This is a genomic window from Stenotrophomonas sp. YJH_SMC_43 (assembly GCF_059372535.1).
In genome coordinates, this window is sequence record NZ_JCAFVQ010000003.1 from 170,488 (window position 1) to 228,158 (window position 57,671).

A 57,671-nucleotide genomic window follows, 5' to 3' on the forward strand; every position below is an offset into this window, starting at 1 on the left:
CGTGAAGGCGTCGCCCGCCATCGTGCGTGAAGGCCGTCGGATCGCAGCGCGTGAGACGGTCATGACGCAGTATCGATGCCCTGTCCCCTACCGTGGGAACAGCCGGCGCAGATGCTGCGCGGAACACCTCACAGGCAGGAGACGGACGCATGAAGATCGAAGTTTGGCAGGGCGACATCACGACCCTGGCGGTGGATGCGATCGTCAACGCGGCCAATGAAACACTGCTCGGTGGCGGCGGTGTCGACGGTGCGATCCATCGTGCCGCGGGCCCTGCGCTGCTGGCCGAGTGCGAGCAACTGCCGGAGCTGCGCCCGGGCGTGCGTTGCCCGACCGGCGAAGTGCGCGCCACCGACGCTTATGCATTGCCGGCGCAGCATGTACTGCACACGGTGGGCCCGGTCTGGCACGACGGCCAGCGCGACGAACCGGCATTGCTGGCCAACTGCTACTGGAAATCGCTGCAGCTGGCCGAGTCGCTGGGCGTGCAGTCGATCGCGTTCCCGGCGATCAGCTGCGGTGTGTATGGCTATCCGCTGTACCAGGCCGCGCAGATCGCAGTGACGGAAACACTGGCGTGGCAGCGCAGCCATGCACAGCCGATGCGCATCGTGCTGGTGGCGTTCAACACTGCCACGGCAAAGGCCTACCAGCAGGCATTGAGCGCTGCGGGACAAAGCACGGACAACGAACCGCGCGGGTCGGTGCTGCCGCCGCTGGGCGATGCAGGCTTCGCCGCTGCGCACTGAACCGCAGCGCTGCTGGTAAAAGAAAAGGCCGGGCATTGCCCGGCCTTTTCCGTTGCATCGTTGTCGTCATCCACGCGCGGCGTGGATCACGCTCAACGGCTGGCAGCTTCCACCGCAGCAGCGGCGTCATCGGCCACAGCAGCGGCAGCATCGGCCGCGGCACGTGCCGCCGAGGCCGCAGCACCGTCGGCGCTGGCACCCTCGACCTGCACGCGCACTTCCACCATGCCCGCACCGTTGTTCAGGCTGGACACGTCCACGGTGTAGTGACCGGCCGGCAGGGTCTCTTCCAGGCGCGAATTGGTACCGCTGCCACCGTCATCATCGGTCAGCTCGACGTCGCCGCCGACCACGCGAAGCACGGTATCGACCTGGCTGGAAACCGCATCCAGGCGCACGTCGGCCGGGCGATCCAGGGTCAGCAGGAAGCGGCGGCGGCCGTCGTTGTCGAGCATCGTGTACACGCTGCCCGACTTCGGCAGCGCTGTGCCATCGCGTTCCACCAGATTGCCGGGCAGTTCGATGCGGTTGGCCGACAGGGTGAACATGCCGCTGACGCCGTCGCCCAGACCGCGTGCAGTCAGGGTGTACTTGCCCGGCTTCAGTGACAGGGTCAGGCGCGAGTTGGTGCTGTCCCCGCCATCGTCATTTTCGGCGTCCACGCCCTGGCCCGACAGCTTCAGCACCGGATCGAAGACATCCGACACCAGGCGGATCTCGTACAGGCCGGCCTTGTCCACCTGCAGGGTGTAGTCCTGGGAACCACCGGCCAGCATGTCGACGATCTCGCCGCTGCCCGCCAGCGGCTTGCCGTCGTACGGCACCAGCTTCTCGGCGCGCAGGCGGTACGGACCGTAATCGGTCGAGCCGTTGGCGTTGACCGCTACCTGGTAGGTGCCGCCACCGTTGGCACGGAAGGCCAGCGAGACGTCGCCCTCGCGCTCGTAGCCGGTGTTGCTGCTGGCCACCAGGCTGCCGTTGTTGAACACGGCGATCGAGCCGCTCAGCGAGCCGGTCAGCTTCAGCCCAACCAGCTGCTTGTCTTCCAGCTTGATCTGGTAGAGCTGGTGATGGCTGCCGTCGTTGTAGTTGATGCCGCTGCGCGAGGTGATCTCGCCGGACACCGGCTTGTCGAAATCGAGCGACGCGGCCTTGCCTGCGTCACCACCGCCGCCGAGACGGTTGCAACCGCCGGCGACCAGGACCGTGGCGACGGCCAGTGTGATTGCTGCCAAACGCATGTTGTTTCTCCTTGGCCTTCCATGTGGTTCCCACGCACCGGCCGGGCGCGTGGGGGCGGAAACGATACCCGCAAAAGCAAACGCCGGCGTGATGCCGGCGTTGCCTTGTTCATCCAGCGATGGGACGGATCAACCGTTCCACTTGCCCAGCGCGGCCAGGCCGTTGTCCTTGGCGCGCTCGTACACGGTCTTCTGGGCAGCAGCGTAGTTGCCCTTCATGTCCTTGGCCCACAGCTTCAGCGCGGCCTGCTGCATGGCGCGGCCGTAGGAGAAGCTCAGCGGCCACGGCAGGTTGCCCAGCTGGTTCATCGCGTTCAGGTGCTCGGTGGACTGCTCGTCGCTCTGGCCACCGGACAGGAACACCACGCCCGGCAGGATGGCCGGCACGGTGCTCTTCAGGCACATCACGGTCGACTCGGCCACTTCCTCGACGTCGGCCTGCTCATCGCAGCCCTTGCCGGAGATGACCATCGAGGCCTTCAGGATGGTGCCTTCCAGCAGCACGTTCTGCTGGTACAGGGCGTCGAACAGCGAACGCAGGGTGGCTTCGGTGACTTCGTAGCAGGTCTCGATGTCGTGGTCGCCGTCCATGATCACTTCCGGCTCGACCATCGGCACCAGGCCACATTCCTGGCACAGGGCGGCATAGCGGGCCAGCGCGTGGGCGTTGGACTCGATGCAGGTGCCCGACGGAATGCTTTCGCCGATGTTGATCACCGCACGCCACTTGGCGAAGCGCGCACCCAGCTTGTAGTACTCCTGCAGGCGCTCGCGCAGGCCGTCCAGGCCTTCGGTCACCAGCTCGCCCGGGCAGCCGGCCAGCGGGTGCGCACCCTTGTCCACCTTGATGCCCGGAATCATGCCGTGGTCGGCCATGTACTTGGCGAACGGCACGCCGTCCTTGGTCGACTGACGGATGGTTTCGTCAAACAGGATGGCGCCGGAAATGTGCTCGTTGAGCTTCGGCGTGGTCAGCAGCAGTTCGCGGTAGGCACGACGGTTCTCCTCGGTGTTCTCGATACCGACGCCAGCGAAACGCTTGGCGATGGTAGCGGTGGATTCGTCGATCGCGATGATGCCCTTGCCCGGGGCAACCATGGCCTGGGCGGTTTCAGCCAGCTGTTCGATGCTCATGTACTTCCTGTGGCGGGTGCGGGAAAAACGTAAGTATAGCCCCGCCGCCCGTTGCGCCGACGTGCAGGCCAGTCTGGAAACGATTCCAATGTCCGCACCGGACAGGCGATGTCCTGTTGCGCCGGGTCAGAGCCCCTTTGCGGATCTGACCCTGGGTCGGATCCGCACGGCGGCTCCGACCCGGGGCCGACGGGGTTTACAGATCGCCCAGGCCGCTGGCGCGGCCGTCTTCACCCACTTCCAGCAGGCGCAGGGTGTTGGTCGCGCCCAGGGTTTCCATGTGCTCACCGCTGGTGAACACGACGCGGTCACCGGCCTGCAGCAGTTCGGCTTCCACCAGCAGGCGGATGCTGCCGCGCGCGGCTTCGCGCGGGGTCAGGCCACGGCTGTCGAAGTTGATCGGGAACACATCGCGCATCAGGGCCATCTGGCGGCGCGCGCCGTCGTGGCGGGTGACTGCGAACACCGGCGCCTTGGCGCGGAAGCGCGACAGGTAGCGGGCGGTGCCACCGGATTCGGTCATCGCCACGATCGCACGCACGCCCACGTGCTGCGACAGGAACATGGTGGCCATGGCAATCGCCTGGTCGGCACGTTCCAGATTACGCGGCGAGGCGTTGAAGTCGGTCTCGGTCTGGAACTGGCGCTCGGCACCCAGGCAGATACGCGCCATCGCTTCCACCGCCTTGACCGGGTACGCACCGGCAGCGGTTTCAGCCGACAGCATCACCGCGTCGGTACCGTCGATGACCGAGTTGGCCACGTCCAGCACTTCGGCACGGGTCGGGATCGGGCTTTCGACCATCGACTGCAGCATCTGCGTGGCGGTGATCACCACCTTGTTCTGCGCCAGCGAGGCCTTGATGATCTTCTTCTGCAGGCCCGGCAGCTCGGCATCGCCGATTTCCACGCCGAGGTCGCCACGGGCCACCATCACCACGTCGCTGGCCTCGACGATCTCTTCCAGGTTCTCGATCGCTTCGGTGCGCTCGATCTTCGACACCAGCGCAGCATCGCAGCCATGCGAGCGGGCGATGTCACGGGCGTCGTTCATGTCCTGCGCGTTGCGGCAGAACGACACGGCGATGAAGTCGACACCGATCCTGGCGACGATGCCGATCAGCTCCTTGTCGCGCTCGGTCAGTGCGCCCAGCGAGAGGCCACCGCCCTGCTTGTTCAGGCCCTTGCGATCAGACAGCGCGCCGTCATTGAGCACGGTGTTGATGATGCGCTCGCCCTGCACCTCGACCACCTGCAGCTGCATCAGGCCATCATCGAGCAGCAGGACATCGCCCGGGCCGACGTCCTGCGGCAGGCCGAGGTAGCTGACGCCCACCTGGGTCGCATCGCCGGGGCTGGCATTGGCGCTGGCGATCAGGTCGAAGCGGTCACCCGCCTTGAGCTGCACCTTGCCTTCGGCGAAGCGCTCGATGCGGATCTTCGGGCCCGGCAGATCGGCCAGGATGCCCACTTCCACGCCCACGCGGGCCGCAGCGGCACGCACTTCGGCGGCACGCTTGGCCTGGCCGGAGGGATCGCCGTGGCTGAAGTTGAGGCGCACCACGTTGACGCCGGCGCGGAACAGATCCTCCAGCACGCCCGGCGGATCAGTGGCCGGACCGAGGGTGGCAAGGATCTTGGTGCGACGCTGACGCTCGAACATGGTGAATGGGCCTCTCCCGATAAAGAACGGAAATTAGCACATCCTTCACGCCGCATGTATACGGTTACAGCCTTGTGCTGCCTGACTTCGCGGGTCATGGAGCGGACATCGGCCGGACATACGCTGGCGCAGGCAGTTCTGTAGAGCCGAGCCCATGCTCGGCTGGGCATAGGCCGAAGCAGCCGAGCATGGGCTCGGCTCTACAGGAGCCTAGGCCAACAGCGTCGTCAGCTGCGCCGGCTCACGGGCCAGCTGGCCGGCACCGGCTTCGGTGAGTTCGACCTCACCGCCGAAACCCCACAGCACACCGACACTGCGCAGACCGTGGTGGCGTGCGCCTTCGATGTCCATGCGGCGGTCGCCGATCATCCAGCACTGCGCGGGCTGCACCTGCAGCCGACGCAGCGCCTCGCCCACCAGCTCCGGCTTGTGGCTGCGCGAGCCGTCCAGGGTCGAACCGACGATCTCCTCGAACAGCCCGCCGAACGGCAGGTGGGCGAGGATGCGGCGCGCATGCGGCTCGTTCTTGGCCGTGACCACCGCCAGGCGGTGGCCACGACCGTGCAGCGTGCGCAGGGTGTCTTCCACCTGCGGGTACACCGTATGCTCGCGCCAGCCCTCGGCGTCGAAGCGCTCACGGTAGTAGCCCACCGCCTGTTCCACCCGCGCCGGTTCAACGAACAGCGGCGCGAAGGTGGTCCGCAGCGACGGACCGATCCAGCCCAGCAGCGTCTCCTGCGGCGGCACCGGATGGTCCATCTTCTGCAGCGCGTAAGCGATGCAGGCGGTGATGCCCACCTGCGAATCGATCAGCGTGCCATCGAGGTCGAAGAACAGCACATCCTTGCCGCGCTCGGCACTCATGCGCCGCGCGCGTCGAGTGCGGCCACCGCCGGCAGGGTCTTGCCTTCCAGGAACTCCAGGAACGCACCGCCGCCGGTGGAGATGTAGCTGACCTGCTGGGCGATATCGAACTTGTCGACCGCGGCCAGGGTGTCGCCGCCACCGGCGATGGAGAATGCCGGCGAGCTGGCGATGGCGCGGGCCAGCGCTTCGGTGCCCTTGCTGAAGGCTTCGAACTCGAACACGCCGACCGGGCCGTTCCAGACCACGGTGCCGGCCTTTTCGATCAGCTGCGCGTACTGCGCAGCGGTCTGCGGGCCGATGTCCAGGATCAGATCGTCTTCGGCAACCGCGTCGACCGCCTTCACTTCGGCAACCGCGTCCGGCATGAACTGCTTGGCGGTGACCACGTCCACCGGCAGCGGAATGTCGGCGCCACGCGCCTTGGCATCGGCCACGATCTTCTTGGCGGTATCCAGCAGGTCCGGCTCGTACAGCGACTTGCCGACGTTGTAGCCGGCGGCAGCAATGAAGGTATTGGCGATGCCACCACCGACGATCAGCTGATCGACCTTGCCGACCAGGTTGGCCAGCAGTTCCAGCTTGGTGCTGACCTTGCTGCCGGCGACGATGGCCAGCAGCGGCTTGGCCGGTGCATCCAGCGCCTGCGCCAGCGCGTCCAGTTCGGCCATCAGCAGCGGGCCACCGGCCGCCACCGGGGCGAAGCGGATGACACCGTGGGTGGAGGCCTGCGCACGGTGCGCGGTGCCGAAGGCATCCATCACGAACACATCGCACAGCGCCGCGTACTTCTTCGACAGGGTTTCATCGTCCTTGCCCTCGCCGACGTTCATGCGGCAGTTTTCCAGCAGCACCAGCTGGCCCGGCTGCACGTCGACGCCGTCGACCCAGTCACGCACCAGCGGAACCTCGCGGCCGAGCAGCTCGGACAGGCGCTGGGCGACCGGCGCCAGCGACTCGGCTTCGCTCCACACGCCTTCCTTCGGGCGCCCCAGGTGCGAGGTGACCATCACCGCCGCACCCTGCTCCAGCGCGCGCTTGAGCGTCGGCAGCGAAGCGGTGATGCGCTGTTCGGAGGTGATGCGGCCATTCTCGATCGGCACGTTCAGATCCTGGCGGATCAGCACGCGCTTGCCGGAGAGGTCGAGGTCGGTCATGCGGACGATGGACATGGGCAACTCTTTGGCTCAGGGACGGGATGCCGGGGTACGGCAGACGGCCATTGTATCGGGTGCGGGTGGTGGGAGGGTCGATGCCTGCGGCAGGCAGAGGCGCACGGCAACGGCAACAGCAACAGCCAAAGCGCTGGCGCTTCGTGGTGTTGTGGGTGGGCCGGGGTGGTGTGGGCTCGCGGGGGACGCCGTGAATCCATCCCTGGAGGCTCGGGCGCGCCATCCATGGCGCTTACGCCCCCGCGAGCCCACACCACCCCGGCCTCGACAGGTTCATGAGGCGGAGCGGACGGCAAAGGCAAGAGCGGTTTCTGACGTCGGAGAAAAATGTAGAGCCGAGCCCGTGCTCGGCTGGGTCTATCGCGAACAGCAGCCGAGCGTGGGCTCGGCTCTACAAAGAGCGCCCTGCCAAGCAGCTTTTGCTCTTCTTTTTTTCTTTCCGTGGGTGGACGCACACGGAAATTGTCAGAGGCCGGGCGGGGTGGGTTCGCGGGAGTGTCCGCGGCATGGATGCCGCGGCCAAGCCCCCAGGGACGGGTTCACGGCGTCTCCCGCGAACCCACCCCGCCCGGCCAAGCACGGCTTTTGCTTTACGCGACCAACCGCCCACCCACGAGGGGCTACGCCGTTCGCCGGAACCTACGCCGAAGGCGCCGGCTTCTGCCGAAGCAGACTGACCGCCAGGCCGCCCACTACCAGCACACCCAGACCCAGCAACGCCCACAGCAACCACGACTTCCAATCATGCTGCGGCTTCAGCGCCGCGTCGCCGGCCAGCGGCTCAGGGCTGCCTTCCAGTCGTGCCAGCGTCGGCTGCCACGACGGGTCGTTGCGCAAGCGCAGTTCCTCGATCAGCACGCCAATCGGCGCCTCCGTGCGGCGCGCGGTCGAGCTGCCCACCGCCAACGCGTAGGGCGCCGCGCCCTGGCTCAGGAATACCAGTACTTCGGGCTGGTAACCCAGGCGCAGAGTCGGTGCGGTGGCCGTTTCGGCGGGGTTCGCCACCAGCTTCCAATAGCGATCCCGATGCACCCCGCCCAGCGGCTGCGCGGCCGATTGCTGCCGTTGGCCCTGCGCACCCTGCTGCAGCTGATAGGCAATCCACGGTGCACTGCGGCGCTGCCATTCCGCGCTCTGGTCATCGCGGCTGAACAATGTCCACTGCACCAGGCTGTTGTCGGTGCTGGCCACGTCGGCACGTGCCGCCGGGAAGCGGCCATCCATCTCGAAGGTGTATTCGCCCTTGCCCTTCGAGGTCGGTTCCAGCGACAACCATTCCCACGGCAGCGTCGCCGGTGCCGGCGGCAGCTCGGCCAGTACGCTGCGCAGCGTCGGCAGACGCGCATCGCCTTGCGCCAGCACGCGCAGATAGCGCGCTTCACCATCCACCTGCAGGCGGCGCTGCAGCAGGCGCTTGCCGGCGCGCTGCAGATCCACCAGCGGAATGTCGCGGCCAATCGCACGCCAGTGCTGCAGGTCGTCGCTGACGTCCAGCTGCACCTGAGCCTGCAACGGCTGGCCACTGTCAGCCCAATCCAGCACGAGCGCCGCCAGCGGCTGCTGGCCCAGCACACTGGCGTCGATCAGCCAGCCACCCTGCCCGCTCGCCGCCGCACCACCACTCACGCGGGCTTCCACGCGACGCACACGGCCATCGGTATCGCGCTCGGTCAGCAACTGCAGGTCGTTGCGCTGGGCTTCGGCCAGTGGCGGCAACGCGAACCACGGCAGCTCACGCTGCACCGGCGGCTGTGCCAGCGGCTGATCCGGCGCCAGCAATGCCGACGGCAGCGATTGGCCGGCGGCATTGAACACCTGCACATCGCCCAGGTCCGCACTGCCGGCGCGACGGTAGATCGCCGGTTCCAGCACAACACGGTAGGCACCCGATTGTGCGCTGGACAACGTCAGCGGCCACTGTTCGGCGTACTGGGTACGGTAATCGGCGGCCTGTGCGGTGACGGCGGCCAGCATGCCGAACATCGCCGGCAGCAGCGCCCTGCTCCACGTCTTCATTGTTTTTCCTCCACGGTCGGCGCCGCGCTCGGCGGTGCCGGTGCCAGATAACCCACGACCGTGCACAGCAGGCCGTAGGCGATGAACGATGCAATGCCCAGCAGGTTGCCCAGGTGCTGGCGATCAACAATGACCAGTTTGGCCAGTACCACACCCATCAGCACGGCACCGACCATCCACAACACGCGCTGGCCGCGGCGCGAACCCCATACCCAGGCGATCACGCCGAGCACGCTCCACAGCACGGTCAGGCTGGTCTGCGCCAGGCTGGAACGCATCATCGACGAACTCCACGACAGGCCGCCCCACTGATGCACGCCGTGCAGCACCAGGCTGGTCAGCGCGACGAAGGTGGCCAATGCCAACAGCGGCAGCCGGATCTTCACCAGTGCCTGCGGCGCCTGCCCGCTGTACAGCCAGCGCGCCAGCAGCGCCAGGCTCAACCACTGCCCCAGCTCGGCCGGGTTCAACACCGGCAGCCACAGCAGCGGCGCTGCGTCACCCGGCAGCAACTGGCCGAACAGCCAGCCTGCGGACAGCAGGCCGAACAGCACGCACTGCAACGGCAGGCGCACGCTGTCGAAGGCAGCCCCCAACGGCCAGCGCAGTGCATTCCAGCGCCACAACGACAGCGCCGCCATCAGCAGCCACGGCAGCGTGAACAACAGCAGCGTCCAGCCCTGTGCCAGCCCGGCCTCGCCGCCGCCCCACAGGGCCAGCAACGAAAGCAGCGACGGCCACAGCAGCCACCACAGGAACTGCGCGATGCGTGCCACGGTGTTGCCGCCCTGGCGCAGGCACAGCAACGTACGTACGCCCAGCGCCGCGAACACCGCCCAGGCCAGTGCGCCATAGCCGGCGAACGGCTGCTGGTGCGCATCGCTCTGCATCAGCGCCAGCGGGAAGCCCAGGGCCAGCATCGCCAGGGCGGTTACGCCCAGCGCGCGTGCCGGCTGGCGGCGCTGCATTTCAGCCGCCAGCCAGGCCGTGGCCGCGACCAGCACCAGCAACGCATCGGCCTGCGTGCGCTGCGGGAAGAAGCGGAAGATCTCGTGCACCAGGCCGCCCAGCCACCACAGCAGGCCCCACAGGTAGTAGACCAGTGCGATCTCATGGCGCTCCCTGCGCTGGTAACTCCATGCCGACGCGAAACCGGCAATGGCCAGCAGCAGTGCACCGATGGCGGTCGGGTTGAGCAGGAAGCGTGCGTCTTCGAGCCAGTGGTCGGCGCCGGCCACAAAGGCGAACGCAGCACCGATCTGCAGCAACGCGCCGGACACCTGTGGCAGCCAGCGTTTCTGGCGCAGGCCCAGCCAGGCCAGGCCCGCACCTTCCAGCGCGAACACCGCGCCGGTGGCACGCGCAGACAATGCCAGCGGCACCGCCAGCGTGGCGAAGCCCACCGCCAGCACCGCATGCGACTGCGCCAGCACGGTGTAAGACGCGCGCGCGATCAGTGCCCGCGCCAGTACGGCGTAGATCGCCGCCAGGCCCAGCGCGCACAGCGCCAGCGTCATCGGCTGCTCGTGCAGCATGCCCGCCTGCATCGAGAAGGCGACCAAGGGCGTGCCGAACACCAGGCTGCCGTCGACCAGGTCACGTCGCCCGGCGGGCTGCCGGCGCGCGTACAGCAGCGGGATCAACAGGTAGAAGGCGAAGAACAGCAGCAGGAACGGCTCGGTGCTGCTGAACTTGTCCGGCGCGTACTGCAACACGCCCCAGAACGTACCGATGCCGAAGGTAAAAGCGAAGCCAAGCAGGTTCAGCGCACGCCACGGACGGAACCAGGCGATGGCGAAGATGCCAGCGTTGAGCACCGCGTAGTAGCTGAACAGCCCCACGTGGTTGCCACTGCCGGTGGACAGCCACAGCGGTGCCATGAAGCCGGCGAGGATGCCCAGCACCGCCAACGTGCGCGAGTTCTGCACCACCGCCAGCACGCACAGGCCGGCCACCAGCGCGATCGAACTGGCGAAGGCAAACCCGGGGTTGAGCAGCTCGAACCGTTTGAATGCGGCGAAGATGGTCAGCAGCAACACGCCAATGGCACCGCCCTGCAGCGCCAGTGCGAACAGGCGCCGGCGCTCGCGCTGGTGCCAGCCGAACGCCAACAGGCCCAGCGCCCCCACGGTGACACCGGCCAGGCGCAGCTCGATCGGCAGCACCAGCCAGCCCTGGTCGCTGACGTACTTCAACAGCGCGGCAACACCGGCCAGCAGCACCAGCATGCCGATCTTGACCGGCACGTTGCCCTCGGTGAACCAGCGCTTGACCGCTCCGATGCCGCGCTCGATGAAGTTGGGCAGCGCCGGCTCGGAAGGCAACGGCGGCTGCAACGGCGCGTGTGGCACTGGCGGTGGTGCGACCGGGCGCGGCACCTCCGTTGCTGCAGGCACCACTTCGCGCACCGGCGGCGGCGTTGGCTGGGACGGAGGCGTTGCGGCAGCCGCCACCGGCCGCAGGAACGGCGGATCGGCGCCGGCCGCAGGCATGGGCGCAGCCCGTTCTGGCGCAGGCTCGGCTGCAACCGGCCGGACGGCCGGCGCGGCGGCCAGGGCACCTTCCAGCGCGGCCACACGGCGGCGCAGGCCGGCAATCATCACCAGCGCCACCACCAGCAGCAGCGGGATGGCCAGCAGGACCAGTACCACCAGGGCGATCAATGCTTCCATTGCATGCTTCCATTGCAATCCCGCGCCCCAGCGGCAGCGGTCGACCGGCCCATGCTACGACAGGGCTGGCCCCATAAACGACGAACCCCGGCCAGGCCGGGGTCCGCGTGCGATCTTCGCCGGCCTTACTTGGCAGCGACGACCTTGGCCATTTCCAGGCACTTGTTCGAGTAGCCCCACTCGTTGTCGTACCAGGTGACCAGCTTGACGAAGGTGCCGTCCAGGGCGATGCCGGCCTCGGCGTCGAACACCGAGGTGCAGGTCTCGCCGCGGAAATCGGTGGCCACCACCTTGTCTTCGGTGTAGCCGAGGATGCCCTTCAGCGGGCCTTCGCTCTGTGCCTTCACTTCAGCGCAGATCTCGGCGTAGGTGGCTTCCTTTTCCAGCTCGACGGTCAGGTCGACCACCGACACGTCCGAGGTCGGGACGCGGAAGCTCATGCCGGTCAGCTTCTTGTTCAGTTCCGGGATGACCACGCCGACGGCCTTGGCCGCACCGGTGGACGACGGAATGATGTTTTCCAGGATGCCACGGCCACCGCGCCAGTCCTTGTTGGACGGGCCATCGACGGTCTTCTGGGTGGCAGTAGCCGCATGCACGGTGGTCATCAGGCCACGCTTGATGCCCCACTTGTCATTGATGACCTTGGCCAGCGGGGCCAGGCAGTTGGTGGTGCACGAAGCATTGGAGACGATCGCCTGGCCGGCGTAGGTCTTGTCGTTCACGCCGTAGACGAACATCGGCGTATCGTCCTTCGACGGGGCCGACATGATGACCTTCCTGGCGCCGGCATCGATGTGCTTCTGCGCGGTTTCCTTGGTCAGGAACAGGCCGGTGGACTCGATCACCACGTCCACGTCCACTTCGTTCCACTTCAGGTTGGCCGGGTCGCGTTCCTGGGTCAGGCGGATCTTCTTGCCGTTGACCAGCAGGTCGTTGCCCTGCACCGCCACGTCGGCCTTGAAACGACCGTGCACGGAGTCGTACTTGAGCATGTACGCCAGATAGTCCGGCTCCAGCAGATCGTTGATGGCCACGATTTCGATGTCGTCGCCGAAGTTCAGCACCGCCGAGCGCAGGACGTTACGCCCGATGCGACCGAAACCGTTGATACCAACCTTGATTGCCATGTTCTCAAGCTCCTGCGGCCGCGACGGGTGCGGCGGGATGGATAGGGCCCACAAGTCTAGCAAACCGGGGCTGGCCACCGCGGGCCAGCCCCGGCGGGCAGCGGGCCGGCAGACAGGATTTGATCCGGATCAAAGCGTTAGCGCGATGTGAGGCCGAGACTGGCCACATCCACCCAGCAACGAGATCACCCCCATGCGCAAGACCTCCCCCCTGATCGTGGCCAGCCTGGCCGCCGCCCTGTCGCTCGCCGCCGCCCCGGCCATGGCCCAGTCCAAGGGCGACTGGACCCTTTCCGCCGGCGTGCACCAGGTGGCCCCGAAGTCGAACAATGGCTGGCTGGCCAACCACACCCTGAAGGTCGACGTCGACAACGACGTCAAGCCGACCATCACCGGTGAGTACTTCATCGCCGACAACCTCGGCATCGAAGTACTGGCCGCGCTGCCGTTCAAGCACGACATCAACATCAATGGCCTGGGCCGCGTGGGCAGCACCAAGCAGCTGCCGCCGGTGGTGACCGTGCAGTACCACTTCAACAGCAAGGGGAAGGTGTCGCCGTTCATCGGTGCGGGCGTGAACTACACCACCTTCTTCAGCGAAGACACCACCGGTGCGCTGAAGGACAGCCGCCTGAAGCTGCAGGATTCGTGGGGCCTGGCCGCGCATGCGGGCGTGGACTTCGCGATCGGCGAGAAGGGCGCGCTGCGCGTGGACATGCGCTGGATCGACATCGACAGCAAGGTGAAGTTGAACGGCGAGAAGATCGGCACGGTCAACATCGATCCGCTGGTCTACGGCGCTTCGTACGTTTTCAAGTTCTAAAGCGATGTCTTGAGCGCGGGGGCTTCGCCCCCGCTCCCCCGCTACACGCAAAACCCTCGCAGCATGTTGCCCCGGTGATTGCCGGGGCTTTTTTGTGCCTGGGACTGAAGCGGTTCCGGAGCTGGGGCAAGGCGGGGAGCGGAGCCGGGACACGCCGTAAACCCATCCCTCTGCGCTCCCACTTCGGAACAGGAACGCGCCGCTCTTCAATCCACCTACCCCGCTAGAATGTGCGCATGAAAGCCCTGCACTCCCTGTTCCTCGCCGCCGCCCTGGCGCCGGCCTTGCTGTCCGTCTCCGCCCCCGCACATGCCTGGGGCGCGCAAGGCCACCGCCTTGTCGCCGAAGTCGCCGACGCCCGCCTCAGCCCCACCGCCCGCGCCGAAGTGGACCGCCTGCTGGCCACCGAACCGGACGCCACGCTGGCCAGCATCGCGCCGTGGGCCGACCAGCTGCGCGCCAAGGACCCGGGCCTGGGCCGCCGCTCGGCCGGCTGGCACTACGTCAACATCGCCGAAGACAACTGCCATTACGAAGCACCGAAGCACTGCAAAAACGGCAACTGCATCGTCGAGGCCCTGAAGGCACAGAGCGCCATCCTCGGCGATCGCAGCCTGACCGACGGCGAGCGCCTGCAGGCGCTGAAGTTCGTGGTGCACCTGGTCGGCGATATCCACCAACCGATGCACGCCGGTTACGCCCACGACAAGGGCGGCAACGATTTCCAGCTGCAGTTCGGCAACCGCGGTACCAACCTGCACTCGCTGTGGGACAGCGGCATGCTCAATACCCGCAAGCTGGACGATGCGGGCTATCTGCCGCTGCTGCAGAGCCAGCGCGCGCCGAAGCTGGCGCGCCAGTCCAACCCGCAGCGCGACCCGCAGACGTGGGCCGAGGCCAGCTGCCGCATCTCCATGCAAGCTGGCGTTTATCCGGCCACGCGTAAAATCGGTGACGAATACACCGAACGCTACCGGCCGCTGGCCGAAGCGCAGCTGCGACTGGCCGGTGAGAACCTGGCGCAGTTGCTGAACCGCGTGCTCGGCACGCGCTGAGGAGAGTTCCGATGTCGGTCCAGGTGCAGTCGTTCTTCCACCGTGACAGCAACACCTTCAGCTACCTGGTCAGCGACGTGGCCAGCGGCGAGGCGGCGCTGATCGACCCGGTCCTGGACTACGACCCGGATACCGACGCCAGCAGTGAAGCGCCGTTGCATGCCGCGTTGCAGGCCATCGAACAACAGGGCCTGCAGCTGCGCTGGCTGCTGGAAACCCATGCCCACGCCGACCATGTGTCGGCCGGGCGCCGGCTCAAGCAACGGTTCCCGCAGGCCACGCTGGCCATCGGTGAAGGCATCCGCGCGGTGCAGGCCACGTTCGCACCGCGCTATGGCCTGCAGCTTCCCGCAGCCGATGAGATCTTCGACCACCTGTTCAGCGATGGCGAGACCTTCGCTTTGGGTGACCTGCGCTGCCAGGTGATCGCCGTGCCCGGCCACACCAGCGACAGCATCGCCTATCTGATCGACAATGCGCTGTTTACCGGCGACTCGCTGTTCATGCCCGACGGCGGCACTGCCCGCTGCGATTTCCCGGGCGGCGATGCCGCGCAGTTGTACCGCTCGATCCAGCGCCTGCTGGCCCTGCCCGATGCGACGCGCGTGTTTGTCTGCCACGACTACGGCCCCGGTGGCCGCGGGTTCGCCAACGAAACCACCATCGGCCAACAGCGCGCGCACAACATCCACGTGCACGACGGCGTAGCCGAGGCAGAGTTCGTCAGCGTGCGCCAGGCCCGCGATGCGACGCTGGAAGAACCGAAGCTGATGCAGCCCGCAGTGAAGGCCAACATCCAGGGCGGGGCCTGATCCACTCCGCTGCGCCCGCCGGGCATGGCCCGGCGCTACCCCGGTCATCGCGAGCGATCATTTTCCCTGCGTGCGCACCACGTGCTGGCCCTTCACGATCTCGAAGGTAAAGGCATATTGCAGGGTGACGGCCACCGGTTCGACACGCTCGGCGCCCCGGCAGTCACCGCGATTGGCAGGCACCTTGCCGGCCGCGAAGTGGCAGACCGCTGCGGACGAGTACTTCCACATCGCCACGGCTTCCTGCGCTGCCTGCAGCAGGGGCGCATTCTCGCCCGCAGCACCTGCCGCGCACTCCGGGCGATCGGTCAATGGCAGGCTGCGCTCGACGTCGCCGTTGGCATCAACCACCACCTGCAGGCAGATGGTGGTCGGCGCCAGTTCCGCGCGCGGGTCGCGATCACCGACCTCCGGGTCCGGTGCCGCGTACAGTTGCGGCATCCGGTAGCCCTCGGTCGCACCCAGCGAATACACCTGCAGCTGCCCACTGCCGCCGCCCGTCTGCGGCTGCAGGCGCTGGTGACCGACATTCTCGCTGCGGGTATCGACGGTGGTCAGGCGATCCTGGGTTGCACACCCCACCAGCAGCGCCGCCATCATCAACAGCGGCGCGAACAGCGGCGCGGACTTCACTTCGCGTCCTCGGTGTCATCCATGGCGTAGGTGATCGGAATGCGTACGGCACCGGCCACCGGCTTGCCGTTCTTCACCGCGGGACGATAGGTCCAGCTGCGCGCGGCGGCGACGGAGACGGCGTCGAACACCCCCGGATTGGTCGCACTGAGTACCCGCACATCGGTCGGATGGCCCTGTGCGTCCACTTCGATGCGCAGATTGACCACGCCTACCTGGCGTTGCTCGAAGGCGGACTTCGGATAGGACGGCGGCGGCATCTTGTCCACCTGGATCGGCCGGTCCAACCCCGCCTTGGCCGCATCGTCCTGCGCATGTTCGAACGGCTCGACACCGATCCGGGTGCCACCGGCCGCACCGCTTTGGCTGGCCCATGCCACCGCCCCCATGCCCACACACAACCCGACCACCAGCACCTGCCCGGACACCCACGGCAATGCCTTCCGCTTGGACTGCTTCAACATGGCGATACGCTCCTTCAACACGGGTTGGCTGCGCCAATGGCAGACCGCGGGCGCAACCGGGTGGACCAGCTGCGCCTTCAGCAGCGTGCTGGCATAGAGGCCGCGCAGCGCAGGCTGCGGACCGATGGTGCGGGCATCGCAGGCCAATTCCTGATCGCGCAGGAAGCGGCGTGCCGCCCATGGCAGCAGCGGGTGGAACCAGAACACCGCGCGCGCCAGCAGCAGAGCGCCGTTGGCCCAGTGATCGCCATGGCGGCGATGGCTGCGCTCGTGCTGCAGGATCAGCCCCTGTTCCTGTGCGCTGAACTGCTGGTCGAATGCCGGACCGACCACGATGCGCGGCCGCCACAGGCCAACCAGGGCCGGCAGGCCGGGGTCGCCGCTGGCCTGCCAGCTGCCATCGGCGCGCGGCTTCAGTGGGCCCATCCGCCGTTCGAAACGACGCTGTGCGCGCAGGTCGCGCAGCAGGCACAGGCCCGTGCCCAATGCCCACAGCACCAGCAACAGCCCGGCCCATGGCAACGACGGCCCGTTCAGGGCATCGATGGCACCGGGCATCACTTTCAGCGGCAGCGTGGGCACCTGCTGCAACAACGCAACCTGCGGCAATGGCAGCATCAGTGCCACCAGCAGCATCGGCAGCAGCCACCAGCTGCGGTAGGCCAGCCCCGCGCCGCCCATCCGCACCAGCAGCGGTCGCATTACTGCCAGCAGGACCGCGCCCACCGCCAGCCACAGGCTGGCCTGCCACAATCCGTCGAGCAGCTCAGTCATGGTCCAGCTCCTGGATCAGCTTCTTCAGTTCGGCGATGTCCTGCGCGCTCAACTGGCCGCGCTCGCTGAAGTGCGCGACCAGCGGCGCCACGCGCCCCTCGAAAACACGCCCGATGAAGTCCTGGCTCTGCGCCTCCACCCATGCCTGGCGCTGCAGCAGCGGCCGGTACAGGTAGCGCCGGCCATCGCGCTCGGCAGCGATCGCGCCCTTGGTCAGCAGGCGGTTGAGCAGGGTCTTGATGGTCGGCTCGGCCCAGTCGCGGTGGGCCAGCGCGGCCACCACGTCATCGGCGCTACGCGGTGCCTGCTGCCACAGCACCTCCATCACAACGGCTTCGGCTTCGCTGATCGGGGTCATGGTTTACATCCGTAATCGACACCCCGATTACGCGCGTAATCGAATCATCTGTCAAGCCCCTCGACTCCGGGTTCATCCCGGCTGCGCCAGCATCGATTCCTCCCGCCCCAGGCCCCGGATGAAAGCGCTGTCCAAGAAGGATTTCCCGGTCGAGCAGGCGCGCCGCTTCCTCGAACCCGGCCCGATCGTGCTGGTCAGTACCGCGTGGCAGGGCCAGCGCAACCTGATGACGATGGGCTGGCACATGGTGATGGGCTTTTCGCCGTCGCTGGTCGCCACCTACCTGTGGAATGAAAACCACAGCCATGCACTGGCCGTCAGTAGTGGCGAGTGCGTGATCAACGTACCCGGCGTGGAGCTGCTCGATACCGTGGTCGACATCGGCAACTGCAGCGGCCGCGAGGTCGACAAGTTCGCGCGTTTCGGGCTGGATGCAGTACCTGCGCGCGAGGTCGGCGCGCCGCTGGTCGGGCAATGCCATTCCTGCTTCGAATGCCGTCTCTACGACGACAGCCAGGTGCAATCGAGCAACCTGTTCATCTGGGAAATCGTGCGTGCACACGTGGCGCCACGGCCGAGATTGCCGCGCACGGTGCACTACCGGGGCGATGGGCAGTTCATGGTGTCCGGCGCCGAAGTCTCGCGTCGACGGCGGTTCAAGCCCGACATGCTGTAATGCCAGCACTCCCCCACACGCAGGACCGCCCCGCATGACCGAACACCTCACCGACCTGGACGCCGCCGTCGACTGGTTGTTTGCGCGCGTGGACGGGCCGCTGCGGATCGGGGCACCGCTGGCAGTGGGCAAGCCACACCGGCTGCTCAATGCCCTGTACGCACGCGTCGAGCACGACCCTTCGCGGCCGCTGCAGCTGTATACCGCGCTGTCGCTCAACCCGCCGAAGGCGCGCGGCAACGGTCTGGAAGCGCGCTTCATGGCACCGTTCGCGCAGCGCCATTTCGGCGACGATTTCCCGCGCCTGGCCTATGCCGATGCGATCGCGCGCGACGCGTTGCCGGCACATGTGCAGGTGGAAGAGTTCTACATGCAGTCCGGCGCCCTGCTCGGTTCGCGGCAGGCGCAGTCCAGCTACACCAGCCTGAACTACACCCACGCCGCCGATGCGGTCGCCCAGCGCGCGCCGCAGGTGATCGTGCAGAAGGTGGCGATGCGGCCGGATGACCGTCGGCTGTCGTTGTCGTGCAACAACGACATCACCCAGGACACCCTGGATGCGATGACCGCGCGCGGCCTGCCGCGCCCATTGATGATCGCCGAGATCGATCCGCAGCTGCCCTATCTGGGCGGCTCGGCGACGGTCGATGTGTCGTTCTTCGATCTGGTGATCACCCCGCCGCCGCCGTACCCGGCGCTGTTCGGGCTGCCGCGGCAGCCGGTCGGCGATGCCGACTACGCCATCGGCCTGTACGCCAGCACGCTGGTGCGCGACGGCGGCACCCTGCAGATCGGTATCGGCACGCTGGCCGATGCACTCAGCCACGCACTGGTGCTGCGCCATACCGACAACGCCCGCTACCGCCGCGTGCTGCACGCGCTGGATCCGCAGCTGGCCAGCCACCCGCTGGTGCAGGAGATCGGCGGGCTGGATCCGTTCGAAGTGGGCCTGTACGGCTGCAGCGAGATGCTCAACGAGGGCTTCCGCCGGCTGGTGCAGACCGGGGTGATCAAGCGCAAGGTGCACGACGACCTGGCGCTGATGCAGCGCATCGAAAATGGCAGCACGCTGTCCATCGACCACGCCACCTTGGCCGCCGAGGGCGAGTACCTGCACGGCGCGTTCTACCTGGGCTCGCCGGAGTTCTACGAGTGGTTGCGCACGCTGCCGGAAGACGAATGCCGTGCGATCGGCATGCGCCGCATCAGCGAGATCAACCAGTTGTACGGTGGCAACGAAACGCTGGAACGCCTGCAGCGCCGGCACGCGCGCTTCTTCAATTCCTGCATGATGGCCACCGCGCTGGGCGCGGCGGTGTCGGATGCGCTGGACGATGGCCGCGTGGTGTCCGGCGTGGGCGGCCAGTACAACTTCGTGGCGATGGCACATGCCCTGCCGGAAGCGCGCAGCGTGCTGATGTTCCGCGCCGCGCGCGATGACAAGGGGCGCCGCGAATCCAACGTGCGCTGGAACTACGGGCACACCACCATCCCACGCCACCTGCGCGACATCTACCTCAACGAGTACGGCATCGCCGATCTGCGCGGGCTGACCGACGAGGACTGCGTGCATGCGATGACCGCGATCACCGAAGCCCCGTTCCAGGGCGATCTGCTGCAGCAGGCACATGCCGCGCGCAAGCTGCTGGCGACCGCGCAACCGCACCCGGCGCGCCTGCAGCGCAATACGCCGCAGGCATTGGCGGCAGCGCTGGCACCATTCCGCGCCGATGGCAGCCTGCCGGACTATCCGCTGGGCAGCGACTTCAACGAGATCGAGCAGGTGCTGGTGAAAGCGCTGGGTTGGTTGAAGGCCAACACGCAGACCCGTGGCGACAAGCTGCGTACCGTCTGGGCAGCGTTGCGGCAACCGGCCGGCGACGGCGATGCGGTGTACCTGCAGCGCATGGGTCTGCAGGCTCCGACGGATTTCGCAGAGCGCCTGGACGCGCGACTGCTGCGCCTGGCGCTGGCACGCACTGCCTGAGAAAAGGGGACGGAGGGGATCAAGTCGTTCATGCACAGACGACTTGATCCCCTCCGTCCCCTTCTTTATTCATGCATGGCGCGGATCTACTGTCCGATCCTCACTGCATCCTCAAGATACAGGCGGGCAATGGGCGGATGCTCTCGATGCTCGACCTGCCACAGGTCATAGGCCGCCTGCATCGCCAGCCACATACGAGCACTGCCGAGGCCCGCAAGTTCAAGACGGTACGCGAGTTCAGCAGAGATGCCGGCGTGCCCGTTGATGATGGTCGACAGCTGTCCACGGGAATAACCAAGGTGCTGCGCCAGCGCACTGATGGACATGCTGATCGCCGGCAGGATGTCTTCGCGCAGCGATTCTCCTGGATGCGGCGGATCATGCAACGGCATCGAGCAGACTCCTAGTGGTAATCAAGGTAATCGACCAGTTCGACGTCGAGCCCACGAAAGCGGAACACCAATCGCCAACTCGCCGAGACATTCACAGCCCAGTAGCCGCTATAGCTTCCGTGCAGGGGATGCAGGCGATTTCCGGGCAGCCCCATGTCTCCAGGCAGCCGGGCTTGATCCAACTGCAGAAGCAAACGCCGCAACCGAGCCACATGATCGGCACGGACTCCGGAAATGTCGCCCCGCTCATAGAGCGCCTTCAGGCCCTTATGCCTGAAGCTGACGATCATGCAGCACCAGTGTAAGGCCACACCTTACACTCCGCAAATCCAGTATAGGTTTCTGCGCCGCGCTTGTTGACCATTTTTACTATTGAGGTTGTCTCGGCAGACTCTCCTTTTCGCAAGGAACGCAGGCCAGATGAAGAGGCCAACGCGACAGCGGCGCCGTCGGGCGGAACACGCCGTCCCCTTTTCTCGTCCACGCATGGCGTGGATCTACCCAGGAAAACGAGAAAGGCCGGCGTGCGCCGGCCTTTCCTTCATCACGCTGCGATGCTGCTTACAGCGCCTTGGCGGCTTCCACCACGTGGGCGGTGGTGATGCCGAAGTGCTTGTACAGCTGGTCGGCCGGGGCCGAGGCACCGAAGGTGTCAATGCCGATCACTGCACCGTCCAGGCCGACGAACTGGCGCCAGAAGCCGGTGACGCCGGCTTCCACGGCCACGCGCTTGCGCACGGCGTTCGGCAGCACCGATTCACGGTAGGCCGCATCCTGGCGCAGGAACACGTCGGTGGACGGCATCGAGACCACGCGGGTCTTGAGGCCGGCCGCATCCAGCTGGGCCTTGGCTTCAGTGGCCAGCGAAACTTCCGAACCGGTGGCGATCAGGATCACGTCCGGAGTGCCGGCGGCATCGGCCAGCACGTAGCCACCGCGCTCGATCTGGGCGATCTGCTCGGCGTTGCGCGGCTGGTGCGGCAGGTTCTGGCGGCTGAACACCAGACAGCTCGGGCCGTCCTGGCGGGTGATCGCGGCCTTCCAGCTCACTGCCGACTCGACCGCATCGCACGGGCGCCACACGTCGTTGTTCGGGATGTAGCGCAGCGAGGCCAGGTGCTCCACCGGCTGGTGGGTCGGGCCGTCTTCGCCCAGGCCGATCGAATCGTGGGTGTAGACGTGGATGGCGTGGGCCGGGATCAGCGCGCTCATGCGCACGCCATTGCGGGCGTAATCGCTGAACACCAGGAAGGTGGCGTCGAACGGAATGAAGCCACCGTGCAGGGCCAGGCCATTGGCAATGGCGGTCATGCCGAACTCGCGCACGCCGTAGTACACGTAGTTGGCGTTGGCGTCGTCGCTGGCAACGGACTTGCTGCCCTTCCACAGGGTCAGGTTGGAGTGCGCCAGGTCGGCCGAGCCGCCGACGATTTCCGGCAGCAGCGGGGCATAGGCTTCAATGGCCAGCTGCGAGGCCTTGCGCGAGGCGATCGTCGGGCCTTCAGCCGCCACCTGGGCGATGTAGGCATCGGCCTTGGCAACGAAGTCGGCCGGCAGTTCGCCGTGCGAACGACGGGTCAGTTCGGCGGCCTCGCCCGGGTACTGGCTGGCGTACTTGTCGAACAGCTGTTCCCACTCGGCCTGGCGCAGGGTGCCGGCGCCATTGGCGCGCCAGCCGTCGTAGATCGCCTGCGGGATCTCGAACGGACCGTACTCCCAGCCCAGCTGCTTGCGGGTGGCTTCCAGTTCGTCCTTGCCCAGCGGTGCGCCGTGGCTGGATTCCTTGCCCGCCTTGTTCGGCGAACCAAAACCAATGGTGGTGCGGCAGCAGATCAGGGTCGGCTTGTCGCTCTGCGACAGCGCGGCCTCGATGCCGGCCTTGATGCTTTCCGGGTCGTGGCCATCGACGTCACGGACCACGTTCCAGCCATAGGCTTCGAAACGCTCCGGGGTGTTGTCGGTGAACCAGCCCTCGACGTTGCCGTCGATGGAGATGTGGTTGTTGTCCCAGAAGCAGACCAGCTTGTGCAGGCCCCAGGTACCGGCCAGCGACGCCGCTTCATGCGACACGCCTTCCATCAGGCAGCCATCGCCCATGAACACCCAGGTGCGGTGGTCGACCACTTCCAGCTCCGGGCGGTTGAAGCGCTGTGCCAGCAGCTTCTCGGCCAGGGCGAAGCCCACGGCGTTGGCGAAACCCTGGCCCAGCGGGCCGGTGGTGGTTTCCACGCCCGGGGTCTCATGGCGTTCCGGGTGGCCGGCGGTGTGGCTCCCCAGCTGGCGGAACAGCTTCAGCTGCTCGATCGGCAGGTCGTAACCGCTCAGGTGCAGCAGCGCGTACTGCAGCATCGAACCGTGGCCGTTGGACAGCACGAAACGGTCGCGGTTGAACCAGTGCGGATTGCTCGGGTTGTGGCGGAGGTAGTCGTTCCAGAGGACTTCGGCGATGTCGGCCATGCCCATGGGCATGCCGGGGTGGCCGGACTTTGCGGTTTCAACCGCATCGGCGGCAAGGAAGCGGATGGCGTTGGCCAACTGGCGACGGGTAGGCTGCGTCATGGTTCTGTCGGAATCGGGAGGCGGCCGCGGACGTGCGGGCGGCCTATTGTCCCATAGTCGCCGGGCGGGGGGTCGGTTCACCTTGCCCGGTAGTGCCGGCCGCTGGCCGGCACTTTCATGATCTCCGCCGGATTCCGCATGTGAAAAGGGGTCGGATACCTTTCCCTGCAGAAAGGAATCCGACCCCGATCAGGTCGCCAGCAGTGGCCTTGGACTCAGTCCTGGTGGGGCGTAAGCGCCGGGCCGTCGTGGGACTCGCCCTTGGCCACCAGGGTGGTCAGGGCCAGGTCGCCGGTCACGTTCAGGGCGGTACGGCACATGTCCAGGAAGTGGTTCACGCCCAGGATCAGGCCGATGCCCAGCGGGTTCACGCCCACCATCGCGCAGATCATCGCCACCACCGGCAGCGAGCCCGACGGCACGCCGGCCGTGCCGATGCCACCGAGGATGCAGACCGCCATCACCATGATCTGCTGGCCGATGCTCAGGTCCACGCCAAAGAACTGGGCCAGGAAGATCACCGTCACGCCCTCGAACAGCGCAGTGCCGTTCTGGTTGGCGGTGGCGCCCACGGTCAGCACGAAGCGCGACACGCGCTGCGGCAGGCCCATCTGGTCGGCCACGCGCAGCGCGGTCGGCAGGGTGGCGTTGCTGGAGGCGGTGGAGAACGCCATCACCGTCGCTTCCTGGGTATCGCGGAAGAACGACAGCGGCGAGCGGCCGGACAGCCACACGGCGGTGCCGTAGGTCACGATCATGTGCAGGCCCAGCGCCAGCACCACCACGCCCACGTAGGCGCCCAGGCGGATGATCAGCTCGAAGCCGAACAGCGCGGCCAGGTTGAACATGAAGCAGGCCACCGCATACGGGGCCAGGCGGATGACCAGGTTGATCAGGGTCATCGAGATTTCGAACACGCCTTCGATGGCGCGGCGCAGCGGTGCGACCTTCTCGTTGTCGGTCAGCACCATGCCGATGCCGAACATCAGCGCGAAGAACATCAGCGACAGGATCGCACCGTTGTCAGACGCCGCCTGCAGCACGTTGCTCGGCACGATCGACAGCAGCATGTCCATGCCCTTCGGCGTGCCATGGATGCCAGCAACGATTTCCTTGCTGCGCTCTGCGTTCTCCGACAGCATCATCGCGGCGACCTGCGGGTCGACGCCGGCACCCGGCTTGAGCAGGTTGACCAGCACCAGGCCGATGCCCACGGCAATGCCGGACAGCAGCACGGTATACGCCAGGGTCTTCCAGCCGATGCGACCGAGGGCGCGGATGTCGCCCATCTCCGACACGCCCATGATCAGCGCCGAGAAGATCAGCGGCACGATCAGCATGAAGATCAGGTTGAGGAACAGGCCCGACGCCGGGGTGGTGATGTAGTCCATTACCCACTTGGCACCGGCCTGCAGACCATCGACGCTGCCACCCAGGGCGTGCACGATCAGTCCCAGGATCAGGCCGATCGCAAAGCCGATGCCCATCTTCCAATGCAGGGGCAACTTCTTCTTGTCGGCAGCAGCTGCTGTCATGCGCGGGTTTCCTCGAAAAATGAATGCACTCTAACAAAGCGCGCAAGCGGCGCCGGTTCAGGTTCGCCGCGGCGGATACAGCGGCGCCAGGCCAGTGTCAGCGGTGATCGCCGCCGCCGACCAGTGCGGTCCGTCACGGAAGACCCCGCGCAGGCGCGTGCGCAGCGGCGCCAGATCACCTTGCCCGCCCCAGCGCGCCTGTTGCAGGTCCTGCAGCACCTGGCGCTGGGCCGGGTCATCCAACCGCGCGATGACCTGCTCGATGCGTTCAACGCCGGCCATCGCGCACAGCTGAGCTTCTACCTGATCGAAGCCTTCACCATCCAGCGCGCGGCGCAGTTCGGCCAGGCCGGCACGTCCAGTCGCCACAGCCGGCACAGCCCCCCTGCCCGCCTCAGGCGACGCCACGCGCGGGCGACGGCCACGCTGCCAGCCCCACAACAGGGTCAGCAGCCACAGCAGCGCCAGGCCGATGGCGGCGCCCATCCATGGCCACGGACGCTCGGCCAGGCCGCTGGCGCGCGGATCGGTGGCCGCGATACGACTGTCCTGGCCATCGCCCCCCGGCAGCGCAGCATCGGTGTCGATCGGCGGCAGCGGCGCAGGTGAAGCACTGCCACCGCCATTACCGGCTGCGACGGCGAGTGTCAGGTCCGGCAGCTTCGCTTCCTGTGGCTTGCCGTTGCGCACGTCCCACCACGGCAGGCGCGGCCCCGGCACCACCAGCGAACCCGGCTGGCGCGGCACGATCGAGTAACGGCGGGTGATCTTCAGCCGCGGCGTGCTGCCGTTGAAGGTCTCTTCGTACTGCGCCGGTTCGGCGAACACCTGCGCGGCGCTGCCAACGTCGGGCACCGGCAGGTCGGTGAACTGCGCGCGGGTGGCACCGTCGGCAATCGCCTCGACCACCACGTTGGCCGCCTCACCGGTACGTGCGCTGGTCGGTGCACTGGTGTAGCGCAGCTGCAGGCCCTGCAGCGGCAGCCACGGCTGCGGCGCCTGTGCCGGCTGTGCCTGTACCTGCAACGTGCGGTCGGCGCCGGTGGCATTCATCCGCCCGTCGCCGCCGCCAAAGAAGTCGTCGAAGAAGCCACCGGCACTGCGCCCACTGAAACGCGCACCGGCCAGCCGAAGTGCACCGCTGCGCTCGGGGATCAGCAGGAAGCGCCGCTCGACCACGTTGTAGCGGCGGCCATTGACCTGCCGCACATCGGTGCGGTCATCGCCCACCCGCTGCAACGACGCACCGGCCGGGGTATCCAGCACCAGTTCGCCGGAGGCCAGCTGCGAGGCGAAATACAACCGCACCACCACGCCTACGCTCTGCTGCACATACGGCGTCTGGTCATCGACAACGGTTTCGATGAAGGCCACCGCGTTGCTGTCGGGGCCGGCCACGGCAGCGGCATCCACCTGCAGGGTCAGCGGCGCGGTACGCACGCTGCCCACCTGCAGGCCCGGCACCACCAGTGCACCGCTACGCCGCGGCGTGAGTGCCACGCCATACAGATTGCGCTGCTGCATGCTGCCATTGCTCCACTCCACCTGACGGCTGCTGGTCTGGCCGCTGAGATCGAAGTCGGTACGCAACGGCGTGAAATCTGGTGCGCCCTGATCGCTCTCGACATTGAGGGTGACCGTCTCGCCCATCGCAATGCGGTCGCGGTCCAGCCACGCGCGCGGCTGCGCCCACGCCAGCAGCGGCAGCCACAGCAGCAGTGCTGCCAGTACCTGCAGTGGCCAGCGCCCGTGCATGTTGATCGCCCGCGTCATCGCCCTTCCCTCTTCCTGCGTTCGTTTTCCAGCTGGAACTTGGCCCGCAGCAATGCGCCCGGATCATCCGGTACGCGCCGCATCCACGCCTCCACCGCCTGTTGCTCCTCGCGTTGGCGCGGGGTGGTGCCGTCGCTGCCTGGCACGGGCTTGCCATCCTGTTCGCCCTTGCCCTCACGTGCCTGCTGCATTGCCTGCTGCATGCGCTGGCGCTGCTGCTCATCCGCCTGGGCCTGTGCCTTGGCATCCTCCACCTGTGGTGGCGCCTGCTGTCCATCGCGCCCGCGCTCGCCGGGCTGCGGGCTCGACGGGTTCTTGTCGTCACCGGGCTTGGGCTGCCCCTGCTGGCCCGGTTGCGGCTGGCCCTGGCCGGGATTCTGCTGGCCCTGCTGCGGCTGCTGGCCCTGCGGATTCTGCTGCCCCTGGCCGTTCTGCGGTGGCTTCTGCTGCCCGTTCTGCGGTGGCTTCTGCTGATCCTGGCCTTTGCCACCCGACTGCTTGCGCTTGCGCGCGGCATCGACCACGGCGCGGTTGGCGACCGCGTCGGCCATGCCGGGATGCAGTGCCAGCGCGCGGTCGTAGGCGGCAATGGCTTCGTCGTAGTTGCCTTGGCGGGCCAGTGCATTGGCCAGGTTGTACCAGCCCGCATCGCTGTCGATGCCCTCGAACTGCTTGCGGGCACTGGCGAAATCGCCATTGCGGTACGCCTGCGCACCTTCGGCCAGACGCTGGTGCTGCACCTGGTCGGCGCGCTTCCACAGTGTGCCCTGCACCGGCGGTGAAGCCGGCACGGCGGGTGCCTGCGCCTGCACATCACTCATCCACGGCAGCAGGCCCACCGCCAGCACCGCCGCCAGCAGCGCGCGGCGGCGGAAGGCCAGCAGCGCCAGCAGCATCACCGGTGGCAGCAGCCAGAACCCTTCATCACGCCATTGCTTGCCCTCCCCGGGCCGCTGCGCCGCAGTACCTTCGCGTGCATCCAGTACACCCAGTGCGCGCAGATCACTGTCATCGGCGGCGATGCGTGCATAACGGCCACCACCGGCGGTAGCCACCGCACGCAGGCTGCCTTCATCCAGCGCAGCCTGGCGGATCTGCCCACTGCCATCCCGGTACGCCGCACCGGCAGCTGTGCCCAGGCCCAGTACCGACACCTGCAGGCCGAGGCTGCGCGCCTGCGCGGCGGCCAGTGCCGCTTCATCATCCGCCTGATCGCTCACCAGCAGGATCTGCCCCCGCAATGCCCCGATCTGGCGCATCAACCGCGTCGCCCAGTCGATACCGCGGTCGGCACGGTGGCCGTCGCGTGGCATCACATCCGGCGACAACGCGTCCAGATACAGCGCAACGTTGCTGCCGTCGTCGGTCAGCGGCGCCACGGTGTAGGCATCCTCGGCGTAGACCACCAGGCCCACCTGTCCGCCCTGGCGGGCACGCAGCAGCTCACCCACTTTCGCCCGGGCCTGCAGCAGGCGCGACGGCGGCAGGTCGGTGGCATTGATCCGGCTGGACAGATCCAGCACGACCAGCAGCGGTGCGCTGGCCTGGAACATCGGCTGTGCCTGCTGGCGCCAGCTCGGCCCGGCCATGGCCAGCGAGGCCAGCGTCCAGCCCAGCAGCACGGCCCAGGGCAGGCGTGCACGGCGGCGCGTGCCCGCAGCCAGCAGATGCGGCAACAGGTGGGCATCGACTGCTGTTCGCCACACATCGCTGCGCCGCTGCCGGTACAACGCCAGCGCGAGGATCAGCGGCAATGCCAGCAAGGCCCACAGCCATTCCGGGCGCAGGAAGTGCAGCGCATTCCAGTCGGGAAGATGGGATGCCAACGCGATCATCGGCGGCGCTCCGGCCACACCCATGCCAACGCACCCAGCAACAACGCCAGGCCCAACGGCCAGGCATAGCGCTCCTCGCGCGGTCGCAGGCTTGGCCCCTTCGCCGCGATCGGCTCCAGCCGGTCCAGTTCGGCGTAGATGCCGGCCAGCTGCGCGGTATCGCGGGCGCGGAAGAACTGGCCACCGGTCATGCTGGCAATCTTTTTCAACGTGGCCTCGTCGACCGGATCCTGGTCGGCGGAAATGGGAATGCCGAACAGGCGCATGCTGCCATCGCCACCAAACGCGACGGTGTGGATGCGTACACCTTCGGCGCGGGCCACTTCCGCCGCACGCAGCGGCTCCAGCACCCCGGCGTTGCTGACGCCGTCGGTCAGCAGGATCAGCACGCGCTGCCCCTCCGGTTGGCTGCGCAGGCGTTTCACTGCCAGGCCGATGGCATCACCGATGGCCGTCTCGCGCCCGGCCAGGCCGACCACGCTGTCGCGCAGCTGGTCGCGCACGCTGGCCAGATCGGCAGTAAGCGGCGTAAGCGTGTAGGCGCGGTCGCCGAAGATCAGCAGGCCGATGCGATCACCTGCACGACGATCAAGGAAATCGGCGAGCACGGCCTTGGCCGCGGTCAGGCGATCCACCGCCTGCCCGCCCAGCACCATGTCGCCCTCGCCCATGCTGCCGGACACGTCCATCGCCAGCATCATCTGCCGGCCCTGCTGCGGCGGGGTGATGGCCTCGCCCAACTGCTGCGGGCGCGTGAGTGCGATGCACAGCGCGCACCAGCCCAGCCACAACAGCAGCGTTCGCAGCCACGACACATCGACGCGGCCGCCACCGGCCAGCGCTTCCAGTTCCGTCGCTGCATAGGGCACGCGCAGCGCAGCGCCGGGGTCGGCACGACGCTTCCACCAGCGCATCAGCAACGGCAACGGCAGCGCCAGCAGGGCCAGCGGCCACGCCAGCTGCAGGTCCGGCCATGGCCAGTAACTTGCCAGCAGGTTCATCGGCGGCGCTCCAGCAGCATGGCCAGGTAGCGCTCGCGCGCCCAGCTGCGCAGCGCCGCCACATCGTTGGCGTCCACCCGTGGGCGATAGGCACCTTCCGCCAACAGGCTGCGACGTGCCGCGGGCAGCGTGCCTTCCGGATCCACGCGCTGCCACCAGGCGTCATCGCGCAGGGATTCACTGCCGGGCTGTGCCTGGCGTGCAGCGCGACGCAGCAGCCCTGCGATCGCCGCCAGTTCGGCAGCCGCATCGGCGGTGGTTGCCAGCTCCTGATCAAACACCTGCAACCAGCGTTGGCGGCGTCGGCGGCGCTGCCACCACAGGAAGGCCATCGCCACCAGCAACAGCAGCACCACGCCGCCGATCATCAGATAGCCCGGTGCCGGTGGCCACCATGATGGGGCCGGCGGCAGCTGCACATCGCGCAGCGGCAGGTTGGCGCTCATGCCGGCACCTCGGTGGGGGATGGTGCCAGCCAGGTGTCGCTGGGCGCATCGGAGGACAGCACCTGTACGTCGACGCGGCGCGCGCCGAGCTGGCGCCGCAGTTCCTGCAGCGGCTCGACAAAATGCGCCTGCCAGTGCGCCTGCACTTCGCTGCGGCGCAGGTCGAGACCGATGCGCTGCTGCGCGGTCTGGAACTGCAGTGCGGCCGACGGTGGCTGCAGCTCCAGTGGATCGACCAGCAGCACCAGGCTGAGGTCGTGATGCTGGGCCAGCGCGCTCCAGCGCGCGGGCGGAATGCGGATGGCCTGCTGCGGATCGGCCAGCACCAGCACACGTGCACCGGGGCGCAGGACGCGACCGGCATGGTCCAGCGCGCGTTCCAGGCCAAGGTCATCGGCCGGGGGCTGCGCATACCAGCGGGTGAGCGCATCCAGCACGCGCAGCACGCCGCGCGGGCCTCCTGCCGGTGCGATCGGTGGTTCACGGTCGCTGCCACGCAGGGCTCCGATGCGATCGCCACGACGTTGCGCCGACCACGCGGCGACGGCGCCTGCACGTGCGGCCTGCACCGATTTGAAGCGCACGCGGGTGCCGAAGTACAGGGCCGGCGAGGTATCGGCCACGATCAGGCTGACCCGCTCGCGTTCGGCCTGGAACAGTTTGGTGTGGGCACGACCGGTCCGTGCGGTCACCCGCCAGTCGATATGCCGCGCATCATCACCGGCCACGTACTCGCGTGACTCGGCATATTCCATGCCACGCCCACGCAGCGGTGACGGCGCCTGCCCGACGTTGCCGGCACGGCCACGGCGTGGCGGCGGCGGACGCTGTGCAAGGCGGCGCAGCGCCACCAGTTCGGACAGCTGCGGGCGCAGCCCGTCACCGTCGCTGACGGAGGAGGCGTGGTCCAGGGATGGATCGGTCATGCGCAGGCTCAGGGTGCCGGCACCCGGGCCAGCAGCTCCTGCACCAGGCGTTCGCCATCCCAGCCTTCGGCAGTAGCTTCGTAGCTGGGCAGCACGCGATGGCGCAGCACGTCGGCAGCGACCGCACGCACATCATCAGGGGTGACGAAATCGCGGCCGGCCAGCCAGGCGCGCGCACGCGCGCAGCGTTCCAGTGCGATGGAACCGCGCGGGCTGGCGCCCCAGGCAATGCGGCGGCCAAGGCCAGCGTCATAGCGCGCCGGATCACGCGAAGCCAGCACCAGCTCGATCAGGTAGCGCTCCAGCGCCGGCGCCATGTGCAGGTCCAGCACTTCGCGGCGGGCATCGAACACATCCTGCATCGGCAGCTTTTCCGGCGCCGGTGCGGCTTCGCCCAGTGCGCCACGGGCGCGCTCGCGGGCCAGGCGCAGGATCTCCGATTCGGCAGCCTGGTCCGGGTAGCCGATGCGCACATGCATCAGGAAGCGGTCCAGCTGTGCTTCCGGCAGCGGGAAGGTGCCTTCCTGTTCGATCGGGTTCTGCGTGGCCATCACCAGGAACAGCGGCGGCAGCGCGTAGGTGTGGCGGCCAACGGTAACCTGGCGCTCGCCCATCGCTTCCAGCAATGCGGACTGCACCTTGGCTGGCGCGCGGTTGATTTCATCGGCCAGCAGGATCGGGTGGAAGATCGGTCCGGGTACGAATTCGAAGCGGCCTTCCTGCGGGCGCCAGATCTCGGTGCCGGTCAGGTCGGCCGGCAGCAGGTCCGGGGTGAACTGCACGCGGGCGAAGTCAGCCTCCAGGCGCGAGGCCAGCGCACGGATCGCCGTGGTCTTGGCCAGGCCCGGAGCGCCCTCCACCAGCAGGTGGCCATCGGCCAGCAGCGCGATCAGCAGGCGTTCGACCAGTGCCGCCTGGCCGACGATCTCGGCCGACAGGGCATCGCGCAGCTGGGTGAAGGCGCCATGCAGGCGGGAGGTGGCCGGCGCGGGCGGCGGCGAGACGGTTTCGGGCATCGGCGGTGGCAGGTTCATGGGGGCCTTTGACCGGCGCGGGACGGCACGGGTTCCCGACATCATCGCAGGGTGCCCTGCGATTGGCATCAAGAACGGCTGAACGGCCCATCCACGCATGGCGTGGATCTACTGGACATGGGCGGCGTGAATCTACTGGCGGTAACGAAGAAGGGCCGCGCATGGCGGCCCTTCTTCGTTTCGCGGGTGGCGCGGGCTCAGTTCTGCTTGGCCACGCGCAGCACCTTCGGGGTCACGAACACCAGCAGCTCGGCCTTGTCCTTGTTGCGGCCACGCTTCTTGAACAGGTTGCCCAGGAACGGCACGTCGCCCAGGAACGGCACCTTGCTGATGCTGCTGCGGTCGGTGAACTCGTACACACCACCGATGACCACGGTCTGCCCATCCTCGACCAGCACCGCGGTGTTGACCTCGCGGCGGTTGATCGACGGCACCGTGCCGTAGCCCTGCAGCTCGATCAGGCGGTCGACTTCATCCTTCTTCACCTGCATGTTGAGGAACACGCGGTTGTCGTTGGTGATGGTCGGGGTCACCCGCAGTTCCAGCACCACTTCCTTGAACTGCACGTTCGGGGTGGAGCCGGCGCCACCGGCAGCACCGGTGCCGCTGATGGTGACGTAGCCGATTTCCTTGCCTTGCTTGATCATGGCCTCGCGCTGGTTGGTGGTGACCACGCGCGGGTTGGAGATCACCTCACCTCGCGACTCTTCCTGCATGGCCGACAGCTCCACGTCCAGCAGGTAGCCTGCGTTGAGGATCGACAGCGCCAGCGAGCCAGGGTTGTTGGCTGCGGCCACCGGCAGGTTCCAGTTCAGGCCGCGCTTGATGGTCGGGCCGCTGGGAATAGGCGCCGGGCCGACGCTGCCGCCGGCCTGCCACTCGCGAATCGCCTTGGCGTTGGCCTGCGCTGTATCGACCTGCGACTTGCGGGTTTCGGCATTGGCATCCAGGCTGCCGCTGAAGTACACGTTGTCGCGGCTGCCGCTGATGCCGAACTTCGCACCCAGCTCGCGGGCGAAGGTATCGGTAGCGATGACGATACGGCTTTCGATCAGCACCTGGTCAACCGGACGGTCGATCACACCGATCAGCTCACGCATGCGCGCGAGCTTCTTCGGGATGTCGCTGATCATCAGCGTGTTGGTGCGCTCGTCGGCCACGATACGGCCGCGCGAGGACAGGAAACCACTGTCTTCCTGCGACGAACCGCCACCACCGCCATTGCCGCCGCCACTGCCGCCGCCGATGCCCTTGGCCTCGGTCAGCGCTTTGAAGATCTGCGTGGCGCTGTGGTAGTTGATCTGGACGTAATCGGTGACCAGGTCTTCGCGGTTCTCGATGGCGATGCGCGCGTCTTCCTTCTCCTGCTCGAACTTGGCCAGCTCAGCCTGCGGAGCGACCCAGATCACGCTGCCATCGCGACGCTTGTCCAGGCCCTTGGCGCGCAGCACGATGTCCAGCGCCTGGTCCCACGGCACGTTGACCAGGCGCAGGGTCACATTGCCCTGTACCGAATCGGACGCCACCACGTTGAGATTGGATTCTTCGGCGATCAACTGCAGCACGGTGCGCACCGGCACGTCCTGGAAGTTGAAGGTCACCGGCTTGCCGGTGAAGCCACGCTGCCCCACCGCCTTGGCAGCCTGGGTGACGCTGCCGGCAGTGACCGCGCCCACCGCGGCGGGCGCTTGCCGCGGGCTGATCTCCACCACGTACTCGTTGCCGCTCTGGTAGGCCAGCGACTCCACCGCGCCACCGGTACTGAGCACCAGCTGGGTACCGGCACCGGACGGCTTGGCGTCGATGCGCTGCACCGGCGTGGCGAAGTCGGTGACGTTCATCGGCTTCTGCAGGTTGGCCGGCAGCCGGGCGTTACCGACATCGACCACCACGCTGTTGCCCTGCGTCCGCAGGTCCGGGACTGCGCCCTGGCCGTCGAACTGGACGATCAGGCGCCCGGCGCCATCATCGCCGCGCTTGAAATCGATCTTGGCCACCGACAGGCCCGCCGGCGCTGCCGCCGGTGCCACAGTGGCGCCCACCGGCTTCTCGGCCGGTGCGGCGGCCAGCGCCGGAGCGCAGGCCAGCATCAGCGCGACTCCCAACGCGCTGACACGGTTCAAGGTAGAGCGCCGGATGGGACGCAGCCCCTTGGCTTGGTGAAAGGTCATCGTGCTATCCCCAGTAAACGATCATTGATCTTCAAGCGAGAGCGTTGCCGGCCGTTCCAGCCAGCCGCCCGCGCCATCCGGCACCAGTTCGATCAGCTCCACGTGGTCCTCGAAGACCGCCGTGACCCGCCCGTCGCTCTGCCCAAGGTACCCACCCGGGCGTACCCGGTAGGTCACCTTGTCCGGCCCCATCACCAGCGCCACGGTAGCGGCGCCGGTGCCGATGGTACCGACCATGTCCAGTGCATCCAGCGGGAAGCCTTCCAGCGGCTCCTTGCGCCGGTTCGGATCCGGACGCAATCCGCCATTCCCCTGCTGCGGATTGGTCCAGGCATCGGTGAACGGGTCGCGCAGACCCTGTGCGGAGTATTCGAAGGTTTCGAACTGCTGCATCACCGGCAGCGGCTCCAGCGGCTGCGCCGGTCGGGCACGCTCGCCTTCCACCCACTTTTCAAGGTTCGGCGCATCACCCGGCGTGCTGGTCACATCGCGGCCGCACGCAGCCAGCATCAGAACGACGGCAGCCATCCCACAACGCGCAAAGAGGGAACGGATCACTTCTTCTCCTCCTTGCCGGCGTCAGCCGCCTGCTGTGCCTGCACCTCGGTCTCATCCAGATAGCGATAGGTCTTGACCGTGCCGGACAGCTCCAGCGCACCGCTGCGGGCGTTGCCGCTGGCCTTGTCCTTGGGCTTGAGGTTGATGTCGTGCATGGTCAGGATGACCACGCGCGGCAGCGACGCCACGCCACTGACGAAAGCACCGAACTGGTGGTAACTGCCCACCATGCGCAGCTTGATCGGCTTTTCGGCGTAGAACTCCTTGACCTGCTCCTGCTCCGGCTCGAACAGCTCGTTGGTCAGGCCGCTGGACAACGCCGTCTGCGAGATGTCGATGATCAGGTCCGGCATTTCGGTCTTGCTGGGCAACTGCCGGAGCATCTGCTGCAGCACCTGTTCCATCTGTGCCAGCTGCTGCTTCAGCGGCGCCAGGTTCACCGCGCGCTCCTGCTGCTTGGTGAACTCGGCACGCAGGTCGACTTCCTTCGATTCCAGGCCGGCCAGTTCCTCGCGCTTGCCACTGATCAGCAGCATCCACGCAACGAACATGATCACCAGCGCCAACAGCGAGCAGAAGACGATCTTGGCCTTCTGCGGCCAGTTGCCGATGTCGTTGAAATCCAGGTTCTTCAGATCGATTTTCTGGCTCATGCGCGATCCCCCTGCAGCGGGGCGTTGAAGGCCTGCGGCGGCTGCGCCAGGCGGCTGCCCTCGGGCTTCGGCGCAGGCTTGGCAGCCGGGGCTGCCGGCTGGTTCGGCGCGGCCGGGGTGGCAGCAGGTGCATTGACCGGAGCGGCGGCGGGGGCGGGTGCAGCCGGAGCAGCAGCGGGCTGGCCTGCGGCCGGTGCAGCGGGCGCCGCTGCATCCGGGCCGGCGGCAAGCGGGGCCACTGCGGGCGGAGCCGGCGTTGACACCGAACCGTCCGCGTTGAGGCCTGGCGTACCGGCCACTTCCTCACTCTGCGCCGGCAGCTTCACCTTGACCACGAACACATAGGGCAGCGCCTTGATGTCGGCCAGCGGGCCAACCTTGCCGTCCTTGTCCTTCTCGGGATCACGCGCTTCGATGATCGACAGTTCCGGGTTGGTCATCCAGCCGGAGGTCTCCAGGTTGCGCATGTACGCCGAAACACGGGCGTTGGACTGGGTGCGGCCTTCCAGGGTCAGCACGTCGCCTTCCTGCTTCAGCGCGGTCAGCACCAGGCCATCGGGAATCGTGCGCACCAGCGCATCGAACAGGTGCACCATCTGCGAGCGCTTGGCCTGCAGTTCCTCAATGACCTTCTTGCGGGCCAGCAGGCGTTCCTTCTGCGCGTCGAGGCGGTCGATCTCCTTGTTCTGTTCCTTGACCTTTTCGATCTCGGCTTCCAGATAGGCGTTGCGGTCCATCTGGCCGCTCACCTGGCGGTCGTAATAGAACCAGATCACCAGCGACAGCAGCAGGCCACCGACAGCGGCCATGCCCAGCATTGCGTAGAACTCGCGCTGGCGTTGCTTGCGCCGCTCGGCGCGCCAGGGCAATAGATTGATGCGTGCCATCAGTCGAAGCTCCTCAGCGCCAGACCGGTGGCGATCATCAGCGCGGGGGCATCCTGGGCCAGCGCATGTGCGTTCACCTTCGGCCCCAGGGTCATCTGCGCCAGCGGGTTGGCGACCACGGTCGGCACGCCCAGCTGTTCCTCGACCATTTCCGGCAGCCCGCCGAGCACGGCGCAGCCGCCGGCCAGCACGATGTGGTCAACGCGGTTGAACTCGCTGCCTGCATAGAAGAACTGCAGCAGGCGGCTGATCTGCTGGACCGTGGCTTCCTTGAACGGCTCCAGCACTTCCATCTCGTAGCTTTCCGGCAGCCCGCCCTGGCGCTTGGCCAGGCCGGCTTCCTCGTAGCTCAGGCCGTAACGGCGCATGATCTCGTCGGTCAGCTGCTTGCCACCGAACACCTGTTCGCGGCTGTACAGGCTGCGGCCACCGCGCAGGACGTTGAGGGTGGTCATGGTGGCGCCGATGTCGACCAGCGCGACCACGCCCTCGATGGACACCGGCAGCTCGCTGGCCACCAGGGCATAGGCGTTCTCGACCGCGAAGGCCTCCACGTCCATCACCTTGGCCTGCAGGCCACCCAGTTCCAGGGCCGACTGGCGCAGTTCCACGTTCTCCGAACGCGACGCGGCCAGCAGCACCTGGACCATCTCCGGGTTGTTCGGGATCGCCCCGATCACCTCGAAGTCCAGGTTCACTTCCTCGATCGGGTACGGAATGTAGTTGACCGCTTCCAGCTCGATCTGGGCTTCCATGTCGTTTTCGTCGAGCTCGGCCGGCATCGGGATCACCTTGGTGATCACCGCCGAACCGGCGACGGCGGCAGCGGCCAGCTTGGCCTTGCTCCCCGAGCGGTTCATCGCACGGCGGATGGCCTCACCCACGGCCTCCACTTCCACGATGTTCTTCTCCACCACCGCGTTCGGCGGAAGAGGTTCCACGGCGTAATGTTCCACACGAAAACGGTTGCCACTGCGGGACAGCTGCAAAAGCTTTACCGCAGTCGAACTGATGTCGACGCCTACAAGCGGCGACTGACTTTTTGGGATGAGCCCCACGGTTTCTCCCCTGCCGACGGGCACTTGGACGCAAGACCTGCGCCCGAGCATTAATAACGTATTCTTAGCAAATGGCAACGGCCCTGCTGTGAAGTCCCTCACGGATTCACCATGCAGCCCCTGACTGTTCCCCTTGCGCTCCCCGGTGACGACCCCAGCCGCCACCTTGCGTAATCTATACTCTGCGACCACGAAATTCGCAATCGGAATCTGAACCCGATGACTCGACTCCGCCGCTGGCTGCGCTGGATCTTCCTGATTGTCCTGGTCCTGGCGCTGATCGGCGCGGCCGCCGTAGGCGGTCTGTACTACGCCGTGTCCTCCAAGCTTCCCGACGTGCAGACCCTGCGCGACGTGGAAATGCAGGAGCCGATGTACGTCTACGCTGCCGACGGCAAGCTGATGGCGGTGTTCGGCGAGACCCGGCGTACCCCGATCACCATGAAGGACGTGCCCGAGCGCCTGAAGCAGGCCTTCCTGGCCACCGAGGACGCCCGCTTCTACGAGCACGGCGGCGTGGACTACATGGGCATCGGCCGTGCGGTGTGGCTGCTGGCCACCACCAACGACAAGCGCGTGCCCGGTGGCTCCACCATCACCCAGCAGGTGGCCCGCCAGTTCTTCCTCAGCTCCGAGTACAGCTACACCCGCAAGCTGGCCGAGATCCTGCTGGCGCGGAAGATCGAGTCCGAGCTGAGCAAGGACGAGATCTTCGAGCTGTACCTGAACAAGAGTTTCTTCGGCAACCGCGCCTACGGCGTGGCCGCTGCCGCCGAGTTCTATTACGGCAAGAAACTGAACGAGCTGGACCTGGACGAGATGGCCTCGCTGGCCGGCATCCCCAAGTTCCCGTCCTCGGGCAACCCGATCTCCAACCCGGAGCGCGCCCGCCAGCGTCGTGACAACTATGTGCTGCAGCGCATGGCCGACCTGAAGTTCGTCAGCCAGGCCGAGGCCGACGCGGCCAAGGCCGTGCCGATGCACGCCACCGCGCATGAGCCGCCGGTGCAGGTCGATGCCCCGTACGTGGCCGAACTGGTGCGCCAGGAAATGATCGCCCGCTTCGGCGGTGACGTGGTCAACAAGGGCTACCACGTCACCACCACGATCGATTCGACCCTGCAGACCGCCGCCAACCAGTCGGTGCGCGACGGCCTGCTGCTGTACGACCACCGCCACGGCTGGCACGGCGTGGAGAAGCAGGTGCAGGTGGGTGCCGGCGAAGACGCCGCCGCCCTGGCCGAGCACCTGCGTGGCCTGTACGGCCAGGCCGGCCTGCTGCCGGCCATCGTTGCCAGCACCGGTGCCGATGGCAGCGCCACCGTGGTGCTGGCCAACCGCAGCGAGATCGTGCTGCCGGCCGGTGCCGCCAAGTGGACCAACAAGACCCCGGGCAAGCTGGTGCAGCGCGGTGACATCGTGCGCGTGCGTGCCGGTGCCAAGGAAGGTGAGTGGCTGCTGGATCAGCTCCCGCGCGGCCAGTCCGCGCTGGTCTCGCTGGATGCCCACAGCGGCGCGCTGAAGGCGCTGGTTGGCGGTTTCAGCTTCTCCGGCAACAAGTTCAACCGTGCCACCCAGGCCCGCCGCCAGCCGGGTTCGAGCTTCAAGCCCTTCATCTACGCCGCGGCCTTCGACAAGGGCTACAACCCGGCCTCGATCGTGCTCGACGCACCGGTCGTGTTCCGCGACCGCCGCGGCAAGACCTGGGCGCCGCAGAACGACGGCGGCGGCTTCCGCGGCCCGATGCGCCTGCGTGAAGCACTGGTGCAGTCGCGCAACCTGGTCTCGGTGCGCCTGCTTGATGGCATGGGCGTGGACTACGCGCGCAAGTACATCAGCGAATTTGGTTTCGCCGAATCGGAACTGCCGCCGAACCTGTCGATGTCGCTGGGTACGGCGTCGCTCACCCCGCTGTCGGTGGCCCGTGGCTACGCTGTGTTCGCCAACGGCGGCTCGCGCGTGGACACCTGGCTGATCGACCAGGTGAACGACCGCGACGGCAACCTGGTGTTCAAGGAAAACCCGGCGATGGCCTGCCGCGACTGCGCCGGCAGCAGCGACCAGCCGGTCAACCAGGTGGTGGACGGCTTCAACTTCGGCGCCCCGGCCCCGAAGGTGGACCCGGCTGCTGCGGCCAAGGCCGAAGCCAAGGCCGAGACCCCGGCCGCGCCGGTCAACCCCGATGCCCGCACCGCCCCGCGCGCGATCGACGCCCGCACTGCCTACCAGCTGGTGTCGATGATGCGCGACGTGGTCCAGCGCGGTACCGGTGCCCAGGCCAAGGTGCTCGGCCGCGAGGACGTGGGCGGCAAGACCGGCTCCACCAACGACCACCGCGATGCCTGGTTCTCGGGCTTCGGCGGCCCGTACGTGACCACCGTGTGGGTGGGCCGCGACGACTTCCGCTCGCTGGGTTACCGCGAATACGGTGGCAAGGCCGCCCTGCCGATCTGGATCGACTACATGCGCACCGCGCTGAAGGACACCCCGATCGCGCAGAACGAGCCGCCCAGCGGCATGGTCCAGGCCACCCTCAACGGCGCGACCGAGTGGGTGAAGGTGGAAGACATGGACCGCCTGACCGACTACGACCTGAACCTCAATACGCCGCAGGCCGACGCCGCCGCGTTCGATATCTTCTAAGAGGCAGGTATGGGTGGGTGCCAACCTTGGTTGGCACTGCCCTTTGTAGAGCCGAGCCCATGCTCGGCTTCGGGGGCCCGCGGTAGAGCAGCCGAGCATGGGCTCGGCTCTACAGGATCAACGGCACCCGTTTGCCGTGGTAGCTGCCAACCGTTGGTTGGCATCTCTGCGCCATACCCACGCAGATGTCACATCCCTGCGCTACTCTGTACCCAGGTCGCAACAGGGAGTCATCGCATGCACCGCGCCCGTCAGCATGCTGCCAGCCAGACCCGCGAGCGGCGCCACCGCCTCGCCCACGAAGCCGCCCGCCTGATGGCCGAAGGCGGCATCCGCGACTACCACCAGGCCAAGTTGAAGGCCGCCAGCCGGCTCGGCATCCACGACGATGCCTCCCTGCCCCGCAACACCGAGATCGAAGACGCCCTGCGCGAGTACCAGCGGCTGTTCTCCGGGCCCCAGCACGGCAACGAACTGCAACGCCGCCGCGAGGCCGCGATGCGTGCACTGGAATTCCTGCACGGCTTCTCCCCACGTCTGGCTGGCCCAGTGCTGGACGGCACCGCCGACGCCAACAGCCCCGTGCAGCTGCACCTGCACAGCGACGACCCGGAGGCCGTGCATCGCTTCCTGGACGAGCACGGCATCCCCGCCGAATCACGGACGCGCCGCCTGCGCATGGACCGCGAACGCTGCCTGGATGTACCGGTGTGGGTGTTCAGTGCGGAGGAACTGACCTTCGACCTGGCCGTACTGCCGTATGACGCCCTGCGCCAAGCACCGCTGTCGCCGGTGGATGAGAAGCCGATGCGGCGCGCGTCTGTCGCGCAGTTGCGGCAGGTGCTGGCCGAGGCGGAGATCACCGCGTACATCGGCGGATGACGGTGGCGCCGGCCCATGGCCGGCGAGCGTAGCGGTACCTGTCTTTGGTGGGTGCGGACCGTTGGTCCGCACCGTGCTTCAGGCAATCGATTGCTGGCCGAAGAGCAGTCGAGCGCGGCTCGACTCTACAAAAGCTGCGCTACCTGCTCTGGCAGATGGCGCCCATCATGCTCCCGCTACCAGACGAAACGGGTATCGCGCAGCGGGTCGCTGAGCAACCGCGGCAACCAGGGCGCGGGGGCTCGCTGCGGATACTCCCGCATCATCTGCGCATGCATGGCCTGCAGGTCCCTCAGCAAGCCGGCCTGAAAGTAGACGTCGTTGAACGTATCCGACCACCCACTCTTCACCCGCTCACGCTCGCCGCCCTTCAAGAGCGGCATCTGGTCCAGCGGCACGTCCAGGATCGTCGCCAGTGAGGCGTTGATCTGCGCATTCTCCACAGCGGCCTTGCGCACGGGATCCAACCGATCCCGAATCTGCCGGCAGTCGTAGGGGAAGCACCCGCCTGTGACGTTGATGTAGTCAGCGATGTCCGCCAGCATGTCGGCCTTCAGCCGCCACACCACTTCGCTGTCCATCACCTGCCGTACCCGCATCGTGCGCAGCGTACTCGCCCGCACGTCCTCCGGCGTGGTGAACTCGGCCCCCCGCGTGCTGCCAGCGTGGCGCACCAGCACGATGCGATGGATCGCCTCGTGGGTGACGCCCTCGATGCGCAGCGCCGCTGTATCCGGATGTATGCGCGGCGGCGGCACGCCCAGCATCTGCCACATGTACCACAGGACCAGCAGTAGACCGACGATGCACAGACCGCTCATCAGCGTCCACAGATCCAGGTTCCGTGTGTAGTAGCGATAGCGCGCCCGCCAGATATAGAACGTGCGATAGCTGATGAAGCCGCTTACCCATCTGTACATTGCCATCTCCTTGGCCAGGACCCCGGCGCGACGGGGTGGATTACGCGCGTCACGCCGGGGCTCCATCGCTTACCAGCCGATGCCCACACCCACGCCCATGCTGCGTTCACCGCTATTGGTGAACGCACCATTGAGGCTGAAGGTGGCCGAGCCCTTTTCGTTGAGCACGCGCTGGTAGCCCACCGCCATGGCGGACTCACCCTCGGCATAGCCCACGCCCGCGCCGAGACGGTTGTAGGTGGCCAGGCCGGCGGTGTTCATGGCCATGGCCGTCTGCGCACTGCTCATCGCGGCCATGCGGTTGAAGCGCTTGTCCATCTTGTCCAGGCGACGCTCGAAGTTGCTGATGGCGCCATCGGTGTACTCGTTGGCGCGGGCCAGCATCTTCTCCAGTTCGGCGGTATCGACCTGCGGCGTGGGCGACGGCGTGTCGTCCTTCTTCGACTTCGGCTGCGGCGTGGGCGACGTGCCCTCGCCTGCCGAGGCCACCTGCGGCGAATCGCTGGCTTCCGGCGTTGGCGTGACCTGCTCGGTGGGCGCGGCCGAAGCCGTAGACAACGCACGCGAATGCGGCTGGCCATCCACGCGCTGCTCCAGACCGTCCATGCGGCCGTTGAGCTGCTGCTGCACGGCGTGCAGCTGGCCACCATTGACGGCCTCGCGGCTGCCGGCGGCGATCAGGCCGTTGGCCACGTTGGAAATGACCATGCCGTTGGTGCCCGCCAAGGTGAGCTGAGCGGTGCCGTCGCTACGGGTGGAGGGCGTTTCCTGGAAGACCGAGCGGAGCTGGGTTTCGACGCGGTCCATGCGGGAGCCGGTTGTGACTACGGCGGAGTCCAGCGTGGTGAGAGCGTCGTTGACGGTGTTCTGGTGCTGGCCCTGGACGGTGAAGCCGGGGGTGGTGACGTTGCCGTTGGCGTCGATGTTGCCGCCGAGGGTGGAAAGCGCGCCGCGCAGCTGGCCGATGGTGGCTGCGTCGTTGGTGTTGCGGCCGTTGGCTACGTTCACGAGGCGCCGCTGGTATGTGTAGCTCCCGAAGGACACTGTGTCAGCTTCCGTCGCAACGGAACCCCCGCCAATTGCCACCGACTTCACTGCATTCCGTTCAACCGTACTGAAGTTGCCGATCGCAATTCCACCACTTGCATATACGTTCGCGCCCGTACTGATGGCAATACCACCGTCAGCATCATTGTGTACGAAAGAGCCTCGCCCCAAAGCAACCGAGCCTCTGCCACGAGCCCTAGCATAGCTACCAAGTGCGGTACCCCCATCCGAATCCAATGACGCCTCGGCCCCATCACCGATAGCGACACCCATTAGTCCGGCCTTTGCTTCAATGCTCTCCTGATCCTTGGACACAGCGATCAACTGACCATTCTGCTCCAAGTTGGATATCCTTGAATTTGACTCAAACAACTGTGCGCCTGTGACTGCATCGTAACTGTGCGCACTGACTTCGCCCGGCAGAACTCCGGTAACGCGAGCCCCGCCAAAGTCAATCAGTCCCTGATTCTGCGCTGAGACACTTCTTTGGGATGCGCCTGTTCCAGCCTGGCTCGCCAGTTGTTCAATTTCCTCTCTGTTTCGAGCGATATCCTGCTTGGCTGCATACAGCTGGCTACCAGTCACCGCATCGCGACTACCAGCGGCAATACGACCATCGGCAAGATTCGACAGAACCATGCCTTGCGCACCGGCCAGGTTCAGTTGACCAATTCCATCTGCCCGGGTTGAGGGCGACTGCTGGAACGTCGCGCGCATCTGACTTTCGACACGTTCCGAACGACTGCTCGCCTTTACCACCGCTCCATCCAATGCAACCAGTGCCTCACCCACGGTACTCTGGGTGCTGCCCTGGACCTTGTACTCGGGCGCAATGATGCTGCCAGCGCCGTCCAGTCCGGCACCTCCACCCAAAGTGGCTAGAGCCTCATTCAGCTGCCCTGCGGTGGCGGCGTCGTTGCTCCCTCTTCCACGCGCAACATTCACCAGCCGGCGCTGAAGCGAGTCATTACCTATCGATACGGTTTCTGACTCACGCGCAATAGACTGATATCCGAGCGCAACAGATCCGATCGCGGAGGCATGGACCTCACTCTCCGCCCCGAGGGAAACTCCGTACTTTGCCGCTACCTGAGACCTTCCACCCAGCGCGAAGCCATCCTCGGCGCCACTATGAACGTTGGCAGCCCGCCCAAGAGCTACTGAGTTCTTTGCGCTCGCAGTCGAGAATGCCCCAAGCGCGGTCGCCCCCTCCTTATCAACAGATGCAATAGCGCCATCGCCCAGCGCAACGCCCAGATCCCCAGCAAGTGCGGCTGTACTAAAGCCATCCGCACCCACCGCAATGAAGCGGGTCAGATCTTCCATTTCGGCCATTCGTAGATTAGTGGCAAACAACTGCCCCCCATTCACCGCATCCGTGCTGGCCGAAGAGCTGATATCCCCCGCTGCCACCCCCGATACGCGCGCACCTTCCATATCCACCAAGCGACGATCAGCACTGAACTTCACCACGCCATCCAGATCCGGATCGAAGTTATCGAAGTCCGCACGCAGCGCATCCAGCTCGACCCGGTTGTCGGCGATACGCCCGTCCTGATCCGTCAGCTGCTGCGCATGCCCAGCCAAAGCCTGTCGCTGCGTCTCCACCGTGGCATTGGTCGCAAACAGCTGCTGCCCGGTCACCGCATCCGTGCTGCCCGCACTCAGCGTGCCGTTGGCGATGTTGTAGATGCGTCGCTTGGCTCCGGTCTTGTTCGCGACATCCACGATGGTCCCAGTGTTCTCCGCACCCAGACGCACATTGCCACTGGCAGATACCTGGCCCACCAGACCGCCCAAGGCATCAGCCTTCAGCACAGCGCTATCGGCCACACCACGGGCGGCATCGGCCGCCGTCTTCGCCGCGGTTGCGGCCGTGCGCACGCTGGCCACTTCGCTATTGGTGGCATTGAGCTGCTGCCCGGTTACTGCATCCGTGCTGGACGTACTGAGCACGCCGTTGGCCAGATTCTGCAGCTTGCGCTTGGCGCCACTCTTGTTGGCAACGTCGATGACGGTGCCGGTGTTGTCCGCACCCAGGCGCACGTTGCCGCTTGCCGACACCTGCCCCACTAGGCCATCCAGTACCGCCACGCGCGCCTGCGCTGCGTCTGCCGTGGATTTCACGGCGGCAACGTTGCTGTTGGTGGCATTCAACTGCTTGCCGGTGACGGCCTCCGTGCTTGACGTGCTCAGTGCCCCATCCTTCAGGCCGGTGATGCTGCGCACCGCATTGGACTTGTTGCGGGCATCCAGCACCGTGCCGGTGTTCTCGCCGCCCAAACGTACGTTGCCGCTGGCCGATACCTGGCTGACCAGGCCACTGACCGTATTGGCCTTGGCCAGCGCTGTATTGGCGTTGGTGTTGGCTGTAGTGGCGGTGGTCTGCGCTGCTGTGGCCGTGGTCTTCGCCGCGTCGGCCGCAGTCCGAGCAGCCGTCACGTTGCTGTTGGTTGCATTGAGCTGCCTGCCCGTCACGGCTTCAGTGCTGGAGGTAGAAAGCGCCCCATCCTTCAGGCCGGTGATGCTGCGCACCGCATTGGACTTGTTGCGCACATCCAGCACCGTACCGGTGTTCTCACCACCCAGCCTTACGTTGCCAGCGGCCGATACCTGGCTGACCAGGCCACTGACCGCATTGGCCTTCGCCAGCGCCGAGTTGGCATTGCTGTTGGCCGTGTTGGCGGTGGATTGTGCCGCCGTGGCTGTCGTTTTCGCCCCATCGGCCGCGGCCTGGGCCTTGGTCACGTTGGAGTTGGTGGCATACAGCTGCTTGCCAGTGACCGCATCACTGCTGGTCGAGTTCAGCCCCGCATCGGCCACATTGACTACCCGCCTTTTCACGCTGGCGCTACCGACCGAAACGGTGTTGGCCTCTGTGGCAAGCGATCCACGACCAAGTGCCACAGTGCCATTTGCCGATGTCTTTGCACCATAACCAACAGCCACACCGTCGTACTCTGCGAGCGATTCCCCGCCCAGTGCGATTGCACCCGTCCAGCCACTACTGCCCGCGTACGCATCACCACCGATGGCAATCTTGGAGATGCCTGCGCCGGGATTCGTCATGGAACCACTTCCCACGGCAATGGAGTTTTCGGTTTGAGCCTTGGCATTCTGCCCAAGCGCCGTTGCTCCAATCCCGTTGGCCCTACTGTAGGTGCCTACAGCAGTGCCATATCCACCGTTCTCGGTGACCGCATAGTGACCGAGCGCAATGCTGTTATCTCCCCATGCCTCCGAGAGACTCCCAAGTGTCACGCTTCTCGCACCCGCGGCACGGCTGCTGATACCTGCCGCGAGACTATGTTCACCGCTGGCACGTGCTTCCGACCCAAGTGCCATGGACTCCTTGCCGTCGATGACACTCCAGTTGGCCCGCGACGTGTTGCTGTACACATCGCCACGATTGACTGCCCGGGTCTCGAATGCGCGCCCACTGTCGCCAGCCGTTGCGACGAAGGCACTCATTGTCTGTCGTGCCCACCAGGCTGTGTCATCTTCGTCATCCTCGCGCGCGCCAGCAGTCGGCACCACCAGCAACGAAAGAAGCACAAGACCCCCTGCACGAACGGTGGAAGACGCTTTTCCGCGGGATGGCGCCAGCTCGCTGGCCACCACCCAGCACTGACGGGCGCGACTCCATAGACGGCGATAGATACGATTCATTGGATCTCCTTAACAAAGGTGTCAGAAAGAACCCCGCCAGCACCGCTGGCGGGGCTGGGAAGTCAACCGGCGCTGGGCGCCAGGGTTTGTACGTGCTCGCGATAACCATCGCGGGTCAGCCGGTAGCGCAGTTGCAGCGTGTGTCCCGGCTGCACGGGGAAAGGCAGTTCCAACGCACTGCCGGGATACAGGCTTCGCGACACGTCGTGCGCGGTGCAGCGCGCACCATCGCAGTCAGCGATGCTGGTGATGCCCACGCGCACCGTGCCGGTGTTGCGCAGGCGGTTGCCTTCCACCTGTACCGCCATGGAAGGCTGCGCGGGCAGCACATTGACCAGCGCGCCCCAGACCAGGCTGACGCCGATGTTGGCCTGCGCACGTTCACCCTCGCCTGCGTGGTCAATCCCTTCAGGGCCACGCACACCTTCGAAGTACACGCGGTAGGCGGTTTCCTTCTCGACCGGCTGCAGCGGAATCACCCGGATCAGGCGATTGCCGCCACCGGCCAGCGCGAACTTGCCGGGGGTGATGGCGATGGCCGCTTCGCCGGGCTCGACCTCAACCTCCTGCTCGTCTACACCGGCGGGATTGACGATGCGCTTGATCGAGGCCTGCACGTACTGCGGCTGGGTGGACTGCGAATAGATGCGGATCTGCGCGCCCTTCTTCACGTCCACCGACGTGCGCATGGGATGCACGGTGAGATTGGCGTGGGCGGGCATCGCCATCAGCAGCGACAGGGGAAGCAGGCAGCGAATCAGAGGCTTCATCGGGGGCTCCATGGGAATCAGGGCGTGACGGTGGGAACGCGCAGTTCCACCTTGAGATCGCCGTCGTAATAGCCGGGGCGCTTGCTGCTGACCGGCACGCGTGGGGTGTCCAGCGTCAAAGGCGTGGGCACGCAGAACACGGGTTGCGTCATCCCGGGCAGCAGCACCAGGCGCAGCTTTGCGGTATCGATGCCATGCAGCAGCTGCTCCACACCGTTGCGCAGTGGCAAGGCGCTGCCGTTGTGATCGAGGGTGACGGTGTAGTCCACGCGTTGCGTGGCGTCGCTGCCGCCGTCTGTGTGCCAGACCGAGTAGCCGGAAGGCCCAGGGGGGCGTGGCCCACTGTCGCGCACGGTGACGCCCAGGTACTGGCTCTGCGAGCCCAGCCCGTCATACAGGCACATGTCGAGTTGGGTTCGGCCGCCGACGGTCTGTGCGATCGGGTCGTACTGCAGATTAAGGCCGACGTGCGGGGTGACCTGGTCGAAGAGTGGGAAGTAGATGGAGACTGCGTTGTGGTCGGTGATGGTGAAGTCGAAGGTAAAGGCGTGGGTACCGATCACGCCTCCGTTGACGTCCACATGCAGATCGAGGATTAGCTCAGCATCCCAGTGTCCAGCCACAAGCTTCGCCAACTCCCTATTAGGAATGCGAAGATCGACGCCAGTTCCAACCGCGGGAGCATCAATACATGTCGCTCCGAAAGTTGTGTGGATAGGTCTATCAGTGTCTTCCCAATAGCCGCGATAGCAACGTTGATCGCCATATGCGCGCTGGAGAGATCCAACTACGTTGATTTCTGTCCAGAGCCCACTTCTGCGCTCAACGAACCGCAACGGGATCTCTGTCGCTCTGGATCCAGTCGTGCTATCTCCAATCGTTCTGCACTTCCCACTCTTTGCGTCCGATTCGGATCGGCATGTCAGATGGATTCGACCGTAGCCAAGATCTTGATCGAGGTTGTATCCAAGGGGAGTCCTCCGCGCATACAGGACAATCTCACCCGGCATCGAGGATCGATCGTATGAGATGACATGGCTTTGCTGGCTGGCGCCAACCGGATCCAAGTCCGGCGGCCGCTGCGCCATCGCCCTTGGCGCCAGCACCACCAGCGCACACAGCACCGCCATCACCCACCACACCCGGCGGTTCACTGCGCACCTCCCGCGGCCGCGGTCTGCGGCGTGGCGGCAATCAACGCCTGCTCCTGCAGCAATCGCGTCACCCGTGCCTGATGGCGGATGTCGGCGGGCAGCTGCGCCACGGCCAGGGGCTCGCACTGCACGGCGCCCACCAGCATCACCACGCTGCGGCGCTCGCGCACCTGCAGCGGGCAGTGCAGCAGCCGGTCGTCCTGCAGCAGGTACAGGGTCTTTTCGCGTCGTGGGAAGTCGGCCACGAAGCCTCCATTGCTGCCGGTGCCGGGCACCGGCGCGTTGAGAATGCGGGCGCCGCGCAGCGGTGCACCGGCGATGTCGTGGGCGTTGCCGATGAAGGTGTAGGTCACTTCAATCGGCACCGGCATGCGCACCAGCCGCCCGGGCGAGAGGAACAGCGGACGCGCGCCACCCACACCGCTCACGCGCACAGCGGCGATGCTGTCCGGTGCGCTGGCGTCCTGCACTTCGGCGCGGTGCGATTGGTAGGCGGACACCGGCAGCAGGCGGCGTTCGCCCAGCTTCAGCCGCTGCCGGCGCAGGCCGCCTACCTGCAGTTCGGCGGCAACGCCGGTCAAGTCCAGATCGTCAGTGCCATCCACCTGCACTGCCAGCCCGGCGTCGGCACCCACGCCTGCGCCCCAGTACAGCCCGCGCGAGCCGATGGCCAGCCCGGAACTGTGCGTAGCGCTGTACGCCACTTCATTGCCACCCTGGTGCTGGTAGCGCGATACGGTGGCGCCGGTCTGGCCGATGCGGTTCTGCAACTGCCCGCTCAGCGTGGCGCTGTAGCGTTCGTTGTTGTTGCCACGTAGTTCGCCGGACACTTCGCGGTACTGGTCTTCGTATTCCTGGCGCAGGGTCTGGCCAGCGCTGTAGTTGATATCCGGACGCGCGTGCTGCGGCTGGCGCACATCCAGGCCATAGCGCCGCTGTGAGCTGCCGTGGTCGCCGCGCTGCAGGCGGTTGAGGCTGAAGTTGAAATAGATGCCGCGGTCGCGTCCATCGCGCAGGCCACCACCACTGGTCTGCTGCCACACGCCGATGCGGCTGGAGACACTGAACTCGCCCCATCGCTGGCTGCGGCTGTAGCTGGCCTGCCAGGTGCGGCTGAGCTGCGGCACGCGCGTGGGCTGTGGCAGCCACGGCGGCAACAGCGGGTCGAGCCCGGCCAGCGGATCATCCCCCAGCCCCGGTTGCACGGTGCCTGCGCGCCAGGTCTGGCGGCGGGTATAGGCCACGTAGGCGTTGCCGCCCGCCACTGGCAGCGCCATCGAGGCGCTGAGCGAGTCGGCACAGCCGAGCCGGTCGCGCGCGTCGTCCTCGAACTGGCAGGCGCGGCCGCGCATGCGCTGGTGGTACACATTCCACGAGGCGCGGCGACGGTAGGACAGCTGGTGCTGCTGGCCGCGGCTGCCGTCGCTGCCGTGCATGCCGCTGAAGGTGCCGCGAATCTCCTGGGTGGCGAACACATGGCGCAGGTCCAGCCGCAGTTCGCCATAGCTGAAGCCGCCGAGGTCGGCGATGCCGGCGGTCACCGCCACGTTGCGCGATACCGGCACGCGCAGGCCGGCCATCGCTGCCAGCTCGTCGTTGAAACGGTCGCTGCGGCGCTCGTTACGGCGGCCACCCTGCATGAACCACTGCACGCTGCTGTCGGTCCAGTCGCCGCCCTTGTCGAACGGCGCGTCCTCGCTGCGCACCAGCACACCGTCTTCGTAGATGCGCAGGGTGACGGTGTAGTTGCCCAGCGGAAACCGGCGCGTATCGAGCTGGTTGATACCGGCCTGCAGGTAGAAGGTCTGCAGCAGGCGCTCGCCATCGAACGCATCCACCCGTGCATCGCGTGCCAGCAGCACGGTGAGCGGCGTGGCTTGTACGGCGGCCGCCGAATCCACGTAGGCCTGCGTGGTGCCCAGGCGCAGGCCCTGGAAGCGGTCCATCGGCAGCATGCTGAAGCTGAAGGTGCCGCCCTGCGGGCTGCTCAGGTTGCGGCGGTCCATGCGCCCGGCCTGCAGGTAGTGCTGCTGCCCCAGGTCATGGCGGTAATAGGCGTTGTCCAGCTGGAAGTCGCGGTTGGCGTGGCCGCCGCGATAGTGCTGCTGGCTGAAGGTCCAATCGGCAGACAGGTGCCCGCGCTGCAACACGCCCAGCGCGCCCATGCCCTGCGCGGCCAGCGACTGGTAGCCGCGGCCGCCGCTGACGTTGAGCGTGTGCTGGTGCAGGAAGGCATTTTCGGCATTGGCGCTGACCTGGTGGTAGCGCTCGGCGGCCGGTTCGCCGGGAATCCATTGGCGGGCGACGAACAGGCGCACGGCGCCCTCGCCTTCGTCATACAGCGCGCGCACGGCGGTGGGCTCCTCGGGGGGATCGATGTAACCGCAACCGGCGCTGGCGCCGCCGTAACGGCAGGCCAGATGGCTGTTGCGCGGCAGCGGCTGCGACAGCGCTGGCAACAACGCGGCCTGTGCCTCGGCGGGCAGCTGCAATGCCTGCAGCGCCTCGGCCGGGGCTTCCAGCTGCACGTGTTCCAGAGTCACGCGCACCGGCACCAGCCCGGTTGAACGGCCGAACAGGCGTACCTCGAGTTGTTCGGTCTGGCCTTCGACCAGATCCTCGAAACCGGCGGGAACGCCGCGCGCCGCGACCAGGGGCATGGCCAACGATAGGGCGAGCGCGACCGCCAGCCGGGTGACGGCGGGTGCGGGAGATTTCATGGGGGTGTTACCGGAAGCGGCCGGCCCGTTACGCGGGCCGGCGCGGGCGCCTTACGGGCTGGTGGTCTTCTGCTGCATGGCGATGGTGACGATGCCCTCGTAGGTGCCGCCCTTGGCGATCGGCGCCTGGTTGGTCTGCGCTATACGCAGCGGCATCGGGATCGATGCGCCCGGCAGCGCGCCGTCGAACAGGTCGGACGCAGCGAAGTCCTGCGCGGCCACGGTCAGCGCCTTGCCGTTGAGGCTGACAGTCAGCGGCACCGGGGCACCGCTGCCATCGGTATTGAGCAGCTGCGGAGCGCTGCCGACCCGCACTTCGATGTCCTTGTCTTCATCATTGGAGTAGATGCGCACCTGTTGGGTCCACGGCACCAGTCCGCTGACCGGGTTGTGGACCAGGTTCACGACGGAGTCCAGTGCGGTGCCATCGGCCTTCAGCAGGGCCAGGGTCGGGTCGACGTTGGCCCAGACCTTGATGTCGGCGTCGAAGGCGTTGGCGGACAGCGAAACAGTGGCCAGCGCTGCAGCGAGCGTGGCCTTCTTCAGAATGGCGTGCATGTGTGTCTCTCTCGGACAGGGGGAATATGAAAGCCCCCCTCCCCAAGGAGAAAGGGAGGGAGGCGCCGCCCGTGGAGGTGGTCACGGGCGACGAGAGAATGGTAGGTAGGCCTACCGCACGCAGGCCATGCAACAATTCCTAAATAGCTGGACGTTAAGAAGAATTCTTGAGGGCTTTCAATGTTTGAGGATTATGCAAATTTCCTCACGACTTGAATGCAAGAAACCTCATTGCGTTGCATTTGTGGCGTCGAGCGATACTCGACTGTCGCTTGAGGCGCACCGTGTGCGCATGAGTCGAGCACGGCTCGACGCTACGTGTAGAAATCGCGAACGACCTTCAATGCGCAGGCACCACGGCGACGTACTCCACATCAATGTCGGTGGGCTTGAAGCGGTGCGTATCCACCTCACCGTGCAGCTCCACCACGGTGGTCGCGCTGACGGCCTGGTGGCTGGGCAGATCCTTGTCGTCGATTTCCACATCGATCTCGCCGGTGGCGTCCTTGAAGCGGTAGCGCTCGTGGCCGATCCTGGCCACCAGCGTGCCCCGCAGCACCACCGGCTGGTCGTCACGCTGGGCGCGCGCCTCGGCAACCGTGGTGACGGCATGGGTGGCGCCCGGGCCGGTGTACTGGGCAAAGGCCCCAGCGCTGAGCAGGCTCAACGTGGTGGCGATGAGCGCAAGGGTGAGTCGTCGGTTCATGGTGTTCTCCATGCAGGGATAAGTGCCCTCAGCTTCCTTCGCCTCGACTGTGACGCCCATGCAATAACTCCGAAAAGATGTGAAAACGACATCCCATGTCAGAAACCATTCATCGCGGACCCGACGCGTCTTTCAGGATCAATTCCGAGCGCATTTTCTGCGGCGTTCCGGCGTGCGCTGGGGTGTTCGCCGAGCCGGTGCGCGGAGTCGTAGTTCAGCTACCGAGGCTTGCTTTTGTAGAGTCGAGCAGGGCTCGACGCTGCACACATGCTCACGCACGACGGGATGGCATCAGGCCGCCTTACGGCGGCCTGACGGGTCCCACTCAACGATGCAATCTCAGAAGAAGATTGCGTACAGGATCAGCAGCGGAATCGGCACGCCCAACAGCCAGAGCAGAATCATTTTCATGGCAGGTTTCCTTGCATGGAATGCGGGTTACAGGTCGCGGCGGCGGCCGCCCCAGGTGGCGCTGAGGCTGGCGAAGAACGCGCCGATCAGCAGGGTGATGAACAGCCACAGCGCGGCATACGCTGCGGCCTTGCGGGCATCGTCGGCCGCCTGCTTGGCAGTGGTCTTTGCCTTCTCCAGCGCGGCACGCATGCGCGTCTGCACTTCGGTCACACGGGCCTGCGCTTCGGCCGGGCTCATGCCGGTCTCGCGCGCGATCAGCTGCGAGAGGTACTGGCTGTCGGCCGGGTCCAAGCCCTCGCCCTGCAGGCTGTTGACGATGATGTGGTTCACTTCAGCGCGGACTTCGCGGCGGTCGCCCACCGGGCCGTTGCCCGGCATCGGGCGTGGCGGCGGACCCATGCGCGCGTCGCGCGGGCCGACACTAGCGGCCGGCGGCGGCGGCGAGGGAGCATTCGGATCCATCGGCGCACCCGGCGGCGGCGCTGTCGGATCAGACGGCCCTGCGCTGGTCGCGCTGCGGAACAGCGAATCGACCCAGTAGTTGAGGTCGCCTTCCGGAGCCGCGCCGGCAGCGCTACCGGCACCTGCGGCGGCAACGCCGGCCGTGGATGCAGCGGCGCCCGCAGTGGCGCCGGCCACCTTCGCGCCCGTGCCGAGCACGCCGCCGATGGCCGAGGTCAGCAGGCCCGCAGTCAGCAGCGTGGCCACGGCCCACGACACGAAGCCGTGCGCGGTATCGCGGAAATAGGTTTCATCGCCATGGATCTGCGTCCATTTGGTGCGCAGGCGGCCAGCCAGGTAGCCGCCCAGGCCGGAGGCGGCCAGTGCGGTGAAGGTGAGCCAGGCGATGCTGGACCAGCCGAAGGTTTCCTTGCTGACGCCTTCGAACGACCACGGCGACACCGAGGAGAGGCCAAGGCCGACACCGAGGATGAGCAGGATGAGGGAGAGTGCGGCGGCAGCGGCGGCACCTGCGAAGATCGCGCCCCAGGAAACGGCGCTTTCGCTGGGAGGGGCGACGATGGGGGCGGTGACGACAGTGGCGACGTCGGGACCAAGCGGGCCGCGCTCGGGTGGGTCGAATCGGGTACTCATCGGGATGGACGCTCCATTTCAAGTGCTGCGGATGCAGCTGGCGTCCTGAGGCTGCGCGAGCGGTCGTGAAGCTGGCGAGACCCTTGAATCACGCGGTCTTTGCGCGATGAAGCGCGTGCCAACCAAGGTTGGCACCTACCGGAGGCGGATGCGGTGGTAGATCCACGCCATGCGTGGATGGTTTTTCGCGGGTGCCGATATCGTGCGGACCAACGGTCCGCACCTACCAGGTCCGCGCAAAAAAAACGCCCCGCGGATGCGGGGCGTTTCATCACGAACTACGGCAGGCGATCAGCCCTGGTAGTCGCGCACGTCGCTGCCGGTGTAGACCTGGCGCGGACGGCCGATCTTCATCTCCGGATCAACCTGCTGTTCCAGCCAATGCGACACCCAGCCGGAGGTACGGCCCAGGGCGAACATGACGGTGAACATCTCGGTCGGGATCTGCAGCGCCTTGTAGATGATGCCGCTGTAGAAATCGACGTTCGGGTACAGCTTGCGGGCGACGAAGTACTCGTCCTGCAGCGCGGCCTGTTCCAGCTTCACGGCCACGTCCAGCAGCGGATCCTGCACGCCCAGCTGCTTGAGCACCTTGCTGGTCATCTCGCCGATGACCTTGGCGCGCGGGTCGAAGTTCTTGTAGACGCGGTGGCCGAAGCCCATCAGGCGGAAGCCGGAGGTCTTGTCCTTGGCCTTGACCACGGCGGACTCGACGTTGTCGGCAGTGCCGATCTCTTCCAGCATCTTCAGCACGGCTTCGTTGGCACCGCCGTGGGCCGGACCCCACAGCGCGGTGACGCCAGCGGCGACCGACGCGTACGGGTTGGCACCGGTCGAACCGACCAGGCGCACGGTCGAGGTCGAGGCGTTCTGCTCGTGGTCGGCGTGCAGGATGAACAGCAGGTCCAGCGCCTTGACCACGTCCGGGTTCAGGTCGTACTGGCCGTCAGCCGACTCGAAGGTCTGCTTCAGGAAGCGGCTGACATAGTCCAGCGAGGTGTCCGGCTTGTTGGCCGGCAGGCCCTTGCCGTGGCGGTAGATCAGCGCCGACAGGGTCGGCACCTTGGCGATCAGGCGCACGGCGGCCTGGCGGCGCTGTTCGGCGTCGGACAGGTCCAGCGAGGCGTGATAGATGCCCGACAGCTGCGCGATGGCGGCGGTCAGGATGGCCATCGGATGAGCATCCTTGGCGAAGCTGCCGATCAGGGTGTTGATCGAATCGTCGACGTTGGCTTCGGCAGCCAGCTCATCGGTGAAGGCCTTCAGCTGCTCGGCGCTCGGGCGCTCGCCGTTGATCAGCAGGTAGGCCACTTCGACGTAGCTCGACTTTTCCGACAGCTGTTCGATCGGGTAGCCGCGGTACAGCAGCACGCCCTTGTCGCCGTCGATGTAGGTGATGGCGGACTTGCAGCTGGCCGTCGCGGTGAAGCCGGAATCGTAGGTGAAATACCCCGTTTCCTTGGTCAGCTTCGCGATGTCGACGCAGTCGTTGCCAAGGGTGGGTTTGATGACGGGCAGAACGACCGACTTATCGCCGGCGTTGAGCGTGACCTGATCAAGATCGGACACTGTGTGCGCTCCTTCATGGGAAGGCGCCTGCCCAAGCGCATTGGTCAGGCACGTGAATGACGTCCTCGGCCTGTGCCGGGGATCAGGTCATTATCGCACAGCAGCATTTGCCCGGCGCTAGACAGAAGTCGTATACGACAGGCGACCAGACGCCGGCCGTTGAGCGGCCCGGATCGGCAAAAGTGTTGTCACACGAACGCAGTGTTCCGTCCATCCAAACGCCCGTTGGGTTGGCGTTGGGGAAAAACAAACGGCCGCGCAGAGCGCGGCCGTCGGTTCGAAGCTGGATCGACAGATCAGCGCGCGTAGCGCTTCTGGAACTTGTCGATACGGCCCGAGGTGTCGATGACCTTGTGCTTGCCCGTGTAGAACGGGTGCGAAGCCGAGGAAATTTCAACCTTCACCAGCGGGTAGTCGTTGCCGTCTTCCCACTTGATGGTTTCCTTCGTCGCCATGGTCGAGCGGGTCAGGATCTTGAAATCGGAGGTGACGTCATGGAAGACGACGTCGCGGTAGTTCGGATGGATATCGGCCTTCATGGGCTCACACCGTAAATGGGCTGGTGGTCAAGAGCGGCATTATAAGCACCGGTTGCCGCTCGGGGCAACCGGTGCGGGTCAATCGGCTTCAGTCCGCGCCAAGGGCCTGGCGCACCAGGGCCTCGAAACGCTGCTGGTCGTAGGCCATCAGCAGATCGCAGTTGTCCGGCTGGCCGGTCTGGCGGTTCCAGTCGACGATGGTGGCACCGCGGCTGAACGTACCGTTCAGTTCCACGTTCAGCGGACGCGATTCCACCTGCAGCTGCCCTTCCGGGTTCAGCGCCCAGGCCATGGCCACCGCATCGGCGGTGTACCAGCGGCCGCCCTTGCTGTCTTCGGACAGGCCACGGGTCTTGCGCGAGATCAGCTCGTAGAAGCGGGCACGATCGGAATCGGCCTGCAGCCACTTCTCGGCATCCTGCAGCGGCAGGCCATGGGCGACGGTAGCCTCCCAGTCCGACACCAGCAGGTGCTTGAACGAGGTGAACACCACGTGCGCCGCTTCCGGGTCGAAGGCGATGTTGAATTCGGCCGCCGGAGTGATGTTGCCGTGGCACGTGACCGCGCCGCCCATCACCACGATGCGCTTGATGCGCTGTGGCAGGGTCGGGTCCAGCTTCAGTGCCAGGGCCAGGTTGGTCAGCGGGCCGAGCATCACCAGCATCAGTTCGCCGGCGTGCTCGTGCGACAGGCGCAGGATGGCCAGCGCGGCGTGCTCGGCTTCGGCCTGGCGGCTCGGCGGCGGCAGGTCCACGTCGCCGTAGCCGTCACGGCCATGCACGTGGGCAGCGTCGACGGAGGGATGCAGCAGCGGATCCGGGCTGCCGGCAAACACCGGCACGTCGGCGCGGCCGACGATGTCGCAGAGCTTGAGGGCGTTGCGGACGGTGTATTCGAGGCCGACATTGCCGGCGGCGATGGTCAGGGCGACCACGTCGTGCCGTTCATCGGCGAAGGCCATCAGCAGGGCCAGGGCGTCGTCCACACCGGGGTCGGTGTCGATCAACAGCGGGATCTTGTGGGTCATCGTTGCCGTCTTCAGATCGGCAACGAAGTGTGGACCGGGTTGATGACCGTTGCAAGTACGGGGTGTTGGGGTTCTGGCAGGGCTGCGCCCTGCACCCGCAGAGGCAGGAGCAACGGCAACGGCAACAGCAACGTCGAAAGCTGGTTTCCTGGGGTATGGCGGGGTGGGTCCGGTGGCGGGGGACGCCGTGAACCCGTCCATGGGGGCTTGGCCGCGGCATCCATGCCGCGGACACCCCCGCAACCGGACCCACCCCGCCTTCGACAGATCGCTACCGCTGTTGGTAGGTGTCGACCTTGGTCGACACATCCACGCAATGCGTGGATGAAGATGGAAATGATCGAAAGCGATGTCTGTAGAGTCGAGCCATGCTCGATTCACGCGCGCAGCGCGAACGGCAGCCGAGCATGGGCTCGGCTCTACAGGGATCAGGCCGAGGCGTAACGCACGGCGGTGCCGATCCAGCGCTGCACCACGCGGTCGGCCAGCGTGGGTTGCTGGGCCAGCAGGCGCTCGGCCAGGTCGTGCACGCCGGGCAGCAGGCCGGCATCGCGGGCCAGGTCGGCGATGCGGAAACCGGCCAGGCCGGTCTGGCGGGTGCCGAGCAGTTCGCCGGGGCCGCGCAGTTCCAGATCCTTTTCGGCAATGACGAAACCATCGTTGGTTTCGCGCATGGTCTGCAGGCGCTCGCGTGCCATCTGCGAAAGCGGCGCCTGGTACAGCAGCACGCAGCGCGATACCGCCGAACCACGACCGACGCGGCCGCGCAGCTGGTGCAGCTGGGCCAGGCCGAGGCGCTCGGCGTTCTCGATCACCATCAGCGAGGCGTTCGGCACATCCACGCCCACTTCAATCACCGTGGTCGCCACCAGCAGATCGATGTCGCCGGCCTTGAACGCGACCATCG

General features: G+C 66.5%; 46 protein-coding genes (1 of these 46 running past the window's edge). 8 read left to right on the plus strand and 38 right to left on the minus strand.

The features are described 5' to 3' along the window. The first annotated feature begins 149 nt into the window (after window positions 1-149). Window positions 150-749, plus strand: coding sequence for an O-acetyl-ADP-ribose deacetylase (locus AC5QAH_RS13005; protein WP_010481443.1), 600 nt, complete (start codon window positions 150-152; stop codon window positions 747-749). A gap of 92 nt (window positions 750-841) precedes the next feature. On the opposite strand, the gene AC5QAH_RS13010 is transcribed toward AC5QAH_RS13005, so the two are convergent. The 8 genes from AC5QAH_RS13010 to gap form a co-directional block, all read right to left on the minus strand. Next, window positions 842-1,990, minus strand: coding sequence for a hypothetical protein (locus AC5QAH_RS13010; RefSeq protein WP_019338731.1), 1,149 nt, complete (start codon window positions 1,988-1,990; stop codon window positions 842-844). Between the two features lie 129 nt (window positions 1,991-2,119). Continuing rightward, window positions 2,120-3,124 (minus strand): class I fructose-bisphosphate aldolase, encoded by a 1,005-nt coding sequence (locus AC5QAH_RS13015; RefSeq protein WP_010481439.1) that lies wholly within the window; start codon window positions 3,122-3,124, stop codon window positions 2,120-2,122. 196 nt (window positions 3,125-3,320) lie between these two features. Next, the gene (pyk, locus tag AC5QAH_RS13020) at window positions 3,321-4,787 is read right to left on the minus strand and encodes a pyruvate kinase (RefSeq protein ID WP_495232388.1); all 1,467 of its coding nucleotides are present in this window, start codon (window positions 4,785-4,787) and stop codon (window positions 3,321-3,323) included. 210 nt (window positions 4,788-4,997) lie between these two features. Then, entirely contained in the window at window positions 4,998-5,651 is a 654-nt protein-coding gene (locus tag AC5QAH_RS13025; protein WP_010481434.1) for an HAD hydrolase-like protein, read from the minus strand. Further along, window positions 5,648-6,823, minus strand: a complete 1,176-nt coding sequence (locus AC5QAH_RS13030; protein WP_495232389.1) for a phosphoglycerate kinase — start codon at window positions 6,821-6,823, stop codon at window positions 5,648-5,650. The genes AC5QAH_RS13025 and AC5QAH_RS13030 overlap by 4 nt, the downstream gene beginning before the upstream one ends. A 639-nt stretch (window positions 6,824-7,462) precedes the next feature. Beyond that, window positions 7,463-8,839 (minus strand): DUF3999 domain-containing protein, encoded by a 1,377-nt coding sequence (locus tag AC5QAH_RS13035; protein ID WP_010484085.1) that lies wholly within the window; start codon window positions 8,837-8,839, stop codon window positions 7,463-7,465. Then, window positions 8,836-11,511 (minus strand): DUF2339 domain-containing protein, encoded by a 2,676-nt coding sequence (locus AC5QAH_RS13040; protein ID WP_099559953.1) that lies wholly within the window; start codon window positions 11,509-11,511, stop codon window positions 8,836-8,838. The genes AC5QAH_RS13035 and AC5QAH_RS13040 overlap by 4 nt, the downstream gene beginning before the upstream one ends. Before the next feature lie 125 nt (window positions 11,512-11,636). After that, window positions 11,637-12,641: a type I glyceraldehyde-3-phosphate dehydrogenase gene (gap, locus tag AC5QAH_RS13045; RefSeq protein ID WP_010484083.1), complete on the minus strand. Its 1,005-nt coding sequence runs from the start codon at window positions 12,639-12,641 to the stop codon at window positions 11,637-11,639. Window positions 12,642-12,834: 193 nt separating this feature from the next. Here gap and AC5QAH_RS13050 point away from each other — a divergent pair, with 193 nt between their 5' ends. The 3 genes from AC5QAH_RS13050 to AC5QAH_RS13060 all read left to right on the plus strand — a co-directional run bounded on the left by AC5QAH_RS13050 (window position 12,835) and on the right by AC5QAH_RS13060 (window position 15,331). Then, a complete protein-coding gene (locus AC5QAH_RS13050) occupies window positions 12,835-13,464 on the plus strand; it encodes an OmpW/AlkL family protein (protein WP_019338734.1) in 630 nt (209 codons plus the stop codon). 236 nt (window positions 13,465-13,700) lie between these two features. Continuing rightward, window positions 13,701-14,519, plus strand: coding sequence for a S1/P1 nuclease (locus AC5QAH_RS13055; RefSeq protein WP_495232390.1), 819 nt, complete (start codon window positions 13,701-13,703; stop codon window positions 14,517-14,519). 11 nt (window positions 14,520-14,530) lie between these two features. Beyond that, on the plus strand, window positions 14,531-15,331 hold the full coding sequence (locus AC5QAH_RS13060) for an MBL fold metallo-hydrolase (protein ID WP_049481688.1): 801 nt from the start codon (window positions 14,531-14,533) through the stop codon (window positions 15,329-15,331). A gap of 57 nt (window positions 15,332-15,388) precedes the next feature. On the opposite strand, the gene AC5QAH_RS13065 is transcribed toward AC5QAH_RS13060, so the two are convergent. The 3 genes from AC5QAH_RS13065 to AC5QAH_RS13075 are packed head-to-tail and all read right to left on the minus strand — an operon-like array spanning window position 15,389 to window position 17,560. Next, window positions 15,389-15,931, minus strand: a complete 543-nt coding sequence (locus AC5QAH_RS13065) for a hypothetical protein (RefSeq protein ID WP_100447155.1) — start codon at window positions 15,929-15,931, stop codon at window positions 15,389-15,391. Between the two features lie 29 nt (window positions 15,932-15,960). Then, window positions 15,961-17,202: a M56 family metallopeptidase gene (locus AC5QAH_RS13070; RefSeq protein WP_143993922.1), complete on the minus strand. Its 1,242-nt coding sequence runs from the start codon at window positions 17,200-17,202 to the stop codon at window positions 15,961-15,963. Further along, window positions 17,195-17,560, minus strand: coding sequence for a BlaI/MecI/CopY family transcriptional regulator (locus tag AC5QAH_RS13075; RefSeq protein ID WP_010484077.1), 366 nt, complete (start codon window positions 17,558-17,560; stop codon window positions 17,195-17,197). Before AC5QAH_RS13075 ends, AC5QAH_RS13070 begins: the two co-directional genes overlap by 8 nt. Window positions 17,561-17,678: 118 nt before the next feature. Between AC5QAH_RS13075 and AC5QAH_RS13080 the strand changes: the two genes are divergently transcribed. Continuing rightward, window positions 17,679-18,236 (plus strand): flavin reductase family protein, encoded by a 558-nt coding sequence (locus AC5QAH_RS13080; protein WP_143993923.1) that lies wholly within the window; start codon window positions 17,679-17,681, stop codon window positions 18,234-18,236. A gap of 34 nt (window positions 18,237-18,270) precedes the next feature. Continuing rightward, on the plus strand, window positions 18,271-20,223 hold the full coding sequence (locus tag AC5QAH_RS13085; RefSeq protein WP_143993924.1) for an acetyl-CoA hydrolase/transferase C-terminal domain-containing protein: 1,953 nt from the start codon (window positions 18,271-18,273) through the stop codon (window positions 20,221-20,223). Window positions 20,224-20,309: 86 nt separating this feature from the next. Here the strand turns inward: AC5QAH_RS13085 and AC5QAH_RS13090 are convergent, their stop codons facing one another. The 15 genes from AC5QAH_RS13090 to AC5QAH_RS13160 all read right to left on the minus strand — a co-directional run bounded on the left by AC5QAH_RS13090 (window position 20,310) and on the right by AC5QAH_RS13160 (window position 37,051). Further along, window positions 20,310-20,615, minus strand: a complete 306-nt coding sequence (locus tag AC5QAH_RS13090) for a HigA family addiction module antitoxin (protein WP_010484074.1) — start codon at window positions 20,613-20,615, stop codon at window positions 20,310-20,312. Window positions 20,616-20,626: 11 nt separating this feature from the next. After that, window positions 20,627-20,905 carry a type II toxin-antitoxin system RelE/ParE family toxin gene (locus AC5QAH_RS13095; protein ID WP_010484073.1) on the minus strand — a complete coding sequence of 93 codons (279 nt, stop codon included), beginning with the start codon at window positions 20,903-20,905 and terminating at the stop codon, window positions 20,627-20,629. 271 nt (window positions 20,906-21,176) lie between these two features. Beyond that, window positions 21,177-23,174 carry a transketolase gene (tkt, locus tag AC5QAH_RS13100; protein WP_010484072.1) on the minus strand — a complete coding sequence of 666 codons (1,998 nt, stop codon included), beginning with the start codon at window positions 23,172-23,174 and terminating at the stop codon, window positions 21,177-21,179. A gap of 215 nt (window positions 23,175-23,389) precedes the next feature. Then, window positions 23,390-24,709 carry a dicarboxylate/amino acid:cation symporter gene (locus AC5QAH_RS13105; RefSeq protein WP_043403118.1) on the minus strand — a complete coding sequence of 440 codons (1,320 nt, stop codon included), beginning with the start codon at window positions 24,707-24,709 and terminating at the stop codon, window positions 23,390-23,392. 57 nt (window positions 24,710-24,766) lie between these two features. Then, on the minus strand, window positions 24,767-26,482 hold the full coding sequence (locus tag AC5QAH_RS13110; RefSeq protein ID WP_495232391.1) for a BatD family protein: 1,716 nt from the start codon (window positions 26,480-26,482) through the stop codon (window positions 24,767-24,769). Beyond that, a complete protein-coding gene (locus AC5QAH_RS13115) occupies window positions 26,479-28,317 on the minus strand; it encodes a tetratricopeptide repeat protein (RefSeq protein WP_019338743.1) in 1,839 nt (612 codons plus the stop codon). Before AC5QAH_RS13115 ends, AC5QAH_RS13110 begins: the two co-directional genes overlap by 4 nt. Next, complete coding sequence (locus AC5QAH_RS13120; RefSeq protein ID WP_019338744.1) at window positions 28,314-29,318, minus strand: vWA domain-containing protein; 1,005 nt, start codon at window positions 29,316-29,318, stop codon at window positions 28,314-28,316. Before AC5QAH_RS13120 ends, AC5QAH_RS13115 begins: the two co-directional genes overlap by 4 nt. Next, the gene (locus AC5QAH_RS13125) at window positions 29,315-29,764 is read right to left on the minus strand and encodes a DUF4381 family protein (RefSeq protein WP_100446626.1); all 450 of its coding nucleotides are present in this window, start codon (window positions 29,762-29,764) and stop codon (window positions 29,315-29,317) included. Before AC5QAH_RS13125 ends, AC5QAH_RS13120 begins: the two co-directional genes overlap by 4 nt. After that, window positions 29,761-30,690, minus strand: a complete 930-nt coding sequence (locus AC5QAH_RS13130) for a DUF58 domain-containing protein (protein WP_495232392.1) — start codon at window positions 30,688-30,690, stop codon at window positions 29,761-29,763. Before AC5QAH_RS13130 ends, AC5QAH_RS13125 begins: the two co-directional genes overlap by 4 nt. Before the next feature lie 8 nt (window positions 30,691-30,698). Continuing rightward, on the minus strand, window positions 30,699-31,724 hold the full coding sequence (locus AC5QAH_RS13135; protein ID WP_019659996.1) for an AAA family ATPase: 1,026 nt from the start codon (window positions 31,722-31,724) through the stop codon (window positions 30,699-30,701). A 197-nt stretch (window positions 31,725-31,921) separates the two neighbouring features. Then, the gene (locus AC5QAH_RS13140; protein WP_191849920.1) at window positions 31,922-33,895 is read right to left on the minus strand and encodes a type IV pilus secretin PilQ; all 1,974 of its coding nucleotides are present in this window, start codon (window positions 33,893-33,895) and stop codon (window positions 31,922-31,924) included. Window positions 33,896-33,916: 21 nt separating this feature from the next. Further along, window positions 33,917-34,423: a pilus assembly protein PilP gene (locus AC5QAH_RS13145; RefSeq protein ID WP_010484064.1), complete on the minus strand. Its 507-nt coding sequence runs from the start codon at window positions 34,421-34,423 to the stop codon at window positions 33,917-33,919. Between the two features lie 26 nt (window positions 34,424-34,449). Beyond that, entirely contained in the window at window positions 34,450-35,106 is a 657-nt protein-coding gene (locus AC5QAH_RS13150) for a type IV pilus inner membrane component PilO (protein WP_049410131.1), read from the minus strand. Beyond that, complete coding sequence (locus AC5QAH_RS13155; protein ID WP_495232393.1) at window positions 35,103-35,993, minus strand: PilN domain-containing protein; 891 nt, start codon at window positions 35,991-35,993, stop codon at window positions 35,103-35,105. Before AC5QAH_RS13155 ends, AC5QAH_RS13150 begins: the two co-directional genes overlap by 4 nt. Beyond that, the gene (locus AC5QAH_RS13160; RefSeq protein ID WP_010484061.1) at window positions 35,993-37,051 is read right to left on the minus strand and encodes a pilus assembly protein PilM; all 1,059 of its coding nucleotides are present in this window, start codon (window positions 37,049-37,051) and stop codon (window positions 35,993-35,995) included. The genes AC5QAH_RS13155 and AC5QAH_RS13160 overlap by 1 nt, the downstream gene beginning before the upstream one ends. Window positions 37,052-37,270: 219 nt before the next feature. Here AC5QAH_RS13160 and AC5QAH_RS13165 point away from each other — a divergent pair, with 219 nt between their 5' ends. Next, window positions 37,271-39,694, plus strand: a complete 2,424-nt coding sequence (locus AC5QAH_RS13165; RefSeq protein WP_010484060.1) for a penicillin-binding protein 1A — start codon at window positions 37,271-37,273, stop codon at window positions 39,692-39,694. 237 nt (window positions 39,695-39,931) lie between these two features. Then, window positions 39,932-40,576, plus strand: coding sequence for a hypothetical protein (locus tag AC5QAH_RS13170; RefSeq protein WP_010484059.1), 645 nt, complete (start codon window positions 39,932-39,934; stop codon window positions 40,574-40,576). Between the two features lie 176 nt (window positions 40,577-40,752). On the opposite strand, the gene AC5QAH_RS13175 is transcribed toward AC5QAH_RS13170, so the two are convergent. The 12 genes from AC5QAH_RS13175 to recG form a co-directional block, all read right to left on the minus strand. Continuing rightward, the gene (locus AC5QAH_RS13175) at window positions 40,753-41,496 is read right to left on the minus strand and encodes a hypothetical protein (protein ID WP_049432669.1); all 744 of its coding nucleotides are present in this window, start codon (window positions 41,494-41,496) and stop codon (window positions 40,753-40,755) included. A gap of 69 nt (window positions 41,497-41,565) precedes the next feature. Then, window positions 41,566-46,212 carry an ESPR-type extended signal peptide-containing protein gene (locus tag AC5QAH_RS13180; RefSeq protein WP_495232394.1) on the minus strand — a complete coding sequence of 1,549 codons (4,647 nt, stop codon included), beginning with the start codon at window positions 46,210-46,212 and terminating at the stop codon, window positions 41,566-41,568. A 62-nt stretch (window positions 46,213-46,274) separates the two neighbouring features. Then, window positions 46,275-46,982, minus strand: a complete 708-nt coding sequence (locus AC5QAH_RS13185; RefSeq protein ID WP_495232395.1) for a pilus assembly protein — start codon at window positions 46,980-46,982, stop codon at window positions 46,275-46,277. A gap of 17 nt (window positions 46,983-46,999) precedes the next feature. After that, window positions 47,000-48,112: a CblD like pilus biogenesis initiator family protein gene (locus AC5QAH_RS13190; RefSeq protein WP_495232462.1), complete on the minus strand. Its 1,113-nt coding sequence runs from the start codon at window positions 48,110-48,112 to the stop codon at window positions 47,000-47,002. Between the two features lie 20 nt (window positions 48,113-48,132). Then, window positions 48,133-50,856 carry a TcfC E-set like domain-containing protein gene (locus tag AC5QAH_RS13195; protein ID WP_495232396.1) on the minus strand — a complete coding sequence of 908 codons (2,724 nt, stop codon included), beginning with the start codon at window positions 50,854-50,856 and terminating at the stop codon, window positions 48,133-48,135. 51 nt (window positions 50,857-50,907) lie between these two features. Continuing rightward, window positions 50,908-51,414 carry a CS1 type fimbrial major subunit gene (locus AC5QAH_RS13200; protein ID WP_197654366.1) on the minus strand — a complete coding sequence of 169 codons (507 nt, stop codon included), beginning with the start codon at window positions 51,412-51,414 and terminating at the stop codon, window positions 50,908-50,910. Between the two features lie 340 nt (window positions 51,415-51,754). Further along, window positions 51,755-52,120: a NirD/YgiW/YdeI family stress tolerance protein gene (locus AC5QAH_RS13205; protein ID WP_029379914.1), complete on the minus strand. Its 366-nt coding sequence runs from the start codon at window positions 52,118-52,120 to the stop codon at window positions 51,755-51,757. Between the two features lie 438 nt (window positions 52,121-52,558). After that, complete coding sequence (locus tag AC5QAH_RS13210; RefSeq protein WP_224328510.1) at window positions 52,559-53,629, minus strand: hypothetical protein; 1,071 nt, start codon at window positions 53,627-53,629, stop codon at window positions 52,559-52,561. Between the two features lie 291 nt (window positions 53,630-53,920). Beyond that, window positions 53,921-55,198 carry a citrate synthase gene (locus AC5QAH_RS13215; RefSeq protein WP_019338763.1) on the minus strand — a complete coding sequence of 426 codons (1,278 nt, stop codon included), beginning with the start codon at window positions 55,196-55,198 and terminating at the stop codon, window positions 53,921-53,923. Window positions 55,199-55,494: 296 nt separating this feature from the next. Continuing rightward, window positions 55,495-55,737, minus strand: coding sequence for a type B 50S ribosomal protein L31 (locus AC5QAH_RS13220; RefSeq protein WP_010484049.1), 243 nt, complete (start codon window positions 55,735-55,737; stop codon window positions 55,495-55,497). A gap of 88 nt (window positions 55,738-55,825) precedes the next feature. Then, entirely contained in the window at window positions 55,826-56,764 is a 939-nt protein-coding gene (locus AC5QAH_RS13225) for a nucleoside hydrolase (protein WP_043400344.1), read from the minus strand. A gap of 428 nt (window positions 56,765-57,192) precedes the next feature. Beyond that, window positions 57,193-57,671 carry the final stretch of an ATP-dependent DNA helicase RecG gene (recG, locus tag AC5QAH_RS13230; protein WP_019338766.1) on the minus strand. Its footprint extends 1,633 nt past the window's final position, so 479 of the gene's 2,112 nt are visible here — the last part of the coding sequence; its start codon lies beyond the right edge, outside the window; it ends in the stop codon at window positions 57,193-57,195.

What these genes read in the sequence shown, in the direction of transcription:
- AC5QAH_RS13145 (WP_010484064.1), bottom strand. Translation starts at nt 34,423, where the DNA reads ATGGCTGCCGTCGTTCTGATGCTGGCTGCGTGCGGCCGCGATGTGACC.
- AC5QAH_RS13180 (WP_495232394.1), bottom strand. Translation starts at nt 46,212, where the DNA reads ATGAATCGTATCTATCGCCGTCTATGGAGTCGCGCCCGTCAGTGCTGG.
- AC5QAH_RS13050 (WP_019338734.1), top strand. Translation starts at nt 12,835, where the DNA reads ATGCGCAAGACCTCCCCCCTGATCGTGGCCAGCCTGGCCGCCGCCCTG.
- AC5QAH_RS13105 (WP_043403118.1), bottom strand. Translation starts at nt 24,709, where the DNA reads ATGACAGCAGCTGCTGCCGACAAGAAGAAGTTGCCCCTGCATTGGAAG.
- AC5QAH_RS13135 (WP_019659996.1), bottom strand. Translation starts at nt 31,724, where the DNA reads ATGAACCTGCCACCGCCGATGCCCGAAACCGTCTCGCCGCCGCCCGCG.
- AC5QAH_RS13185 (WP_495232395.1), bottom strand. Translation starts at nt 46,982, where the DNA reads ATGAAGCCTCTGATTCGCTGCCTGCTTCCCCTGTCGCTGCTGATGGCG.
- AC5QAH_RS13150 (WP_049410131.1), bottom strand. Translation starts at nt 35,106, where the DNA reads ATGAGCCAGAAAATCGATCTGAAGAACCTGGATTTCAACGACATCGGC.
- AC5QAH_RS13170 (WP_010484059.1), top strand. Translation starts at nt 39,932, where the DNA reads ATGCACCGCGCCCGTCAGCATGCTGCCAGCCAGACCCGCGAGCGGCGC.
- AC5QAH_RS13210 (WP_224328510.1), bottom strand. Translation starts at nt 53,629, where the DNA reads ATGAGTACCCGATTCGACCCACCCGAGCGCGGCCCGCTTGGTCCCGAC.
- AC5QAH_RS13070 (WP_143993922.1), bottom strand. Translation starts at nt 17,202, where the DNA reads ATGACTGAGCTGCTCGACGGATTGTGGCAGGCCAGCCTGTGGCTGGCG.
- pyk (WP_495232388.1), bottom strand. Translation starts at nt 4,787, where the DNA reads ATGTTCGAGCGTCAGCGTCGCACCAAGATCCTTGCCACCCTCGGTCCG.
- tkt (WP_010484072.1), bottom strand. Translation starts at nt 23,174, where the DNA reads ATGACGCAGCCTACCCGTCGCCAGTTGGCCAACGCCATCCGCTTCCTT.
- AC5QAH_RS13130 (WP_495232392.1), bottom strand. Translation starts at nt 30,690, where the DNA reads ATGACCGATCCATCCCTGGACCACGCCTCCTCCGTCAGCGACGGTGAC.
- AC5QAH_RS13220 (WP_010484049.1), bottom strand. Translation starts at nt 55,737, where the DNA reads ATGAAGGCCGATATCCATCCGAACTACCGCGACGTCGTCTTCCATGAC.
- AC5QAH_RS13090 (WP_010484074.1), bottom strand. Translation starts at nt 20,615, where the DNA reads ATGCCGTTGCATGATCCGCCGCATCCAGGAGAATCGCTGCGCGAAGAC.
- AC5QAH_RS13065 (WP_100447155.1), bottom strand. Translation starts at nt 15,931, where the DNA reads ATGATGGCGGCGCTGCTGGTGGGGTGTGCAACCCAGGATCGCCTGACC.
- gap (WP_010484083.1), bottom strand. Translation starts at nt 12,641, where the DNA reads ATGGCAATCAAGGTTGGTATCAACGGTTTCGGTCGCATCGGGCGTAAC.
- AC5QAH_RS13010 (WP_019338731.1), bottom strand. Translation starts at nt 1,990, where the DNA reads ATGCGTTTGGCAGCAATCACACTGGCCGTCGCCACGGTCCTGGTCGCC.
- AC5QAH_RS13055 (WP_495232390.1), top strand. Translation starts at nt 13,701, where the DNA reads ATGAAAGCCCTGCACTCCCTGTTCCTCGCCGCCGCCCTGGCGCCGGCC.
- AC5QAH_RS13040 (WP_099559953.1), bottom strand. Translation starts at nt 11,511, where the DNA reads ATGGAAGCATTGATCGCCCTGGTGGTACTGGTCCTGCTGGCCATCCCG.
- AC5QAH_RS13120 (WP_019338744.1), bottom strand. Translation starts at nt 29,318, where the DNA reads ATGAACCTGCTGGCAAGTTACTGGCCATGGCCGGACCTGCAGCTGGCG.
- AC5QAH_RS13075 (WP_010484077.1), bottom strand. Translation starts at nt 17,560, where the DNA reads ATGACCCCGATCAGCGAAGCCGAAGCCGTTGTGATGGAGGTGCTGTGG.
- AC5QAH_RS13175 (WP_049432669.1), bottom strand. Translation starts at nt 41,496, where the DNA reads ATGTACAGATGGGTAAGCGGCTTCATCAGCTATCGCACGTTCTATATC.
- AC5QAH_RS13085 (WP_143993924.1), top strand. Translation starts at nt 18,271, where the DNA reads ATGACCGAACACCTCACCGACCTGGACGCCGCCGTCGACTGGTTGTTT.
- AC5QAH_RS13195 (WP_495232396.1), bottom strand. Translation starts at nt 50,856, where the DNA reads ATGAAATCTCCCGCACCCGCCGTCACCCGGCTGGCGGTCGCGCTCGCC.
- AC5QAH_RS13025 (WP_010481434.1), bottom strand. Translation starts at nt 5,651, where the DNA reads ATGAGTGCCGAGCGCGGCAAGGATGTGCTGTTCTTCGACCTCGATGGC.
- AC5QAH_RS13205 (WP_029379914.1), bottom strand. Translation starts at nt 52,120, where the DNA reads ATGAACCGACGACTCACCCTTGCGCTCATCGCCACCACGTTGAGCCTG.
- AC5QAH_RS13225 (WP_043400344.1), bottom strand. Translation starts at nt 56,764, where the DNA reads ATGACCCACAAGATCCCGCTGTTGATCGACACCGACCCCGGTGTGGAC.
- AC5QAH_RS13080 (WP_143993923.1), top strand. Translation starts at nt 17,679, where the DNA reads ATGAAAGCGCTGTCCAAGAAGGATTTCCCGGTCGAGCAGGCGCGCCGC.
- AC5QAH_RS13035 (WP_010484085.1), bottom strand. Translation starts at nt 8,839, where the DNA reads ATGAAGACGTGGAGCAGGGCGCTGCTGCCGGCGATGTTCGGCATGCTG.
- AC5QAH_RS13110 (WP_495232391.1), bottom strand. Translation starts at nt 26,482, where the DNA reads ATGACGCGGGCGATCAACATGCACGGGCGCTGGCCACTGCAGGTACTG.
- AC5QAH_RS13140 (WP_191849920.1), bottom strand. Translation starts at nt 33,895, where the DNA reads ATGACCTTTCACCAAGCCAAGGGGCTGCGTCCCATCCGGCGCTCTACC.
- AC5QAH_RS13095 (WP_010484073.1), bottom strand. Translation starts at nt 20,905, where the DNA reads ATGATCGTCAGCTTCAGGCATAAGGGCCTGAAGGCGCTCTATGAGCGG.
- AC5QAH_RS13005 (WP_010481443.1), top strand. Translation starts at nt 150, where the DNA reads ATGAAGATCGAAGTTTGGCAGGGCGACATCACGACCCTGGCGGTGGAT.
- AC5QAH_RS13030 (WP_495232389.1), bottom strand. Translation starts at nt 6,823, where the DNA reads ATGTCCATCGTCCGCATGACCGACCTCGACCTCTCCGGCAAGCGCGTG.
- AC5QAH_RS13200 (WP_197654366.1), bottom strand. Translation starts at nt 51,414, where the DNA reads ATGCACGCCATTCTGAAGAAGGCCACGCTCGCTGCAGCGCTGGCCACT.
- AC5QAH_RS13125 (WP_100446626.1), bottom strand. Translation starts at nt 29,764, where the DNA reads ATGAGCGCCAACCTGCCGCTGCGCGATGTGCAGCTGCCGCCGGCCCCA.
- AC5QAH_RS13060 (WP_049481688.1), top strand. Translation starts at nt 14,531, where the DNA reads ATGTCGGTCCAGGTGCAGTCGTTCTTCCACCGTGACAGCAACACCTTC.
- AC5QAH_RS13155 (WP_495232393.1), bottom strand. Translation starts at nt 35,993, where the DNA reads ATGGCACGCATCAATCTATTGCCCTGGCGCGCCGAGCGGCGCAAGCAA.
- AC5QAH_RS13115 (WP_019338743.1), bottom strand. Translation starts at nt 28,317, where the DNA reads ATGATCGCGTTGGCATCCCATCTTCCCGACTGGAATGCGCTGCACTTC.
- AC5QAH_RS13190 (WP_495232462.1), bottom strand. Translation starts at nt 48,112, where the DNA reads ATGGCGGTGCTGTGTGCGCTGGTGGTGCTGGCGCCAAGGGCGATGGCG.
- AC5QAH_RS13015 (WP_010481439.1), bottom strand. Translation starts at nt 3,124, where the DNA reads ATGAGCATCGAACAGCTGGCTGAAACCGCCCAGGCCATGGTTGCCCCG.
- AC5QAH_RS13165 (WP_010484060.1), top strand. Translation starts at nt 37,271, where the DNA reads ATGACTCGACTCCGCCGCTGGCTGCGCTGGATCTTCCTGATTGTCCTG.